At 67.5% G+C, this 53,722-nt stretch carries 56 protein-coding genes, 1 tRNA gene, 1 pseudogene and 1 riboswitch (2 of these 59 only partly in view); of the genes and pseudogenes, 19 read left to right on the plus strand and 39 right to left on the minus strand.

Translation table 11 applies throughout. The features are described from left to right. Positions 1–430, plus strand: partial view of a hypothetical protein gene (locus tag ACIQC9_RS14100; RefSeq protein WP_400617080.1) — the 3' portion only. The gene continues 32 nt to the left of window position 1, outside the view; 430 of the gene's 462 nt are visible here — the last part of the coding sequence; the start codon falls outside the window, past its left edge; the stop codon is at positions 428–430. Here the strand turns inward: ACIQC9_RS14100 and arfB are convergent. Genes arfB through ACIQC9_RS14115 form a run of 3 tightly spaced genes read right to left on the minus strand, consistent with a single transcriptional unit; the run spans position 427 to position 2,381 of the window. Then, on the minus strand, positions 427–828 hold the full coding sequence (arfB, locus tag ACIQC9_RS14105; RefSeq protein ID WP_400617082.1) for an alternative ribosome rescue aminoacyl-tRNA hydrolase ArfB: 402 nt from the start codon (positions 826–828) through the stop codon (positions 427–429). The genes ACIQC9_RS14100 and arfB overlap by 4 nt on opposite strands. Next, the gene (locus tag ACIQC9_RS14110) at positions 825–1,286 is read right to left on the minus strand and encodes a YaiI/YqxD family protein (RefSeq protein ID WP_400617084.1); all 462 of its coding nucleotides are present in this window, start codon (positions 1,284–1,286) and stop codon (positions 825–827) included. Before ACIQC9_RS14110 ends, arfB begins: the two co-directional genes overlap by 4 nt. Positions 1,287–1,295: 9 nt before the next feature. Next, on the minus strand, positions 1,296–2,381 hold the full coding sequence (locus tag ACIQC9_RS14115) for a glycosyltransferase family 4 protein (protein ID WP_400617087.1): 1,086 nt from the start codon (positions 2,379–2,381) through the stop codon (positions 1,296–1,298). Positions 2,382–2,546: 165 nt separating this feature from the next. Here ACIQC9_RS14115 and ACIQC9_RS14120 point away from each other — a divergent pair, with 165 nt between their 5' ends. Further along, the gene (locus ACIQC9_RS14120) at positions 2,547–3,509 is read left to right on the plus strand and encodes a hypothetical protein (RefSeq protein WP_400617090.1); all 963 of its coding nucleotides are present in this window, start codon (positions 2,547–2,549) and stop codon (positions 3,507–3,509) included. Positions 3,510–3,551: 42 nt separating this feature from the next. Further along, positions 3,552–6,680, plus strand: coding sequence for a bifunctional proline dehydrogenase/L-glutamate gamma-semialdehyde dehydrogenase PutA (putA, locus tag ACIQC9_RS14125; RefSeq protein ID WP_400617092.1), 3,129 nt, complete (start codon positions 3,552–3,554; stop codon positions 6,678–6,680). Here the strand turns inward: putA and ACIQC9_RS14130 are convergent, their stop codons facing one another. From ACIQC9_RS14130 to ACIQC9_RS14150, 5 genes are all read right to left on the minus strand, one after another. Then, a complete protein-coding gene (locus tag ACIQC9_RS14130; RefSeq protein WP_400617094.1) occupies positions 6,681–7,163 on the minus strand; it encodes a hypothetical protein in 483 nt (160 codons plus the stop codon). A gap of 56 nt (positions 7,164–7,219) precedes the next feature. Beyond that, positions 7,220–7,951 carry a 2OG-Fe(II) oxygenase gene (locus tag ACIQC9_RS14135; protein ID WP_400617096.1) on the minus strand — a complete coding sequence of 244 codons (732 nt, stop codon included), beginning with the start codon at positions 7,949–7,951 and terminating at the stop codon, positions 7,220–7,222. 87 nt (positions 7,952–8,038) lie between these two features. Further along, positions 8,039–8,956 (minus strand): hydroxymethylglutaryl-CoA lyase, encoded by a 918-nt coding sequence (locus ACIQC9_RS14140; protein WP_400617099.1) that lies wholly within the window; start codon positions 8,954–8,956, stop codon positions 8,039–8,041. Next, complete coding sequence (locus ACIQC9_RS14145; RefSeq protein ID WP_400617102.1) at positions 8,953–10,629, minus strand: ArnT family glycosyltransferase; 1,677 nt, start codon at positions 10,627–10,629, stop codon at positions 8,953–8,955. Before ACIQC9_RS14145 ends, ACIQC9_RS14140 begins: the two co-directional genes overlap by 4 nt. 43 nt (positions 10,630–10,672) lie before the next feature. After that, the gene (locus tag ACIQC9_RS14150) at positions 10,673–11,983 is read right to left on the minus strand and encodes a glycoside hydrolase family 28 protein (protein ID WP_400617103.1); all 1,311 of its coding nucleotides are present in this window, start codon (positions 11,981–11,983) and stop codon (positions 10,673–10,675) included. A 206-nt stretch (positions 11,984–12,189) separates the two neighbouring features. Between ACIQC9_RS14150 and ACIQC9_RS14155 the strand changes: the two genes are divergently transcribed. Both ACIQC9_RS14155 and ACIQC9_RS14160 read left to right on the plus strand, forming a co-directional pair. Beyond that, positions 12,190–12,921, plus strand: coding sequence for a glycosyltransferase family 2 protein (locus ACIQC9_RS14155; protein WP_400617105.1), 732 nt, complete (start codon positions 12,190–12,192; stop codon positions 12,919–12,921). 97 nt (positions 12,922–13,018) lie between these two features. Beyond that, positions 13,019–13,459, plus strand: coding sequence for a hypothetical protein (locus ACIQC9_RS14160; RefSeq protein ID WP_400617107.1), 441 nt, complete (start codon positions 13,019–13,021; stop codon positions 13,457–13,459). Between the two features lie 4 nt (positions 13,460–13,463). Here the strand turns inward: ACIQC9_RS14160 and ACIQC9_RS14165 are convergent, their stop codons facing one another. Then, positions 13,464–14,210 carry a phosphatase PAP2 family protein gene (locus tag ACIQC9_RS14165; protein WP_400617109.1) on the minus strand — a complete coding sequence of 249 codons (747 nt, stop codon included), beginning with the start codon at positions 14,208–14,210 and terminating at the stop codon, positions 13,464–13,466. 267 nt (positions 14,211–14,477) lie between these two features. On the opposite strand from ACIQC9_RS14165, the gene ACIQC9_RS14170 reads away from it, so the two are divergent. After that, positions 14,478–16,361 (plus strand): ribonucleoside-diphosphate reductase subunit alpha, encoded by a 1,884-nt coding sequence (locus tag ACIQC9_RS14170; protein ID WP_400617111.1) that lies wholly within the window; start codon positions 14,478–14,480, stop codon positions 16,359–16,361. Positions 16,362–16,368: 7 nt separating this feature from the next. On the opposite strand, the gene ACIQC9_RS14175 is transcribed toward ACIQC9_RS14170, so the two are convergent. Next, positions 16,369–16,560 (minus strand): hypothetical protein, encoded by a 192-nt coding sequence (locus ACIQC9_RS14175; protein ID WP_400617112.1) that lies wholly within the window; start codon positions 16,558–16,560, stop codon positions 16,369–16,371. A gap of 154 nt (positions 16,561–16,714) precedes the next feature. Here ACIQC9_RS14175 and ACIQC9_RS14180 point away from each other — a divergent pair, with 154 nt between their 5' ends. After that, a complete protein-coding gene (locus ACIQC9_RS14180; RefSeq protein ID WP_400617114.1) occupies positions 16,715–17,371 on the plus strand; it encodes a DsbA family oxidoreductase in 657 nt (218 codons plus the stop codon). Positions 17,372–17,375: 4 nt separating this feature from the next. Here the strand turns inward: ACIQC9_RS14180 and ACIQC9_RS14185 are convergent, their stop codons facing one another. The 5 genes from ACIQC9_RS14185 to ACIQC9_RS14205 form a co-directional block, all read right to left on the minus strand. After that, positions 17,376–17,894: a hypothetical protein gene (locus tag ACIQC9_RS14185; protein ID WP_400617116.1), complete on the minus strand. Its 519-nt coding sequence runs from the start codon at positions 17,892–17,894 to the stop codon at positions 17,376–17,378. A gap of 77 nt (positions 17,895–17,971) precedes the next feature. Next, positions 17,972–18,979, minus strand: coding sequence for a hypothetical protein (locus ACIQC9_RS14190; RefSeq protein WP_400617118.1), 1,008 nt, complete (start codon positions 18,977–18,979; stop codon positions 17,972–17,974). Between the two features lie 14 nt (positions 18,980–18,993). Further along, positions 18,994–20,037, minus strand: a complete 1,044-nt coding sequence (locus tag ACIQC9_RS14195; RefSeq protein ID WP_400617120.1) for a hypothetical protein — start codon at positions 20,035–20,037, stop codon at positions 18,994–18,996. A gap of 73 nt (positions 20,038–20,110) precedes the next feature. Beyond that, on the minus strand, positions 20,111–20,620 hold the full coding sequence (locus tag ACIQC9_RS14200; protein WP_400617122.1) for a hypothetical protein: 510 nt from the start codon (positions 20,618–20,620) through the stop codon (positions 20,111–20,113). A gap of 127 nt (positions 20,621–20,747) precedes the next feature. Further along, positions 20,748–21,125, minus strand: coding sequence for an endonuclease domain-containing protein (locus tag ACIQC9_RS14205; RefSeq protein WP_400617125.1), 378 nt, complete (start codon positions 21,123–21,125; stop codon positions 20,748–20,750). A gap of 543 nt (positions 21,126–21,668) precedes the next feature. On the opposite strand from ACIQC9_RS14205, the pseudogene ACIQC9_RS14210 reads away from it, so the two are divergent. Then, a pseudogene (locus ACIQC9_RS14210) lies at positions 21,669–22,042 on the plus strand (nuclear transport factor 2 family protein). Between the two features lie 501 nt (positions 22,043–22,543). Here ACIQC9_RS14210 and ACIQC9_RS14215 read toward each other — a convergent pair. The 3 genes from ACIQC9_RS14215 to thiC form a co-directional block, all read right to left on the minus strand. Next, positions 22,544–23,419, minus strand: coding sequence for a hypothetical protein (locus ACIQC9_RS14215; protein WP_400617127.1), 876 nt, complete (start codon positions 23,417–23,419; stop codon positions 22,544–22,546). Between the two features lie 60 nt (positions 23,420–23,479). After that, the gene (locus ACIQC9_RS14220) at positions 23,480–24,148 is read right to left on the minus strand and encodes a hypothetical protein (RefSeq protein WP_400617129.1); all 669 of its coding nucleotides are present in this window, start codon (positions 24,146–24,148) and stop codon (positions 23,480–23,482) included. 64 nt (positions 24,149–24,212) lie between these two features. After that, a complete protein-coding gene (gene thiC, locus ACIQC9_RS14225; RefSeq protein WP_400617372.1) occupies positions 24,213–26,042 on the minus strand; it encodes a phosphomethylpyrimidine synthase ThiC in 1,830 nt (609 codons plus the stop codon). A gap of 147 nt (positions 26,043–26,189) precedes the next feature. Then, positions 26,190–26,298: riboswitch (TPP riboswitch) on the minus strand. Positions 26,299–26,435: 137 nt separating this feature from the next. Between thiC and ACIQC9_RS14230 the strand changes: the two genes are divergently transcribed. After that, entirely contained in the window at positions 26,436–28,562 is a 2,127-nt protein-coding gene (locus ACIQC9_RS14230) for a TonB-dependent receptor domain-containing protein (protein WP_400617132.1), read from the plus strand. Here the strand turns inward: ACIQC9_RS14230 and ACIQC9_RS14235 are convergent. The 4 genes from ACIQC9_RS14235 to ACIQC9_RS14250 all read right to left on the minus strand — a co-directional run bounded on the left by ACIQC9_RS14235 (position 28,559) and on the right by ACIQC9_RS14250 (position 30,594). Then, positions 28,559–28,948, minus strand: a complete 390-nt coding sequence (locus ACIQC9_RS14235; protein ID WP_400617134.1) for a hypothetical protein — start codon at positions 28,946–28,948, stop codon at positions 28,559–28,561. The two genes, ACIQC9_RS14230 and ACIQC9_RS14235, sit on opposite strands and share 4 nt — an antisense overlap. Continuing rightward, complete coding sequence (locus ACIQC9_RS14240) at positions 28,948–29,775, minus strand: TIGR02587 family membrane protein (RefSeq protein WP_400617136.1); 828 nt, start codon at positions 29,773–29,775, stop codon at positions 28,948–28,950. The genes ACIQC9_RS14235 and ACIQC9_RS14240 overlap by 1 nt, the downstream gene beginning before the upstream one ends. 43 nt (positions 29,776–29,818) lie before the next feature. Then, the gene (locus tag ACIQC9_RS14245; protein ID WP_400617138.1) at positions 29,819–30,430 is read right to left on the minus strand and encodes a TetR/AcrR family transcriptional regulator; all 612 of its coding nucleotides are present in this window, start codon (positions 30,428–30,430) and stop codon (positions 29,819–29,821) included. Positions 30,431–30,518: 88 nt separating this feature from the next. Next, a tRNA-Ala gene (locus ACIQC9_RS14250) sits at positions 30,519–30,594 on the minus strand. A 185-nt stretch (positions 30,595–30,779) separates the two neighbouring features. On the opposite strand from ACIQC9_RS14250, the gene ACIQC9_RS14255 reads away from it, so the two are divergent. After that, a complete protein-coding gene (locus ACIQC9_RS14255) occupies positions 30,780–31,259 on the plus strand; it encodes a peptidase S1 (protein ID WP_400617141.1) in 480 nt (159 codons plus the stop codon). A 2-nt stretch (positions 31,260–31,261) separates the two neighbouring features. On the opposite strand, the gene ACIQC9_RS14260 is transcribed toward ACIQC9_RS14255, so the two are convergent. The 5 genes from ACIQC9_RS14260 to ACIQC9_RS14280 form a co-directional block, all read right to left on the minus strand. Further along, positions 31,262–31,540: an HPr family phosphocarrier protein gene (locus ACIQC9_RS14260; RefSeq protein ID WP_400617143.1), complete on the minus strand. Its 279-nt coding sequence runs from the start codon at positions 31,538–31,540 to the stop codon at positions 31,262–31,264. Continuing rightward, complete coding sequence (locus ACIQC9_RS14265) at positions 31,537–31,941, minus strand: PTS sugar transporter subunit IIA (protein ID WP_400617145.1); 405 nt, start codon at positions 31,939–31,941, stop codon at positions 31,537–31,539. Before ACIQC9_RS14265 ends, ACIQC9_RS14260 begins: the two co-directional genes overlap by 4 nt. An 87-nt stretch (positions 31,942–32,028) precedes the next feature. Beyond that, the gene (locus ACIQC9_RS14270; protein ID WP_400617147.1) at positions 32,029–32,454 is read right to left on the minus strand and encodes an HPr kinase/phosphorylase; all 426 of its coding nucleotides are present in this window, start codon (positions 32,452–32,454) and stop codon (positions 32,029–32,031) included. After that, on the minus strand, positions 32,451–34,094 hold the full coding sequence (locus ACIQC9_RS14275; RefSeq protein ID WP_400617150.1) for an ATP-binding protein: 1,644 nt from the start codon (positions 34,092–34,094) through the stop codon (positions 32,451–32,453). The genes ACIQC9_RS14270 and ACIQC9_RS14275 overlap by 4 nt, the downstream gene beginning before the upstream one ends. Then, positions 34,063–34,767, minus strand: a complete 705-nt coding sequence (locus ACIQC9_RS14280) for a response regulator transcription factor (protein WP_400617153.1) — start codon at positions 34,765–34,767, stop codon at positions 34,063–34,065. The genes ACIQC9_RS14275 and ACIQC9_RS14280 overlap by 32 nt, the downstream gene beginning before the upstream one ends. A gap of 174 nt (positions 34,768–34,941) precedes the next feature. Between ACIQC9_RS14280 and ACIQC9_RS14285 the strand changes: the two genes are divergently transcribed. Next, positions 34,942–36,663 (plus strand): hypothetical protein, encoded by a 1,722-nt coding sequence (locus tag ACIQC9_RS14285; protein WP_400617156.1) that lies wholly within the window; start codon positions 34,942–34,944, stop codon positions 36,661–36,663. A gap of 28 nt (positions 36,664–36,691) precedes the next feature. Here the strand turns inward: ACIQC9_RS14285 and ACIQC9_RS14290 are convergent, their stop codons facing one another. From ACIQC9_RS14290 to ACIQC9_RS14310, 5 genes are all read right to left on the minus strand, one after another. Further along, complete coding sequence (locus ACIQC9_RS14290; RefSeq protein ID WP_400617158.1) at positions 36,692–37,030, minus strand: zf-TFIIB domain-containing protein; 339 nt, start codon at positions 37,028–37,030, stop codon at positions 36,692–36,694. A 249-nt stretch (positions 37,031–37,279) separates the two neighbouring features. After that, complete coding sequence (locus ACIQC9_RS14295) at positions 37,280–38,464, minus strand: NAD(P)/FAD-dependent oxidoreductase (protein WP_400617160.1); 1,185 nt, start codon at positions 38,462–38,464, stop codon at positions 37,280–37,282. Positions 38,465–38,494: 30 nt separating this feature from the next. Next, positions 38,495–39,637, minus strand: a complete 1,143-nt coding sequence (locus ACIQC9_RS14300; protein WP_400617163.1) for an acyl-CoA dehydrogenase family protein — start codon at positions 39,635–39,637, stop codon at positions 38,495–38,497. Positions 39,638–39,751: 114 nt separating this feature from the next. Continuing rightward, positions 39,752–40,933 (minus strand): acyl-CoA dehydrogenase family protein, encoded by a 1,182-nt coding sequence (locus ACIQC9_RS14305; RefSeq protein ID WP_400617165.1) that lies wholly within the window; start codon positions 40,931–40,933, stop codon positions 39,752–39,754. Between the two features lie 60 nt (positions 40,934–40,993). Beyond that, positions 40,994–41,251 carry an Lrp/AsnC ligand binding domain-containing protein gene (locus ACIQC9_RS14310; RefSeq protein ID WP_400617168.1) on the minus strand — a complete coding sequence of 86 codons (258 nt, stop codon included), beginning with the start codon at positions 41,249–41,251 and terminating at the stop codon, positions 40,994–40,996. 47 nt (positions 41,252–41,298) lie between these two features. Here ACIQC9_RS14310 and ACIQC9_RS14315 point away from each other — a divergent pair, with 47 nt between their 5' ends. Together ACIQC9_RS14315 and ACIQC9_RS14320 are read left to right on the plus strand one after the other, a co-directional pair. Further along, entirely contained in the window at positions 41,299–42,129 is an 831-nt protein-coding gene (locus ACIQC9_RS14315) for an alpha/beta hydrolase (protein ID WP_400617171.1), read from the plus strand. A gap of 132 nt (positions 42,130–42,261) precedes the next feature. Beyond that, the gene (locus ACIQC9_RS14320; RefSeq protein ID WP_400617173.1) at positions 42,262–42,936 is read left to right on the plus strand and encodes a bifunctional 4-hydroxy-2-oxoglutarate aldolase/2-dehydro-3-deoxy-phosphogluconate aldolase; all 675 of its coding nucleotides are present in this window, start codon (positions 42,262–42,264) and stop codon (positions 42,934–42,936) included. Here ACIQC9_RS14320 and ACIQC9_RS14325 read toward each other — a convergent pair whose 3' ends face one another. After that, entirely contained in the window at positions 42,937–45,765 is a 2,829-nt protein-coding gene (locus ACIQC9_RS14325) for a M16 family metallopeptidase (RefSeq protein ID WP_400617176.1), read from the minus strand. 123 nt (positions 45,766–45,888) lie between these two features. Between ACIQC9_RS14325 and ACIQC9_RS14330 the strand changes: the two genes are divergently transcribed. From ACIQC9_RS14330 to ACIQC9_RS14340, 3 genes are all read left to right on the plus strand, one after another. Then, positions 45,889–46,119: a hypothetical protein gene (locus ACIQC9_RS14330; protein ID WP_400617178.1), complete on the plus strand. Its 231-nt coding sequence runs from the start codon at positions 45,889–45,891 to the stop codon at positions 46,117–46,119. A gap of 77 nt (positions 46,120–46,196) precedes the next feature. Beyond that, complete coding sequence (locus ACIQC9_RS14335) at positions 46,197–46,901, plus strand: Crp/Fnr family transcriptional regulator (protein WP_400617181.1); 705 nt, start codon at positions 46,197–46,199, stop codon at positions 46,899–46,901. A gap of 45 nt (positions 46,902–46,946) precedes the next feature. Then, the gene (locus tag ACIQC9_RS14340) at positions 46,947–47,630 is read left to right on the plus strand and encodes a Crp/Fnr family transcriptional regulator (protein ID WP_400617184.1); all 684 of its coding nucleotides are present in this window, start codon (positions 46,947–46,949) and stop codon (positions 47,628–47,630) included. On the opposite strand, the gene ACIQC9_RS14345 is transcribed toward ACIQC9_RS14340, so the two are convergent. The 4 genes from ACIQC9_RS14345 to ACIQC9_RS14360 are packed head-to-tail and all read right to left on the minus strand — an operon-like array spanning position 47,627 to position 50,540. Then, entirely contained in the window at positions 47,627–48,466 is an 840-nt protein-coding gene (locus ACIQC9_RS14345; RefSeq protein ID WP_400617187.1) for a ribokinase, read from the minus strand. The two genes, ACIQC9_RS14340 and ACIQC9_RS14345, sit on opposite strands and share 4 nt — an antisense overlap. Further along, complete coding sequence (locus ACIQC9_RS14350; protein WP_400617190.1) at positions 48,463–49,392, minus strand: nucleoside hydrolase; 930 nt, start codon at positions 49,390–49,392, stop codon at positions 48,463–48,465. The genes ACIQC9_RS14345 and ACIQC9_RS14350 overlap by 4 nt, the downstream gene beginning before the upstream one ends. Positions 49,393–49,435: 43 nt before the next feature. Beyond that, a complete protein-coding gene (locus tag ACIQC9_RS14355) occupies positions 49,436–49,948 on the minus strand; it encodes a CinA family protein (RefSeq protein WP_400617193.1) in 513 nt (170 codons plus the stop codon). 22 nt (positions 49,949–49,970) lie between these two features. Beyond that, a complete protein-coding gene (locus ACIQC9_RS14360; protein WP_400617196.1) occupies positions 49,971–50,540 on the minus strand; it encodes a DUF4142 domain-containing protein in 570 nt (189 codons plus the stop codon). Between the two features lie 121 nt (positions 50,541–50,661). On the opposite strand from ACIQC9_RS14360, the gene ACIQC9_RS14365 reads away from it, so the two are divergent. After that, complete coding sequence (locus tag ACIQC9_RS14365; RefSeq protein WP_400617199.1) at positions 50,662–50,838, plus strand: hypothetical protein; 177 nt, start codon at positions 50,662–50,664, stop codon at positions 50,836–50,838. Here ACIQC9_RS14365 and ACIQC9_RS14370 read toward each other — a convergent pair whose 3' ends face one another. Then, positions 50,839–51,501: an aspartate/glutamate racemase family protein gene (locus ACIQC9_RS14370; protein WP_400617202.1), complete on the minus strand. Its 663-nt coding sequence runs from the start codon at positions 51,499–51,501 to the stop codon at positions 50,839–50,841. It abuts the gene before it with no gap. Then, on the minus strand, positions 51,498–52,496 hold the full coding sequence (locus ACIQC9_RS14375; RefSeq protein ID WP_400617205.1) for a D-cysteine desulfhydrase: 999 nt from the start codon (positions 52,494–52,496) through the stop codon (positions 51,498–51,500). Before ACIQC9_RS14375 ends, ACIQC9_RS14370 begins: the two co-directional genes overlap by 4 nt. A gap of 273 nt (positions 52,497–52,769) precedes the next feature. Here ACIQC9_RS14375 and ACIQC9_RS14380 point away from each other — a divergent pair, with 273 nt between their 5' ends. After that, entirely contained in the window at positions 52,770–53,090 is a 321-nt protein-coding gene (locus ACIQC9_RS14380) for a YggT family protein (RefSeq protein ID WP_400617207.1), read from the plus strand. A 112-nt stretch (positions 53,091–53,202) separates the two neighbouring features. Then, positions 53,203–53,722, plus strand: the 5' portion of a protein-coding gene (locus ACIQC9_RS14385) for a 3-hydroxybutyryl-CoA dehydrogenase (protein ID WP_400617210.1). The gene runs 359 nt beyond the window's last position; 520 of the gene's 879 nt are visible here — the first part of the coding sequence; it begins with the start codon at positions 53,203–53,205; the stop codon falls past the right edge of the window.

Below are 53,722 nucleotides of genomic sequence, written 5' to 3' on the forward strand. Positions count from 1 at the left end.
GCTGGTTCCCGCCGCGGCCTCGGCCCAGGTCGCAGCCGCCACCGTGCCCAACACCTTCGACCGTCCCGGCCAGACCTCGGCGCCCGCACCCGCTCAAGCCGCGCCGGCGGCTCCCGCGCGATCGACGACCCCGGCCAACGCCGCCTCGGAACAGATGCTGCGCGACTTCATCACCGCGGTTCAGACCGACGCCATCGATTACGCCGTCTTCACTGACGATCTCGCCCCCAAGATCCGCGAGCAGGCCGGACCGGTCGGAACGCTGATCAAGGGCTTTGGCGCGGTTCAGGCCGTCGACTTCGTCGGCTCCGAGAACCAGACGGACCTCTATGTCGTGACCTTCGCAACGGCCGCGACCGAATGGATGATCGGCATACAGAACGGCAAGATCGCCGCCCTGCTGTTCCGCCCGGCGAACGCCGGAAACTAGTCCAGCGTCGGCTTTCCCCGGCCGCTCTTGATGGTCGACCGCTTGGCCTTGCCATCCAGCCGCCTCTCCTTCGAGGCTCGGGTCGGGCGGGTGGGCACACGGTAGACAGGCTTGATCGAGGCCTCATCGACCAGCGCCTGAAGTCGCTCGATCGCATCGGCGCGGTTCCGCTCCTGCGTGCGGTGGCGGACGGCCGTGATCAGGACTTCTCCGGCCTGCGTCGCGCGGCTGCCGGCCAGTTTCAGCAGCCGCTCACGCACGGAATCCGTCAGCGACGGCGAGTTCAGGGCGTCGAAACGCAGCTGGACGCTGGTGGAGACCTTGTTGACGTTCTGACCGCCCGGCCCGCCGGCGCGGAAGAAGCGGAACTCCAGCTCGCCTTCGGGGATGACGGTCATGCCAGCGCCCGCCGGGCGACCACGACCGCCTTGTCCAACGCCTGCAGGAAGTTCGACCGGCCTCGCGGCCCGAACGGCGGCGGTCCCGATGTCGCCACGCCCATCGACCGCAGGTGCTCGCCCACCATCCGTCCGGCCAGCGCCGAGCCGATGGAGTCGGCCGTAAACAGGCTGCCGTTCGCCTTCAGCGCCTGCGCCCCGGCCTTCAGGCAGCGGTCGGCCAGCGGGATGTCTGCTGTAACGACGATGTCGCCCGGCGCCGCCCGTTCGGCGATCCAGTCGTCGGCGACATCCGGGCCGGCGTCGACGACGACCTGTTCGATCCACGGCGCACGCCGCGTGTTGATCCAGCCGTTGGACACGACGAAGACCTTCAGCCCGCAGCGTTCCGCCACGCGATAGATCTCGTCCTTCACCGGACAGGCGTCGGCGTCGATGAAGATGCGGGGGTCAGACATGGCCGCCGGTCAGGCCGCCGCGCGCTTCCGCAGCCGCGCGATCCGCCGTAGCCGCCGCCAGAAGCGACCGCGTTCGGGCTCCGGATACGGCTGCAGGTTCTGCACGAATTCCTCAGCAGAGGCGCGCCAGCTGAACTTCTCGGCATAGGCGCGCACCGTCTTGCGGTCACACTTCAGCGCCTCGAGACAGGCGGCTTTCAGGTCCTTGTCGATCGCGCCGGCGTTCGACCCGGGGATGATGTCGATCGGACCGTGGGCGGGGTAGGCGGCGACCGGCGTGCCCGTGGCCATCGCCTCGAGGATCACGAGGCCGAAGGTGTCGGTCCAGCTGGGGAAGACGAAGACGTCGGCGTCACGGAAGCAGCGGGCCAGTTCCTCACCGAAGCGGGCTCCGAGGAACTTCGCCTCGGGATATTTGGCCTGCAGCTCCTCGCGGGCCGGGCCGTCGCCGACGATGATCTTGGTGCCGGGCAGCTTCGTTTCCAGAAACGCCTCGATATTCTTCTCGACGGCCACGCGACCGACGTTGAGGAAGAAGGGCCGCGGCCAGTCCTTGCCGCCCAGTTCGTCATAGATGCGGTCGAGGTCCGGGTTGAACTGCTCGGTGTCCACGCCCCGCGTCCAGGGCGATACATTCCGGAATCCATGCGCCGTCAGCTCGTCCCGCAGGGTCGGCGTCGCGACCATCAGCCGGCCGGACGGCTTGTGGAACCACTTCATGTAGGCGTAGCCGACCTGCACGGGAACCGGGAAACGGGCCGAGATATATTCAGGGAATTTGGTGTGGTAGCTGGTCGTGAACGGCAGCTTCCACTCCACGCAGATGCGGCGCGTGGCGATACCGATGGGACCTTCGGTGGCGATGTGGACCGCCTCGGGCTCAAAAGCGCGCAGGCGTTCGCGGATTTCCTCCTCAGCGCCGAGCGCCAACCGGATCTCCGGATAGGTCGGACAGGGGATTGTCTTGAACTGGCTGGGTTCGATGACCTCGACCTCGTGCCCCATCGCCCGGCACTCGGCCGTGATGCGGCTCAGGGTGCGGACGACTCCGTTGACCTGGGGCTCCCAGGCGTCGGTGGCCAGAACGATGCGCATGTGGGCCGAAAGGCTCCGCCGTTGATCGGGAGGGATGTTTAACCGCTAACTTCGCCGAACGCGAGAAGGGGATGGCGGCGGGCCCGGTCGAATTTTGATCGCGGTCCGGGGGCTGGCGTCAACGCTGCAACAATCGTGAAACAGGGCGTCGCCAGCGTTGCGTGCATGATCAGTGTCCTTTTCGCCGCCACCGCCCTCGTCCTGCTTCAGAACCCCGCGTCTAGGCCGGAGCTCATCACTGCCTGCAACGCGCCTATCGACGAGAGGCCTCTCCTCTCGGACATCATCGTCAACGACGAACCCCCCGAGGCCAACGATCTTCCCAGCCTTCGTGTGACGCACACGGCGTCGGGCGGGTGGCTGAAAGTCTTTTACGAGCCGGTCACGGAACGCGCCGCGCGAGCCCGGGCGGCCTGTCTCGGCGCCCAGATCGCCCTGCTTGAAGTCGAGTTGGCTGATCAGAGGCGTGACGCCCAATGGGATTCCGTCGTGTTTACGGCCAACCCTGACTACGTCTCGCCCCGCGCCGACGCTGGGCAGGGGCGATGGATCGTCTCCACCAGAGCGGACGGCACACTCACCGAAGACGGCGAAGGTATGATCGTCAGCACCATGCCGCACGAGCAGGCGCACGATTACCAGAACCGCGCGACTACCCGCCGGTCGCGATGGTTTCAGGAAGGCCATGCTACATGGGTCGGGCTGAAGGTCTCGGCTCTCATTTCGCCTGATCATACGGCGACCGAGATCGCCGGACACGAGGCGGCACTGTCCGACGGTGCGGCGCTCAGGCTTGCTGAATGGGGCGGGATGCAGGTGCGGCCGGAGGCGATCCTGCGCCAGCTCTCGCCGGAAGATCGCGCCCGTAAGCTGGCTGACCCGAGCTTCAATCCTCCCGGCCCTTACCGGTTCGGACCCGACGACGTCATCAGCGACGAAAACAACACCTCTGCGCGTTACGCCGCTGCATGGAAGGTGTTCGTGGGTCTGGAGGCGCGTCATGGCGTCGATGCCGTCCGCGCCTGGGTCGCGGATCTGACCTCTCGATCCGACACTGTGACTGACGCCATGGCCATCGCCTCGGCGAAGGAACGCTTCGGAGAGGACATCACGCCGCTTCTGCAGTGAGGCCTCTCCCGTTCGTGCGCCGAAAGGTCTAAGACGCGCGGCATGAATGCACACGTTTCTCCGCCAGTCGGGCTGTCGCAGGACTGGGATGCGCTGGACCATGGCAAGTTCGCGGACGAAACCGCCACGGTTCGCGGGCTTCTGGGCAGGATTCCGCTCGACGCCTCGGAGCGGGCGGCGGTGCTGGCCAGCGCAGTCAATCTGGTCGAGCGCGCCCGGGCCAGCGTCAAGAAGCAGGGCGTGGTCGAGAGTTTCCTGCAGGAGTTCTCGCTGGGCACCCGCGAGGGTCTGGCCCTCATGTGTCTGGCCGAAGCGCTGCTGCGCACGCCGGACGAGGACACCCGTGACCGGCTGATCGCCGAGAAGATCGGCGCGGCCGACTGGGCCTCGCACCTGGGCCAGTCCGACAGCCTGTTCGTCAACGCCTCGACCTGGGGCCTGATGCTGACCGGCAAGCTGGTTGACGTCGATGACGAGGCGAAGACCGATCTGCCGGGCTTCCTGAAACGCATCGTCGGTCGGCTGGGCGAGCCGGTCATCCGCGAAGCCGTGGCCGCCGCCGTACGCATCATGGGCGAGCAGTTCGTGGTCGGCCGCACCATCGAGGCGGCAATCAGACGGTCGAACAAGGAGGGCTGGCTCTGCTCGTTCGACATGCTGGGCGAGGGCGCCCGCACCGCCGCCGACGCCGAGCGCTATGAGAAGATTTACGCCGACGCCATCACCGCCGTCGGCAAGACGGCGAAGGGGCAGGGCCCCGAGGTCGGGCACGGCGTTTCGGTCAAGCTGTCCGCCCTGTCGCCCCGCTACGAAGCGACGCACGAGGCGCGGGTCTGGGAAGAGCTCTATCCCCGCATTCTGCGGCTGGCGAAGATCGCCGCGGCGGCCGACATCAACTTCACCATGGACGCGGAGGAGGCCGACCGTCTCGCCCTGTCTCTGAAGCTGCTGGATCGCCTCGCCCATGAGCCTGAGCTGGGTGAGTGGAAGGGTCTTGGCCTCGCCGTTCAGGCCTACCAGAAGCGCTGTCCCGAGGTGATCGCCCGCGTTGCAGAACTGGCGAAGTCGTCGGGTCGCCGGCTGATGGTGCGTCTGGTGAAGGGCGCCTACTGGGACACCGAGATCAAGCGCGCCCAAGTCATGGGCCGCACCGACTATCCGGTCTTCACCACCAAGGCGGCGACCGACCTGAACTATCTGACCTGCGCCCGCGCGATGATCGAGGCCGCGCCGCACATCTACAGCCAGTTCGCGACCCACAACGCCCACTCGCTGGCCGCCGTTTACAAGATGGCTTCGGAGCGGGGCGTGAAGATCGAGTTCCAGCGCCTGCATGGAATGGGCGAGGCCCTGTATGACGCCGCCCGGGACGCCTTCGGACCTGTGACGGTGCGCGCCTACGCGCCTGTGGGCGGGCACGAGGACCTGCTGCCTTATCTTGTGCGGCGTCTGCTGGAGAACGGCGCAAACTCCTCCTTCGTCCACGCCCTGCTGGACGAGCGGGTGCCGGCGGCGGCCGTCGCCGCCGATCCCATTTCGGCCGTCGAGGCCCATCCCGATCGCCACGCGAAAATTCCGACCCCCAAGGACATGTACATGGACCGCCAGAACTCGCTGGGCCGCGACTATTCTCAGGCCGAGGACCGCGCCCGCCACGTCGCCGCTCTGGAGAAGGTGGACAGCGAGAAGTTCACGTCGGGCCCCCTGATCGGCGGCAAGCTGAAGGCCGGGACCAACGCCGCCGAGGTCACGAATCCGTTCGACCGCTCGCAGGTGCTGGGTCATGTCTCGGAAGCGACCGAGGCCGACATCGACGCCGCCGTCGAGGCCGCCGCCCGCGCCCAGATCCTCTGGGACCGCAAGGGCGGCGCGGGCCGCGCGCCGGTGCTGCGCGCCATGGCCGACGCGCTGGAAGCCGACATCGACCGGCTGGTCGCCCTGCTGTCGCGCGAGGCCGGCAAGACGCTGAACGACGGCGTCGCCGAGGTGCGCGAGGCGGCCGACTTCTGTCGTTACTACGCCATGCTGGCCGAGCGCGACTTCGGCGGCCGCGAGGAGCTGAAGGGGCCGGTCGGCGAGATCAACCAGCTGGTCCTGCACGGTCGCGGCGTCTTCGCCTGCATCAGCCCCTGGAACTTCCCTCTGGCCATCTTCACCGGCCAGATCGCCGCCGCGCTGGCCGCCGGCAACGCCGTGCTGGCCAAGCCGGCCGAGCAGACGCCGCTGATCGCCGCCGAGGCCGTGCGCCTGTATCACAAGGCTGGACTGAAGCCCGACCTGCTGGCCCTGACGCCCGGGCGCGGCGAGACGGTCGGCGCCAAACTGGTCAGCCATCCGGGGATCGACGGCGTGGCCTTCACCGGCGGCACCGACACAGCCGCCGCGATCAACCGCTCGATCGCCGCCCGCCCGGGCCAGATCATTCCCTTCATCGCCGAGACCGGCGGGCTGAACGGCATGTTCGTGGACACCACGGCCCTGCGTGAACAGGTCATCGACGACGTCATCCTGTCGGCCTTCGGCTCGGCGGGTCAGCGCTGTTCGGCACTGCGGGTGCTGTATGCGCCGAAGGATTCCGCCGACAGCCTGATCGAGGGGCTGAAGGGCGCGCTGGCGGCGCAGGTCGTGGCCGACCCGACCGACCCCGCCACCGACATCGGTCCGGTCATCGACGCCGAAAGCCGCGCCAATCTGGAAGCCCACATCGAGCGGCTGAACAAGGAGGCGAAGATCGTCGCCCGCGCCGAAATGCCCGCCGGCTCCGACAAGGGCGACCTTTTCGCCCCGACGATCGCCGAAATCCCAACGCCCGACTTCCTGGAGCGCGAGGTTTTCGGGCCGATCCTGCACGTCTATCGCTACGACCCGGCCGACCTGAAGGGCGTGGCGGGCAAGCTGGCGGCGCGGGGTTATGGCCTGACGCTGGGCGTGCACAGCCGGATCGAGGCCTTCGCCGAAGAGGTGATCCGTCTGGTGCCGGCGGGCAATGTCTACATCAACCGCTCGATCACCGGCGCCGTCGTCGGCGTCCAGCCCTTCGGCGGCGAAGGCCTGTCGGGCACCGGCCCCAAGGCGGGCGGGCCGAACAGCCTGATCCGCTATGCCGCCGAGAAGGCGATCAGCAACAACATCTCCGCGCAGGGCGGCGACCCGGCGTTGCTGAACCTCTGATCAGGGCTTGAGGGCCCGGCGCCTGGCCTGACCCACGAGGGTCAGGCGCTCCGGCGCCCCCGGCGCCAGTTCAGTGAGCTCGGGGTCCGGTCCGTCCCAGACGGTCAGGGCGCCGGCCTCGGCGCGCCAGCCCTGCACCCGGCCGGCCTCGTCCACGAACATCAGAACGCCTCCGTCGAGGGTGCGGGGCGAGTCGGTGAGGTCGATCGCGAAGCGTACGGCGGCCGCGCCGCTTCCCGCGGGCAGTCCGCGATCGCCGGGCCGGTGCCGGATCAGGGTCAGGCCGCCGTCGAGTTCCAGACCCTGCGTGCGCAACGCGTCGTCGACCTGTTCGATCAAGGCCGGCGCCGGTTCCGAAGTCGCGAAGGTTCCCGCGTCGAGCCACGAGCCTTCCTCTGCGGACGCCACGGGAACGGCCGGCAGCAAGCTGCGCACCCGGCGTGGTTCTCCAGCGTCGTTCAGGTCGATTTCGACGGCCCCCATCCGCAGACCTTACAGTCCGGTAAGGTCTCGCCGCAAGACGGTCATAATTGGCCGGCCTAGGCTCCGGCGTGCAGCCAGCCCGTGATGGAGAGCCGCGGCGTTTGGGCCAACCGGGTGACCATCGATACCGCATGCGTCTGGGGCACCGAAAAGATGTTCAGGGCGTTGAACGCCGGAATGTACCCCTCGGCCACGTGGCCATCCTCGTCGAGGAACATCAGGACGCCGCCCCAGTCCGCCCGCCAGACCGGCGTCATGTTCAGCACATAGGCGTAGAGCCGCTGTTCGCGGGGATTCTCGTCGCCATGAGCGGTCAGGAAATGACCGGGCAGGTAACGGGTCGCCATGACGTCGGCGAAGGCAAGCCGGTCGTCGCCCGTGACCTGTCCGACGAACTCCAGAAATGCGGCGCTGTTGATGAAGTCGTCGATCGCCCTCATCGGCTCCGCCATCGGGCGGCCGGCTCTGATCTCTGCCGAAATGCGAACGGTGTCGAAGATGTACTGCAGGCTGTCGCTGCTCGACTCGGCCAGCGACCGTTCGAGCGTCGCGCGCTCCTCCGGAGACAGGCTCTCCAGCTCCTTCACGCTGATGTCGAGGTCCTCGCCCTCACGCACGTGGATCGATCGGGTCCAGTCTTCGGCGGAAGTGAGCGCCTGATACAGGGCCTGACCGGACGCGGGCGTCAGGATGCCGGGTATGTGCAACCGGCCATGCGTCTTGAACACCGAACCATAGGCCGAGGGCCGGTGCGCCGGGTTCAGAACGAGGGGTAGCAGACCGGCCAAGAGGACCTCTGGAGATTGAGCGTCCAAAGGCGGTGGAGACCCCGTCTCCGCAAGTTAAACTTTGGAAATCTGGCTGTAGCCGCGGGTTCAACCGCGAGCGGGCCAGCCCCCTGCACGGCTGAGCGCGCTCGGCGCCGGGCGGCCGATTTTCTCGCCGATCCAGCGGGCGGTTTCGATCAGCCGGTCGAGGTCGTAGCCGGTCGAGAAGCCGGCGCGCTCGAGCATGTAGACGAGATCCTCGGTGGCGATATTGCCGGTCGCGCCCGGCGCGAAGGGGCAGCCGCCGATGCCGCCGACGGAGGCGTCGAGTACATCAATCCCCGCTTCGACGCCGGCGTAGGCGTTTGCGAGGCCGGTGTTGCGGGTGTCGTGGAAGTGCAGCCGCAAGGTCGCGTCAGGCGCGGCCTTGCGGGCGGCCTCGACCTTACGGGTCACGCTCCACGGATCACCGACGCCGATCGTGTCGGCCAAGGCGATCTCCTGCACCCCGAGCGCGGAGATCCGGCCGACGAGATCTGCGACCTGATCCACGGAGACCTCGCCGTCGAAGGGGCAGCCCCAGACACAGGATATGGTCACGGACAGCGACGGAGCGGCCTCGCCGGGCGCGGCGTTGTGACGGCGGCGGACGATTTCCTCCAGCATCGCCTGCTGACCCGCGCGATCCAGCCCCTGATTTTTCAGGCCGAAGCCGTCGGTGGCGGCGACAGAGACATTGATCTCGTCCACAGGCGTCGCAATGGCGCGCTCGTAGCCCTTCGCGTTCAGGACCAGCCCGATCCGGCTGCGGCCCGGCTCGGCGGGCAGGGCGGCCATGACCTCTTCGGCGCCGGCCATCTGGGGTACGTATTTCGGGTGGACGAAGCTGACCGCCTCGATCCGGCGCGCGCCGGCCGCTTCCAGACGGAGGGTCAGATCGGCCCGGACGGCGGGCTCGAGAATCGCCTTCTCGTTCTGCAGACCGTCGCGCGGCCCGACCTCGACGATGGTGATCGGCCGGCTCATTCGGCAGGCGCCCGCGGAGCCGACACGCCCGGCGGGGCGTAGACGGTCAGGTCTACGTCGTCGCCCTGCGAATAGTTGTGACCGCGAACCTCGCCGACGACACGTCCGGTGACGCCCAGCGCCGCTGTCGCCGCCTGGAAGGCCTCGGCGTCATGCTCCTCGACGATGGCCGGACGGCCCTCGGCCAGCGCCCGGGCCGCGCCGGCGGCGTCGGTCAGCTCGGTGTCCTTGCCGGTCAGGAAGACGAAGCTGGGCTCATGGAAGGTGGTGATGGCCACCGGCCCCGGACGGCCCTGGCGTGGGTGCAGGTCGTTGCGCAGCAGCACCTTCTCCAGCTGCGGCGCGATCGCCAGCGGGCGGAGCTGGCGCAGGGTGCCGGCCAGCGCGCCATGGGCCACGATGCCGAACGTGAGGGCCGCGAGCAGGGCGGTGACGGCGGCGCGATGAAGCAACAGGAAGGCCCCGATCAGTCCGGCCAGAATGGCGAAGACGATGGTGAGGGTGGCCCAGGTCTGGGCCGTCGACCGCCCGTACTCGGTAAGGCCATAGACGGTGATCACCGCGATCAGCGCCGCTGCGATAACGCTGAGGATCGCACCCGAGTAGCGGGACACGTTGCCGATCGGCCGGGTCAGGGCGGCAGCGGCCAGCAGGGCGATCGCGCCGAAGGTGGGCAGGGTGTAATGCGCCAGCTTGGTCGGGGTCAGCTCGAAGATCAGCCAGGCCGGAACCAGCCAGCAGACCAGAAACCGGATCGCCGGCTCGGCCCGTCGATGCCATCCGGTGGAGATCGCCGCAGGCAGAAGCAGGGTGGCCGGGAACAGCAACAGCGGTGCGATCAACAGGTAAAGGCCCGGCGGCACGCCATGCCCCTCGTCCCCGCCCGCCACCTTGGGCGCCAGATCGCCGGCGATCGCCTCACGCCAGAAGCCGCCGTCGGTGGCGATGGTGATGGCGATGGCCCACGGTCCGACCAGCAGGGCGACCAGCGCCAGCCCCCAGCCCCAGCCCAATCGCCTGAGCCACTTCACATCGCGATCCCAGATCGACAGGGCGATCATGGCCGGCGCGACGACGATAAGCCCTATCGGTCCTTTGATCAGGATCGACAGGCCCAGCCCGCCCCAGAACATCAGCTTGTGCGCCCGGTTCGGCGCCTCGTCGGCGCGCGCCGCCAGATAGATACGACCAAGCCCGCACATGGCCACTGTCACCATGGCGCAGAGCATGGCGTCGGTCTTGGCGATCCCGGCCTCGGTCGACAGCAGGAAGCAGCCGCCCATGATGGCGCCTGCGAGGAAGCCCGCCCTTTGCCCGAACATGGCCGCCCCGGCCCATGCGACAGCCGCCGCGGCCAGCATGGCCCCGAGGAGAGACGGCAGGCGGTAGGGCTGGATGTGCCGGTTCTCGACGTTGGAGGTCAGTCCCACGGCGACCGCCTGCATCCAGTAGATGCCGACCGGCTTCTTCCAGCGCGGCTCGTCCTGGAAGCGGATGTCGACATAGTCGCCGCTCTCCAGCATCTGCGAGGTCGCCTGCGCGTAGCGGCTCTCGTCCCGGTCCAGCGGCGGCAGCAGCGCCAGCACCGGCAGGCCCGCGAACAGGGCGATCAGCGCGGCCAGCAACGGGCCGCGCCAGCCGGCGACATGACGATCAAGGTTTGGGCGCGTCATGCCGCTGTCGTAGCACGGCTTTCGCCGCCTGCATCAGTCCCGATCAGTTCGGCCTGCCGGTGGTCATGCCGAGGCGATAAGGCGTATCCGCCGCGACCACGGGCGCGGGCCGTGTTGTCGGGATCAGGGGCGCTGCACCATCCAGCCCGGCGCCGGTGACGTTGTCGATCGCCAGCCTGGGCCCGCTGAACACGTTGACGCCGATATTCTCGACCCGGGCGTTGCGGATGTTGGCCAGCGTGATGCCACGCCCCGCCGTGCCCGTGATGTCTTTCAGCACAAGGCCATCCAGCGGCTTGTCCGGATGGATCAGGACGGCCTCGACCAGAATCGGGACCTCGGTCACGCGGATGCGCTCGAACACCAGATTGCGGACCGTCGGCACGCCGTCCATTCCGGGCACCGGGAACTGGTCCTGCTTGCCGCTGTCGAGGAAGTTCAAACGCAGGAAGCCGTAACCGGCCCCCGACACGTCCAGATCGCGCATCGTGATGTCCTCGATGAAGGCGCCTCGGCCCGGCCGGCTCTTGATGTAGATGGCGAAGGTGCGGGCCGACAGGCACTGGCAGCGTTCGACCAGCACGCGGCGAATGCCGGCCGAAGTCTCGCTGCCGATGCCGATGCAGGCCCAGTGCTGGTCGCGGAAACTGCAGTCGGTGATCGTCACGTCCTCGGTCGGGAAGGCGATGACATTGCCCTCCATGCCCCGGCCGGACTTCAGCGAGATGCAGTCGTCGACGGTGTCGAAATCGCATTTGTCGATCGCCACCCGGCGGCAGGAATCGACGTCGATGCCGTCGGCGCCGCCTTTCACCGTCACGCCCCGGAAAACCACGTCCTCGCAATAGACCGGGTGGATCGACCACATGTCGTTCTGCTCGGTGTACAGGTCGGTGACGGTCAGGCCATGGACATCGACGAACTCGAGAAGACAGGGGTGGCGCAGGCCGGTTCCTTCCTCAATCCGTCGCTTGATGTCCTTCGACGCCAGAATGCGGCCTTTGCCGGCCAGCCCGACGTCCCGCGCCTCCTGCGCCCAGATCAGGCCGACATAGCCGGGCACCCAGCGGCCTTCCCAGCGCACCTGAACCACGGGATAGTCGGCCTTGTCCGGCGAGCCTTGAAGCGTAGCGCCTTCCTCGACCCTCAGGGTCGTGCGCGAGCCGATGCGGATGGCGCCGATCAGATAGGTCCCGGGAGACACAACGACTTCGCCGCCACCCAGAACGGCGCAGCGATCCAGCGCCTGCTGGAAAGCCGCTGTGTCCTTGGTCGTCCCGTCGCCCTTGGCCCCGAACTCACGCGGGTCGATCCGCACGCCCGTGTCGGTGGTGGTGCGGGGGGCGGGAAGCACCGGCGGCACCTGGGCATGCGCAGCGGTAACCGGTGTCAAAACCGCCCAAATAGCGCCGAGCCCGGCGGTGGCGATGAAACCTCTCCTGTTGGACGACATGGCTATTCCCTCTCCTGTTTTCGGCAGAATGGCACAGGTCGGGGCCGGAACAAGCCCCGGGGCTTCGGCGTCTCGCGCAAGGCGCGGTCCTCAGCTAGACAGGCGACATGGCAGACTCCCCAGTCCCCGACGTTTCCGTGGTGGTGCCCGTCCACAACGAGGCCGGCGCCGCAGGGCCGCTGGCGCGCGAGATCGCGCAGGCCTTCGCCGGGCGATCCTACGAGATGATCTTCGTCAATGACGCCTCGCGGGACACGACGCTGGCGGAGCTTCAGGCGCTGAAGACCGAACTTCCGGCCCTCCGGGTGCTCAGCCACGGCGCCAATGCGGGCCAGAGCCGCGCAGTGCGCACCGGTGTGCTCGCAGCCCGGGCTCCGATCGTGGTGACCCTGGACGGCGACGGCCAGAACCCGCCGGCCGATGCGCCGCGGCTCGTTGATCTGCTGGCGGCCTCGCCGGAGTCGGTGGCGCTGGTCGGCGGCGTCCGGGCGAAGCGGCAGGACTCAGAGGCCAAACGCTGGGCTTCCCGCTGGGCCAACCGCATTCGCAAGCGCTTGTTGGGCGACGACGCAGACGACACAGGCTGTGGATTGAAGGCCTTTCGGCGCGAGGTCTTTCTGCGCCTGCCCTACTTCGATCATATCCATCGCTATCTGCCGGCCCTGATGATCCGCGAGGGCTATGAGAACCGCTATCTCGACGTCGATCACCGGCATCGTGAAACGGGTCAGTCCAAATATACGAACTGGGGGCGTCTTATGGCGTCGGTCTCTGACCTGATGGGCGTTATGTGGCTGAAGTCCCGCTCGCGGCGACCGGGCGTGGTGTCGGAGGTCTGAGGCTCGCGCTCCAGGCGAAGTCCCGTGGCGAAGCGGGGCGAACCGGAGTAATCAGCGGATGGGGGCGTCGCTGCGGGCGGCGCGATGGAGGCCCGACATGCTGATCGCCCTGCCGCTGCTCGTGATTCCGGTGGTGCTCTACAATATCGTGGTGCTGACCGGCGTAGTCGGCAACGGAGCCGGCGCAGGCGCTCTGGCCGCCGATGCGACGCTTAGGGAGGCCATGTTCTCCATCCCGATGGCGTCCGGCGCCAGCTGGACGGTGGGCGCGGGCGACCTGATCCTGTTCCTCTCGCTGATCCTGCTCTTCTTCGAACTGTTGAAGTCGACCTCGAGCCAGAAGGTCGCGATCATCAATCACGCCCTGTCGATGATCCTGTTCGTGGTCTGTCTGGTGGAGTTCCTGCTGATCCCCGGCTTCGCCACGTCGACCTTCTTCCTGATCGTGACGATGGTGATGCTGGACGTGCTGGCCGGGTTCATCGTGACCATTATCGCATCACGCAAGGATCTGGACTTCGGCCACGGGTCGCACTGAGTCTTCAGTCTTCCGACGGCGACGCTTCATCCTGCAGTGGCGCGTGTCGTGACTGCTGCAGGCGCTGCGTTCCATAGGCGACCAACCATAAGACCATCGCCCAGGCCGCGCCTACGCTCCATCCGGCGAAGACGTCAGACGCCCAATGGGCGCCCAGATAGATGCGGGTCAATCCGATCAGCAGGGCGACGAGCATGGCCGCTCCCAGAACAAAAGCCTTGAGTCGCCGCTGCGGGAAGGCCCGCGTGAGCATCACGCCCAGCGTCAGATAGAAGACCGTCGACAACAGGGCGTGGCCGGACGGGAAGCTGGCGTTCAGCGTCTCCACGGCCTGATACTCTACGGGTGGGCGTTCCCGCTCAAACAAGGCCTTGAGCCCTTCGCTCAACGCGACGCCTCCAGCCAGTCCGACCACCAACAGCAGGGCGGAGAGCCTCTTTCGCTGGATCAGCAGGAAGGCGAAGGCGATGACGGCGAACAACGTCAGAACGGATATGCCGCCCAGCGAGGTCAGATCCGCAGCCGCTTCATGCAGCCACCACGGCCCGCGCGGCTCGCCCGCGACCGGCTGGACCCACGCCAGCACCGCCTGGTCGAAGGCCTGACCGTCCGCCTCTGTCATGTCGTCCGCCACCTCGATGAAGGTCATGACGCCTAACGCCACGACGAACAGCGCGCTGACGGCGGCGATTTCGGTTCGCGCAATCCGAAGGGCGCGGCGGAAAAATGTGATGGTTTGATCGGTAGTCATCGCACCCGAACGGTCACGCTTGTGAGACCGTTCCCCTCACGCGTTCGTGATTTCGAACCGCCGAGGCTGTCATGCCGTCGTCGCGGCCTGTCCACAGGCTCATCCCCCGGCAAAACGACGATTCGCCCAGAAAGTGATCGTCAAGCCCGTTGACGGGTCGTTAGCCATCTGCGCCCCATATGTTGGTTCGGGAAGCACGAGCGCCACAAGATGATGTGGTTCTGGTGCGGGTGGCTTGGCAACGATTTTTACTTGGGGCGACGATCTATGGCTGGCGGCGAAGCGTTGATGACGACGGAATTCCAGTCGGTTGCGGGCGCGGAAACGCCGCAGCGACCCCATCTGTCGGTCGTGCCCTCGATCCAGATCGACCGTTCGCGCGATGCGCTGCTGACCGACTTCGGCAAGAAGACGCTCGAGGATCGTTATCTGCTGGCCGGCGAAAGCTATCAGGACATGTTCGCCCGGGTGGCGACGGCCTTCTCGGACAACGCCGACCACGCCCAGCGCGTCTACGACTACATGTCGAAGCTGTGGTTCATGCCGGCGACGCCGGTGCTGTCGAACGGCGGCGCGGATCGCGGCCTGCCGATCAGCTGTTTCCTGAACGCGGTCGGCGACTCGCTGGACGGCATCCAGAACGTCTGGAACGAGAACGTCTCGCTGGCCTCGAACGGCGGCGGTATCGGCACCTATTGGGGCGGCGTCCGCTCGATCGGCGAGAAGGTGAAGGGTGCAGGCCAGACCTCGGGCATCATCCCCTTCATCCGCGTGATGGACTCCCTGACGCTGGCGATCTCGCAGGGCTCGCTGCGCCGCGGCTCGGCGGCGGTCTACCTCGACATCCACCACCCGGAGATCGAGGAGTTCCTCGAAATCCGCAAGCCGTCGGGCGACTTCAACCGCAAGTCCTTGAACCTGCACCACGGCATCTCGATCACCGATGAGTTCATGCACGCCGTTCGCGACGGCAAGCCGTTCGGCCTGCGTTCGCCCAAGAACAACGAGGTCCTGAAGACCGTCGACGCCCGCACCCTGTGGCAGAAGATTCTCGAGATCCGCCTGCAAACGGGCGAGCCCTATCTGATCTTCTCGGACACGGTGAACCGGCAGATGCCGCAGCACCAGAAGGACCTTGGCCTGAAGGTCAAGCAGTCCAACCTGTGCGCCGAGATCATGCTGCACACCGGCCGCGACCACCTCGGCGTCGACAGGACCGCAGTCTGCTGCCTGTCGTCGGTCAACGCCGAGACCTTCCTAGAATGGCGCGAGGAGCCCCAGTTCGTCGAGGACGTGATGCGCTTCCTTGACAACGTTCTGGAAGACTTCATCCGCCGCGCCCCGCCGGCGATGGCGCAGGCCGTCTATTCGGCCAAGCGCGAGCGCTCGGTGGGTCTGGGCCTGATGGGCTTCCACTCCTTCCTGCAGTCGCAAGGCGTGGCCTTCGAAAGCGCGATGGCCAAGTCGTGGAACATGCGCCTGTTCAAGCATCTGCGCCGCGAGGCCGACAAGGCCAGCCGCCTGCTGGCAGAAGAGAAGGGCCCGTGCCTTGACGCCGCCGAGCGTGGTGTGATGGAGCGTTTCTCGCACAAGATGGCCATCGCCCCGACCGCCTCGATCTCGATCATCTGCGGCGGCACCTCGGCCGGCATCGAGCCGATCCCGGCCAACATCTATACGCACAAGACCCTGTCGGGCTCGTTCGCGGTCAAGAACCCCTATCTGCAGAAGCTGCTTGGCGAGAAGGGCATCGACACCGAGGCGGTGTGGAACTCGATCCTTGAGAATGAAGGCTCGGTGCAGCACCTCGACGAACTGAATGACGATGAGAAGGGGATCTACAAGACCGCCTTCGAACTGGACCAGCGGTGGGTCGTCGAACTGTCGGCGGACCGCGCTCCCGAAATCTGTCAGGCGCAGTCGATCAACCTGTTCATTCCGGGCGACGTCGACAAATGGGACCTGCACATGCTGCACTGGCGCGCGTGGGAGACCGGCGTGAAGTCGCTCTACTACCTGCGGTCCAAGTCGGTGCAGCGCGCCTCGTTCGCCGGAGCGGAAGACAAGGCCGAGGTGGAGGTCGATCCCAATCAGCCCGATCTGTTCTCGGCCGCCCGCACCGACTACGACGAGTGCCTGGCCTGCCAGTAAGCGGCGGTCAGACGCTGTCGCGGCGGTAGTCGTCCAGAGCGGCGCCGTCGCGGCGGAGCTCGATGCGATCATAGTCGCGGGTGAGCAGCAGGCGCATGCGGGCCAGCTCGCGCGCCTCGACCTCGTCGATCGCGTCCAGCGGCTCATCGGTCGGCGCACGGCCGGCCCTATAGTGCAGGCGCAGGCTGAACCTGGACATGACTGGCCCCGTCAGGACGCCCGACGCGTCCTCGGCTCGACTTAACAGAGATGAACGGCGTTATCGAATCACGAAGCTGCGTTGATTGCGGTGTCATCGGCGCGGCCTTTTCCGGCGCGGAAGAGGCCCCATCTAGGGGCTGAAGGAGCCTGCCATGACCAAGACCCTGCACATCGACTTCGTCTCGGACGTGGTCTGCCCCTGGTGCGTCGTCGGCCTTGGCGGGCTGGAGACCGCGCTGGACAAGCTGGAAGGCGAGGGCATCACCGCCGAGATCGCCTTCAAGCCGTTCGAGCTGAACCCGCAGATGGCGCCCGAGGGCGAGAACATCGTCGAGCATATCGGCAGGAAGTACGGCTCCACCCCCGAACAGTCGGCGCAGAACCGCGAGATGATCCGCGCCCGCGCCGGCGAGGTCGGCTTCGACATGCGGATGGATGAGACCAGCCGCATCTGGAACACCTTCGACGCCCACCGCCTGCTGCACTGGGCCGGGGAGGCGTCTCCGGAGAAACAGGCCGCGCTGAAGAAGGCCCTGTTCCGGATCCACTTCACCGAGGGCCGCAACCTGACCGACGCCGGCGAACTGACCGCCGCGGCCGAGGCGGCGGGGCTGGACCGGGCCGAGGCGGGCGAGGTGCTGGCCTCTGGCCGCTATGTCGAGGCCGTGCGCGCCGAGCAGGCCCTGTGGCGGGAGCGGGGGATCAACTCGGTCCCCGCCGTGGTGGTCGAAGGCAAATACCTGATCTCGGGCGGCCAGCCGGCGGCGGTGTTCGAGGACGCCTTGCGAAAGATCGCGGCCGAGGCCTGACCTCCTATCGCTTGCGGCAGCTGGCGCCGGCCCACAGGACGTCGATGGTCGCGCTTTGGCCGGGCGCCAGCACCAGCCCGTTGACCCCGTCCAGCACGAAGGCGCGGCCGCGGGGCGCCGCGTCGCTGAGCATGAAGCCGGCGTTCTCGGCGGCGATGGCGCTGACCGGGCGGCCGAAGACGGTGCCGGCGCGATTGGTGTAACCGGCGGCCAGGGTGCGGTCGGCGCTCCAGCCGACGAACTTGCCGTCCTGGAAGATCAGCTTCAGCCCCTTGCCCCAGTCGGCGACATCAAAGGCGCCGTTTCGGCAGTCGGTCTCGCGGGTCAAGATCGGCGCGCCGCCGAAGACGCGGGTGGCGTGGGCGACGACATCCGCCTGGGTCGCGCCGAAAGCGACGCTGCGGTCGGTGTTCAGCAGGCGGACGCCGTTGCGGTCGATGACGCCGCCAGCCTGGGGCGGTGCGGCGACGGCGGCGCCGGCCAGGATGGAGGACAGGGCGAGGGCGAGGAGGGCGTGTTTCATGGACGCTGTTCTGTCAGTTGAGCCAGCCGTCTCACAGGCGGCTGCGACGAAGGCGGAACATTGAGCGACGGGCGTGGTCACTGAACCTCCGCGGCCCGTCTGAGCAGGTCGTTCCAGTCCAGCAGATTAATCGCGCCGATGATCCGGCCGAGCGCGTCGTGAGGATGCATCCGCCCCCGGTCGATGTCGGTCGCGTTGTTGTTCCGGCGGTTGTGGCTCACCTCGAGAACCCGGATATCCGTCGCTGGTCGTCTGTCGCCATATGCTCCCGGAGCGAGGTTCAGGCGGGGCTCAGACGCCGTGCCGGCCGGCACGGTCATCCTGCGGTCGGTCGCGAGAATCAGCCGGCTGTCAGAGGCGAGGCATCGGGCGCCTGCGGGACTGACATCGACAGGCCGTGAGCAGTTCAGATGAGTCGGATTCAGGGCCAGCGTCAGGGTCGGCCCGAATGAGCCGGACTTGATAGTCCCATCAGGCATCCGCTGGTTATTGCCGGTGCTGGGCATGATGTGCCGGAACTGCAGCCTGATCTCACCCCGCATCACGCCGTCGCCCTGCGCGCCATGCTGCTGGCCATAGCCGGTAATGATGAGCTCGGGCTCGATGCTGGCGCCGTGGAGGTTCCGGAAAGGAACCGCATTCAGCACTTCGCGAGCGAGGAACTGCATCCGGCGCTCGAACAGGGCGTCCTGTTCCGGCGTGGCGCGGCTGCGCTCGACCTTGCCGGGCCAGGGCTCGGGCGCGACATGGCCGCGCTGCTCCATGCCTGCGGCGTTGGGGTCGACATGGTCGGCAGGCAGGTAGGGCGCCCGCCAGTACTCGACCAGATAGCGGTCGTAATCCTTCTCCCCGTCGGCGCGCATCGGGCTGTCCCAGCCGGCGTTCGGGAACAGCGGCGCGCGGAAACGGCGGTGGCCCGGCATATTGTCCCGCAGCCGCACGGTCCCGGGAGCGGGCGCCATGCCCGCGCCGGGATCGACCGCATTCGGCGGCACGGGGGTGGTCACCGGATGTTCTCGCAGCGTCTGGGCCTGCGTGGCGGAGGCGGCGAGGGTCAGGGCGGCGGCGAGTAAAAGGGTGCGCATCGGGCGAGGATCCTTCAGTCGGCGCGCGGCGCGGCGGGGCCGTTGAGACGGTCTACGATGGCTTTCCAGTCGGGGAGCCAGGCGGCGGCGATGGCTCGCGCCTGCCCGCGATCAGGCGCCAGTGCGCCCTGACCCACTGCAAAGGGGAAGGTGACGATGAAGAGCTGTATTTCTCCCGTCGGACGGCCGGCGTCGAACAGCTCCGGATTGTTGATCTGCTCGCCCTGACCACCGCGGTAGCGGCTGACCCAGAGGGGGCGGTCGATCGTTTCGACCAGTATCCGGTCAAGGCCGGTGAACTGCATGCCGCGATAGCGACCGGAGGGCCGTTCCAGTCGCTCATAGCAGTTGGTGCAGACCGACATTGCCGTCCCTTCAAGCAGGGTGACGTCCGCCCACCGGCCATCGGGCCGCTGTCTGCCGGTGCCGCTGGCCATCGTGGGGAAGGAGAGCCGCAGCGTGAACCCCCATATCCGCGTACCCGACGGATCCGCCTGTTGATGGTAAGAGACCGTCGGAATCAGATAGTGGGCTTCCGACCGCTGGATGAACGGGAAGGCCGTGATGGTGTCCAGCACCGTGCGCGCCTGCCGGTCGAGGACCGCCTTCACCGCCGGGGGCGGCAGGTTTCGGTCGTCCTGCCGGATGGTGTCGGACACGATCCCCAGCCGGGGGACATGGCCCTGCCGTTCCTTCGCCTCGGGGTAGGTCTCCCAGTACTTCACCAGATAGTGGAAGGGGACAGGATAACTCCCATGCTCGGTGCGCAGCTCCGGGGCGCCCCGGCCGAAGTCGAGCGGCAGGTAGTCCTGATGGTTGAAGGCCAGCAGACCCGAAGCGCCGGCGTCGCTGCGGGCGCCCATGGGCGTAGGGTGCAGCTCATAGCGGGGCGTACCGTCGAACATGCCGATGAAGGGGGTGACGGCCCGGGTGTCGCGGGGCGAGGGACCGTTGGACGCCGGCTTGGGCCCATACGGATCATACCCCTGCGCCTGCGCGCCGCCGGCCATCAGGCAGAGGGTCAGTGCGGCGAGGGCGGGGAGGGCGAGCTGGCGCATGGCCGGCATCTGGCGGGCGGGGCGGGACGCCCGCAATCGGCTTGCGACAACCCTTCGACGAAGGCCGACGCGGTCAGGGCGGCCCGCCGGAAACACCGTCCGAAGCGTCCGATGCGTCCGGACCGTCCGGATAGCCGAGGTAGTGGCGCACCGCCTCCTGCCGGGCGATCATCCGGTCCAGCTCGGCCTCTTCGTCGTCCATGGCCTGACGCACGCGGCGCCAGCGCAGGGCCTCGGCGGCGTCGCCGCGCATCACCGCCCGCATCATCCGGCGGAAGGCGACGTAGGACAGCTGGCACAGGTCGACCTTGTCGAGATCGCCGCCGACCTGCTCCTCCAGCACCAACCCCTCGTCGTCGGGATCCAGCGGGTTGGGCGGCGTCCACGGCTGGTCGATCCGCCGCCACCCCTCGCGCGCCGCCCGCTCGCGCAGCGCGCTGAGCCCCACCCCGTACCGGCGGCAACACTCCGGCGCCGACAGGCCGCCCAGATAGTCCTCGCGCACCTGAACCCAGACGTCGTCCGGCGCCATGCGGCGGCCGGTCGGGGCCGGGGCGGGAAGGTGGTCGTCGTCGTCTCTCATCGGTCAGTCCCCCTGTGAAAAGGGGAGGGAGTTTAAGGCCGCCGGAAGGCGTGGTGACGTAGCGTGGGGGCAGCGTCACGGGAGGGTGAGGGATTTCAGGGGGTTAAGGTTCGTCGGATGGCGCCGGTTACGGGCCCTGGGGCGGTGGAGCGAGCCCGCCGCCAACCCGCGCTTTCAGACCCGCCAGCACCCCGTCCAGATTTCCCAGCACCTCCCGCGCCGCGATCCGGTGGACAATGATCCCCCTCAGCATCAGCCATGCCGTCCGCCGCGCGTCATGGCGCATCTGGTCCGGATGCTCGTGCCCCTGTCCGTCAACCTCCACCGCCAGCCGGGCGTCCTCGCAATAGAAGTCGAGAATGTACGGCCCGACCGGGTGCTGCCGTCTGAATCGCGCTCCACCCAGCTTCCGCCCCCGGAGCGCCTGCCACAGGATGACCTCCGGCAGCGTCATGGTACGCCGCAGCTCTCGCGCACGCGCAATGGTTATTTGAGGCGAATACATGATGCCAGCTAAACGCGAATCTTCCGTGCCGTAAATCCTCCCCCATCGGGGGAGGGGGACCATGCACAGCATGGTGGAGGGGGCTTACCGCGGATCCGATTTTTCAAGACGAAACCCCGAACCGCCAACCTTCAGGCGCCCAGCTCGCCGCCGGCCGCCTCCACCGCGAAGACGCCAGTTCGTAAATCCTCCCCCATCGGGGGAGGGGGACCATGCGCAGCATGGTGGAGGGGGCTCACCCCAGATGCGATGTTTGAAGATGAAGCCCCGCACCGCCAACCTTCAGGCGCCCAGCCCGCCGCCAGCCCCCTCCACCGCGAAGACGCGGTCCCCCTCCCCCGATGGGGGAGGACTAGAAGGTTTCGTCCGTCCGGTGATGGCGGGACAGGGCGGCTGGCGATCAGGGCGTCGGCCCGAGGGCGCGGATCATCGCGGACCTCGTGCTAGATTATGCTCTGCAAAAAAGGGGGACGGACGATGGGGCGAAACGGGGTTTGGGTCGCGATGATCGCGGCGGCGACGCTGGTTCCGGGTGGTGCGGCCATGGCGCAGGAGACTCCGGCGGAGGCCAATGCGGCCTATGACGCCGCGAGTCTGGCCCGCGACGCGGCGGCGCTGGACGCCCTGTTCGCGCCAGACTTCGTCTATGTCGGAACCCACGCCAACCGGCGCGAGCGGAGCGAGCAGATCCGGAACATGACGGCGGGCGAGGGGCGTCTGGTCGAAGGCGGCAGCCGGACGTCGAGGTCACGCCGCTGGGCGACACGGCCGCCCTGATCACCGGCCGCTTCCTGGGCCTGTGGCGCCAGGACGGGACCGAGGAGGCCGTCGATGAGCGCTACACCACGGTCTGGGTCCGGATCGACGGCCGCTGGCGTCTGAAGCACGAGCATGTGAGCCAGCGGCCCCGTCAGTAGCCGTAAGGGGCGCTCTTGTGTGACCTCCATGCCGCCGAGGTGCAGGCGGCGGAGGCGCTGGGGATCTCGCGCGGGATCAACGGCGTGCCCGCCGTGATGGTGGGGAAGTGGCTGATCTCGGGGTGCAGCAGGCGGGGGTGTTTCCAGGAGGAGTTGCGGGGGATGGCGGGGAGGGATGAGAAGTTATTCTTTTTATACAGAGCCTTATAGCTTAATTGCATCGAGTTAAAACTTGGAAACCATGTTTGTTGGTTGACGTTAGTGGATGGTGGTATACATAGCCACTTGACGACGTGGTGCTTAACGGCTGCATCTGAAATGGGTTGAAACTTCGGTTTTGGCCCTTTCCGAGGGAGGTGCTGTCGGGATGCCAAATCGTAGTTGCCGGGCTAATTGGTACCTAACGCTGGCAATGATGACACGGGAGCTTCGGCTTCAATCGTCCATCAACCCTCGAAGAGATTAGGTTCCCCTCGCGCTCATATCTGCGCGGGGGGATGCCTATCTAAGACAATCTTCTATGAGAACATTAGCGTGTTTGGATTTTGGATAGGTCTTCCTGTCATCCGGATCCGTCGCACACCGGCAATAGAACGGATAGTTGCCCGCCAAGTGCTTCTTGCCGCCGACGCCAACATCCCAATGAAACTCGTCGTGAAAAGCGCAACCAAGCCGATAGTATTTGGTCAGTGCGATCGCTTGGTCGGGATGGACAGAAGCGCTGCCATGCCGGGCCGCCCCTTTGGCGGGGGCAAACTTCAAACCTGATCGCCCAATATAATAGTTCCCCGATTTATCCCATCGGGAACGGCGAAATTCGGTCGCGCTCGCGCTAATATTCTCGGTCTGAAGAGCCTCTTTCAATAGCTTTTGAACCGCTTTTCCGTCGCCAAAATTCAGCGGCGGGAGCAAGAATGGACAAGCGCCTTGGCCATACATGGCCTTAATCCTCAATAGTCTCTCGATTGCGCGGGCAATATTCTCCTCCAAGAACTCAGCGGTCCCAGTTCTCGACCCGTAAAGCCTTTCCGGAATCTCGATAGGAAGTACCGAATGGTAAAGCCTGCTGAGAAGTGACCCTGACTGGGGGCCCGCTTGATAAGCCACAATAAGAAAGTCAGGCTTCTCTAGGCTGCAGGCCGCTCCAGCCGTTTTCGAGCAAGTTTTCTTCTGGCCTGGCGCCAAAGAGCATCCTGAATTCGCATGCCGGCAGAAACCTACCGGGCGCTTCGTAGAGCCGAACGCCGCGTCGGAAATCGTTTCGAGCGCATTGCTAATGTCATCATCAGCGTACGCGGCCTGCCTGCTCGCGCGGATTTTGGCCGCTTGGAACCTGAACAAGTAGCCGTTCGGAAAACGGAGATTCAGGCGATCCAAAACCGATTTTCGGACACTATCGGGCGCCCCGATGATCGCGCACGCTGTCAGAGGCATACGTCAATGCCCGATGAGTTTTGCGATCAAGTCCAAGCTTAGAGTGAGGTCTTTCCGTTCTCCAGGCGGGATAGCAGCGACAATTGATCTCAAAGCCTCAAGTCCGGGATGGGAATCCCCCGCTCCTACCGATTCAGATCTAATTTTTAGCGGCTTCAAATAGTTGGTCGAATCTAATCCGTGCTCCGCTGTCCACCGAGCAATCGCAGCCTCTGCCTTGTCGGCCCTGAGCTGACGATCGGGTTCCTCACTAACAATCAAGCTCGCAGGAATTTCCCTAGCCGCCGGATCGGCCACGGGATCCACCGCGTCGTAGAACTTGTAAGGTTGAACCGTTCTAAGCCAGCGCCGGCGCCCGGGTTCCAGTGGTTTAGAAAACGCCGAAAATACGGATGCGTCGTACCTGCGCTTCAGAGGAGTCGAGTTGGTGGCAATCGAGACTTCGATTTCCGCCCCCTCCCCAGTAATGTTCAGCCGATCACCAAAAGTCTCGCGCAGCAGCTGGCTTAGCGGTTTCGAGCCTAGCGTAGCTCTAATCGAGACAGATTCTCTTTTCCCAACCAACTGTCCAAGTCTCGCAAGCGACATCGGCCCACCACCCTCTGCCTCTAGGATCGACATGGCGGCGTTGGCGATAGACGCAGGCGTGGCAGTTACCGGTACTGGTTCCAAGACAATCTCCCTCAAGTTTGGGTAGCATATCCTTTCGATGCCGGTTCAAGCTAGACGTGAAAGCTCACACCTTCACCTCCACCACCCCGCCCCCGGCCCTGAACTTCGCGCTCATCTCCGCCATTCCGGCCTCGGCGTCGACCAGCGAACCGCCCGCGTCGTTCTGGGCCTGCGCGTCCCTGCGGATGTCCTGGCTGATCTTCATCGAGCAGAATTTCGGGCCGCACATGCTGCAGAAGTGGGCGGTCTTGTGGGCTTCCTTGGGCAGGGTCTCGTCGTGGTATTTGCGGGCCGTTTCGGGGTCGAGGCCGAGGTTGAACTGGTCTTCCCAGCGGAACTCGAACCGGGCGCGCGACAGGGCGTCGTCGTGCAGGCGGGCGGCGGGGTGGCCCTTGGCCAGGTCGGCGGCGTGGGCGGCGATCTTGTAGGTGATGACGCCGTCCTTGACGTCCTGACGGTCGGGCAGGCCCAAGTGTTCCTTGGGCGTGACGTAGCAGAGCATGGCCGTGCCGAACCAGCCGATCATGGCCGCGCCGATGGCGCTGGTGATGTGGTCGTAGCCGGGGGCGATGTCGGTGGTCAGCGGCCCGAGCGTGTAGAACGGCGCCTCGTGGCAGTGCTTCAGCTGCTCATCCATATTGGCCTTGATCTTGTGCATCGGCACGTGGCCGGGGCCCTCGATCATGACCTGACAGCCCTTGGCCCAGGCGATCTTCGTCAGCTCGCCGAGGGTGCGCAACTCGGCGAACTGGGCCTCGTCATTGGCGTCGGCGATGGAGCCGGGGCGCAGGCCGTCGCCGAGGCTGAACGACACGTCGTAGGCCCGCATGATGTCGCAGATGTCCTCGAAATGTTCGTAGAGGAAGCTCTCGCGGTGATGCGACAGGCACCACTTGGCCATGATGGAGCCGCCGCGTGAGACGATGCCGGTGACGCGTTTGGCGGTCATCGGCACGAAGGGCAGGCGGACGCCGGCGTGGATGGTGAAATAGTCGACGCCCTGTTCGGCCTGTTCGATCAGGGTGTCGCGGAACACCTCCCAGGTCAGGTCCTCGGCGATGCCGTTCACCTTTTCCAGCGCCTGATAGATGGGCACCGTGCCGATGGGGACGCTGGAGTTGCGGATGATCCAGTCGCGGATGTTGTGGATGTTGCGACCCGTCGACAGGTCCATGACGTTGTCGGCGCCCCAGCGGGTGGCCCAGACCAGCTTGTCGACCTCGTCATCGACGCTGGACAGGACGGCCGAGTTGCCGATGTTGGCGTTGATCTTCACCAGGAAGTTGCGGCCGATGATCATCGGCTCGACCTCGGGGTGGTTGATGTTGTGCGGGATGATGGCGCGGCCGCGGGCGATCTCCTGACGCACGAACTCGGGGGTGACGAAGTCGGGGATGGAGGCGCCGAAGTCCTCGCCGTCGCGGATGCAGGGGGCGTTCTGTTCGCGGCGCAGGTTCTCGCGGATGGCGACGTATTCCATCTCGGGCGTGATGATGCCCGCCTTCGCGTATTCGTACTGGGTGACCGGGCGGCCCTCGACGCCCTTGAAGACGCGGTGGTTGGAGACGTCGAAGCGGGGCGCGAGGTGTTTGCCGCTGGCGTGGCCGTTGTCCTCGGGCTTGACCTCGCGCGGGTTCGCCACGCGGGCGATATCGCCGCGGTCGAGCTGCCAGCTGGTCTTCACGAGGGGCAGGCCGCGCTTGATGTCGATGGTCTCCGAGGGGTCGGTATAGGGGCCGGACGAGTCGTAGATGGTCACCGGCGGCTCATTGGCCGACGGGTGGACGGCGACCTCGCGGAAGGGGACGCGGATGTCGGGGTAGAGCTCGCCGGCGACATAGACCTTGCGCGACCCGGCGCGCTCGCCGGTCGGGATGGCGCCGGTCTCCTTCATCACCTGCTCGCGGGCGTCTTTCAGCGACAGATCCACGGTGGGATCATGCGAGGGCTCGGTGTTGGTGACGTGGATATTCATGGCGGCCTCTGTTTGCAGAGGGTCCGCCGACGTCGGGCGAGAGGGTCCTGTGGCGTGATGCGCCTGGGACCGAAGCGTTACTCATCCCTTCGCCGGCATGACCCGGATCAGGTTCGGCCGGTCAGAGGGACACCTCTATCTCAGCCGCTCGATCGCGACCCCCGGGAGAACGGTGCGACGATACGCGCAGGCGGGGGGCGCTGTCGACAGGCGGGGTGCGACAATGTGCGGGGCGGCGGGCGGTTGTTCCGACTCTGCGGATGCGTATGAGAACCACTCTCAAAATACAGCTTTGCCTTGAGGGGGCCTCCCATGACCGTCCACAACCTGAAACTCGCCCTGACCGGCGCCTCCGCGCTCAGCCTCATGGCGGGTGTCGCGAACGCCCAGGAGGCGACGCAGGTCGAGGACGTGGTGGTCACCGCCGCCGGCTACGAGCAGCGCATCACCCAGGCGCCGGCCTCGATCAGCGTGCTGCCGCGTCAGGAGATCGAGGAGCTGCGCGCGACCTCGATCGCCGAGATCCTGAACAACGTCGAGGGCGTCGACACCGGCGCCGGCGTCGGCAAGACCGGCGGCCAGACCATCAACATCCGCGGCATGGGCCCGGACTACACCCTGATCCTGATCGACGGGCGTCGCCAGAACCCGGCCGGCAGCGTGACCCCGAACGGCTTCGGCGAGACCTCGACAAGCTTCCTGCCGCCGGTGTCGTCGATCGAGCGGATCGAGGTGGTGCGCGGGCCGGTGTCGACGCTGTACGGCTCTGACGCGATGGGCGGGGTGGTCAACATCATCACCCGCAAAGTCGGCGACGTCTGGGCCGGCTCGCTGGGCGCCAACTATACGCTGCAGGGCGATGACGAGTTCGGGAACATATGGGGCGCCAACCTCTATGCCGCGGGGCCGGTGGTGAAGGATGTGGTGGGGCTGGCCGTGCGCGGCTCGTGGCAGGATCGCGAGCAGTCGGAGCTGACCTTTGAGCGCGTGGACGGGGTCGAGACGCCGGTCACCGGCTTCGGCCGCAGCGCGACCGCCTACGAGATCTGGAGCCTCGGCGCGCGGGTGGCGCTGCAGCTGCATCCGGACCACGACCTGTGGCTGGACGTGGATACGGCGAACCAGTGGTACGACAACAGCGCCAACCAGCTGGGCACCCAGGGCGTGGCGGGCGGCTATGCGGATGCGCTGGAGTTCAACCGCGACCAGCAGGTGCTGGCCCACAACTGGCGTCTGCCGTTCGGCACGCTGGAGAGCACCCTGTCGCGCAACTATACCGAAAAGCTGGGCCGGATCGTGCCGGCGCTGGTGCCGGTGACGGGCGGGCAGGCGCGCAATATCGAGAGCACGAGCATCGTCTTCGACACCAAGCTGCACTCCGCCTGGCGCAACCACAACTTCACGGTGGGCGGCCAGTACTGGGACGCCGAGATGATCGACGGCGTCGCGCCCACGGCCTTCACCTTCGAGCAGTGGGCGCTGTTCGCCGAGGACGAGTGGCGCTTCACCGACAGCTTCGCCCTGACCGGCGGCGTCCGCTATGACGACCATTCGACCTTTGGCGACCACGTCAGCCCGCGCCTGTACGGCGTCTGGAACGCCACCGACCAGTGGACGATCAAGGGCGGCGTCTCGGCCGGCTACAAGGCGCCGCGCGTCGAGCAGCTGGCGCCCGGCATCAACGGGTTCGGCGGGCAGGGGCGCATTCCCCTGATCGGCTCGCCCGACCTGACGCCGGAGACCAGCGTCTCGACGGAGCTGGCGGTGTTCTACGATAACGGCTGGGACCTGCGGGCCTCGCTGACGGCCTTCCACAATACCTTCGAGGACAAGATCGCCTCGGGCGTGCCGGTGGCGAACTGCTCGGCGGGCGTCACGGCGGCCAACTATCAGGCGGGGAACTATCCGCAGACCGGCTGCGTCGATGTCGGTTTCTATCCGTCGGTGGTCGAGTTCGGGCAGTCGGTGAACATCGACGAGGCCGAGACCTCGGGCTTCGAGGCCACCGCGCGCTGGAACTTCGCCGAGGCGTGGTCGGTGCAGGGCAACTACACCTACACGGACAGCGAGCAGAAGTCGGGCTCGGCCGCCGGCCAGCCGCTGACAGACACCCCGCGCCACATGCTGAACGGACAGCTGCGCTGGCGGGCGACGGACGATCTGAACCTGTGGGTGCGTGGCGAATACCGCTCGGAGCGCTATCGCGGCCCGGGCGCGGCCTTCAACGCCTGGGGCGACTACAAGGCCTATGAGCTGGTGCACTTCGGCGGGTCGTATCAGGTGACCGACCGGGTCAGCCTGAACGCCACGGTCTACAACCTGTTCGACACGGACTTCGTGCGCCTGCTGCCGTTCGGCACACCGGTTCAGTACACGCCGGAGTACGCCAACAATCAGGAGCCACGCCGGCTGTACCTCGGTGTGAATCTGGACTTCTAGGGCTCGGACCAGCCGAGGGTTCGCAGGCTCAAGCCCGAGCGCGGATCGGCGCTGAAGCCGAGTAGGACGGTTTCCGATCCGCCAGCAGGCACGTAGTCGAGGGAAATAGCTGCGGTTTCGGCGCCGAGCCGGCCTTCGATCTCGACCGCTGCGGCGGTGGTGTCGCCCGTGTTCTCGACCTCGACCTCAGCGATCCAGCCGTCGGCGACTGGCCGGGCGTTTTCCAGCCTCACGGTCAGGGCGGCCGGTTCAATCGGGGCGAAGGCTTCCTTCAGGATCAGGACGAGGACGGCGAGCGTCAGCAGCAGGCCGAGGCCGCTCATCAGCCATTGTAGAACGGGCGGTCCGGGTTGGCTGTCGGGTTTGGCTGCGGGTTTGCGGGCCATCAGACGAGCAACCGTGCGGCGGCGGCGCCGATCGCGCCGGGGAAGGACAGGACGACCACCGCGTCGACCATCTCCTTGATGTTGTGCCCGTCGGTGCGGCCGAAGATCCACAGCACATAGAGGCTGGTCAGCAGCACCAGACCGTAGCCAGCGAGGGTGAAGTGGAAGAAGGCGGTGACGGGGTGACCCTGCTCTTCCTGTCCGGCGAAGCCGGCGAGATAGACGATGACGTGCATAAGGGTGAGCGACACCGCGACCAGCGCCAAAGCGTGCCATGGGGTGATGCGGTAGGCGATGAGGATCATCTCCTCGGTCGGCGCCATGTTCAGGGCGATGAAGAGGGCGCCGGCCACCATCAGGAACAGTTCGCCGAAGTAGCTCGCCTCGTCCTCGTCCCCCTTGCCGCGACCCGCGCCGCTGAGCTGTTTGCGGGCCAGAAGCGCGCCCATGGCGGCGGGCACGGTCTGCAGCGCGATCTGTCCCACCGACTGCCGCAGCGGCCCGCCCGGCTCGATCACTCCGAACAGCAGAAGCAGGGCCGCCCCCGTGATCATGCCGACAGCGATGGCGACGAAGGTGTCCTGTATCGCGTGCAGCAGGCCTTGGTGACGGCTGAAGCCGGCGTAAAGCGCGATGCCGAGAAGGAGCGGCAAGCCGACGAGCAGGAAGATAGCGAGGCGCGCACGATCCAGCGTGAAGCCGAACCACCACATCTCCATCGTCATCAACAGCGGCAGACTGAACAGCAGCGCGCCGCCAAAGGCGCGGCCGAGATCGCGGGCGTAATCCCGTTCGTCGGGCGGGTTCAGCGTTGCGGCGGCGCTCATGCCCACGGCAACGCTCGGCGTGACCGAACGCTCCTTCGGCTCGTCAATCCGGGAAGACGACCAGCAGGCTATCGAGCGCCGCGGTGGTGCGGGCCCAACCCGCCTCGTCCAGCGTCACCCCGCCGACCGAGTCGAGCGAGGCGCCGGCGAGGGCCAGATGCTGGACCGCACCGACCAGCACGGCGTTGACGGCCATGACGTCGCCATCGGGCGCGGTCTTGAGGCGGGGACGGCGTTCGCGCATCCACGCCTGAAGCAGGGTCGCCCGTTCTGTCTCGATGCGACGGTTCAGCGGCGTCGGCTCGACCAGGGCCCAGGCCATGAGACGCAACGACAGAGGGCTGGCGCGCAGGGCGGACAACCAGGCCGACAGGCTTTCGCGCGCGAACTCGCGCTGGGTCCGGCCCTCGCCGCGTGGAACGGCGTCGAGCGTGCGCAGCAGTTCGGCCAGCGCCCGCGCGGCCAACTTCTCGACCACCCCGTCGGCGCCGTTGAAATAGCGATAGACCAGCTTGCGGTCGCAGCGCGCCTCGGCCGCCAGCGTCTGCACGTTCAGGCCCGGAAAGCCGTCGCGCAAAAGCAGTCGCTCGCCGGCGTCGACGATGCGGCGCTGGGTTCCGGCGCGGTCGCGCGGCGATGTCTGCGATTCGGCCATGAAGGGAGCATCCCGTGTGCGGGCGATCCGTTCAAGCGGCCGGGACGCCGGGCGGCGTCAAGGTCGATATCGGTGTCCGGGAAACGCCTGGTGGAGCCGAGGGGAGTCGAACCCCTGACCTCGTCATTGCGAACGACGCGCTCTACCAACTGAGCTACGGCCCCGTTCAGGCGAGGCGCGGACATACGAGTGGGGGGACGGGGTGTCAACGGGTGCGAGGCCCGGTGACGCGGGGCGGCCGCGTCCTCACCAAACCTGACGAGAGACCGGCGTTCTCTTGACGAGTTTCGCCAAACGGTGAAATTCGAACGGGCCGGGCGTCATTGGGGGCGTTCGAGGGGAAGCCGTCATGACCACCGCCGTCCGCGCGCTCGCGCTCGCTATCACACTCGCCGCTGTCTCCACGCCGGAACTGGCCGCCGCGCAGAACGCCAGCCTCAACGCGATCTCCGGCTCGATCCGCCTGCGCTCGGGTTTTACGCCCGACCCCTATCGCGCGTCCGTAACCGCGGGGGGCGGCATCGACGCCTACAGGGACACCGATCTGCCGGCCGCCTGCGTGGGCAAGATTTCGGATGCTCCGGATTTCGAGGTGACCTACTCGGACGCCGGGTCGCTGCCGCTGGTGTTCCGGACCATCTCGTCGTCTGACACGACCCTGATCATCAATGGACCGGATGGCCAGTGGCGCTGTGATGACGACAGCTACGGGGACGGGGACGCCGAAGTTCGCTTCAACAATCCTCGCAACGGCACCTATGACGTCTGGATCGGCAGCTTCAACGGCGGGCTGGCCTCGACCACCCTGCTGATCACCGAGACGCCCTAGGTTCAGCTGTCCTCGTCAAATCGACGGGAGACGAGGTCCAAAAGCGCATCGACCGCCGCCTGCGCGTCCGCGCCGTCGGCGGCGATGTCAATCGTGCAACCGTTGCCGGCGCCCAGCATCAGCAGGCCCATGATCGACAGGGCGTTCACGGTCACGCCGTCGCGGGTGACGTGGATCTCGGCCTCGAACTCCGACGCCGTCTTGACGAACTTGGCGCTGGCCCGGGCGTGCAGGCCGCGGGTGTTGCAGATGTTGGCGGTCGCGGCTGCAGTCTGACTCATTTCTCGCCCTGCAGCACCCAGCTGGCCACCGAGATGTATTTGCGGCCGGCGTCCTGGGCGTGGGCCACGCAGGTCTCCAGCGGTTCGCGGGTGCGGACGCTGGCCAGCTTGATCAGCATGGGCAGGTTCAGGCCGGCGATGACCTCGGCGTGGGTTTCCTCCATCACCGAGATGGCGAGGTTGGAGGGGGTGCCGCCGAACATGTCGGTCAGCAGGATGACGCCCTCGCCGTCGTCGACCGCGCGCGCGGCGTCGACGATGTCGCGGCGCCGCCGCTCCATGTCGTCCTCGGGCCCGATGCAGATGGCCGCGACCCCGCGCTGGGGCCCCACCACATGCTCCATGGCCGACAGGAATTCAGAGGCCAGTCCCCCGTGGGTGACGATAACCAGGCCGATCATGAAAGCAGCACCACGCCCAAGCGCCCCCGCGTCCGGTCGCCATCGGCGCACCGCAAGCCGGGCGGAATAGCTCAAACCGGAGGCGGGTTAAAGCGCGGCGAGGGCAAGTGCGACCTTTTCGGGCGCCGAAGCCTCGAAACCACGCAGCCGAAGGCTGGGCACGGCGACGCCGGCCAGCCTCGTGACGGAAGGGTCCGGGAGACGTTCAATCGCTTCGGCGGTGAGTGCGACGACCAGATCCAGCCGGACGAGGCCGAGGGCGCAGGCCGGCAGAACGCCCACGCCGCGCGCTTCGATCAGGCCCCCTATTCGGGGCGCGGGCGTCGCCCACGCCGCGCCGCCCGATGCGAAGACATGGGCGTAGTCGTCGGCGACGAGCCGCCAGCCGCGGCTGATCAGCCTGAGCGCCAGATCGCTCTTGCCGACCCCGGACGGGCCGGTGATCCAGACGCCACGCCAGCCGCACGTGCAACGCCGGGCGACGGCCACGCCATGTAGAGGCTGGTCGGTCACCCCCGGCGACCGGCGGCGGGGGTGGGCAGGGCGGGCAGGGCGGCTTCGAAGCGGGCGCCGGTCACCGCGCCGGTCTCGTCCTTGCGGTTCTCGGCCCAGACCCGGCCGCCGTGCGCCTCGATGATCTGGCGTACGATCGAAAGACCAAGGCCTGAGTTGCCTCCGAAAGCCGTGCCCTTTGGCCGCGAGGTGTAGAAGCGCTCGAACACCGTCTCTAGATTCTCGGGCGGTACGCCCGGTCCGTCGTCGTCGATGCGCACCCGGATCGGCCGCTCGGGGTCGATGGTGTCGCGGATCAGGCTGACGCGGACGGTTCCGCCGGGCGGGCTGAACGACCGGGCGTTGTCGATCAGGTTGCGCACCACCTGACCCAGCGGTCCGTCGCGGCCCGCGACCCGTGCGTGCTCGCCCTCGGGCACGGTCAGGACCACGGCCGGTTCGCCCTCCTTGCGGCTGGCGGCGTAGATGCCGACGATCTCGGTCAGCAGGACGGTCAAGTCGACCGTGCGGGGCCGGTCGCGGGCCAGTTCGGCGTCGAGACGCGAGGCGTTGGAGATGTCGGTGATCAGGCGGTCGAGGCGACGCACGTCCTGCTGCAGCAGATTGGTCAGACGGGCGCGCTGCTCGTCCGTTTTCACCAGAGGCAGGGTCTCCAGCGCCGAGCGGATCGAGGTGAGCGGGTTCTTGATCTCGTGGCTGACGTCGGCGGCGAAGGCCTCGATGGCGTCCATCCGGTCAGACAGGGTGTGGGTCATGGTCTCCAGCGAGCGGGCCAGATCGCCGATCTCATCCTTGCGCCCTTCGAGGTCGGGCAGGCTGATGGCGCGGGCGCGTTGAAGGCGGACTTCGTCGGCGGCGGCGGACAGGCGCATCACCGGCCGGGCGACGAACAGGTGCATCAGCAGCGCGGTCAGCAGCGACACGAACAGCGCCACGACGGCGAAGGGCATCAGGGCGCGCCGCTGGGCGCCGATGGTCTCGTCGACGTCGCCGGCCTCCAGCGTCAGCACGCCGAGCACCTGCTGCACGTGGCGGACGGGGATGGAGACCGACACGACGCGGTCGCCGCTTTCGGACAGGCGGACCTGGGCCTGGTTCTGGCCGGCGAGGGCGGCCTCGACCTCGGAGGCGAGAGCGGCGCGGGCGGTTTCGGCGTCGCGGGCGGTGCGGGCTTCGGCCTTCGAGGTGTCGGGCGTCGGCGTGCCGGCCGGGCGGGCCGGCGGCAGGGGCTCGCCGGGGATGCGCTCGCTCACCGCATAGCTGTCGGCGACCGGCAGGCCGTCAATGTCGAACAGCCGCGCGCGTTGACCGACGGGGATGAAGGTGTCGACCAACTGCTGACTGGCCTTCACCGGATCGAAGCCGGGCGTGGGCTCGCCGGTGGTGATGCCCTGCTGGCTGAGCACGTTGGACAGGAGTTCGGCCTGCGCCGTCAGCGTCTCCATCCGCGCATCGACCAGCCCGCGCCTCCACTCGTTCAGCAACAGGGCGCCGACGAAGAGGATCAGCAGGCTTAGCAGATTGAGCGCAAGGATCAGCCCGCCAAGCCGCGACCCGCCGAACCTTGCGGGCCGGCGGGGTCGCAAGGGGGCACCCTTGTCGAGGGGATCAGCTTTCGCGGTAGCGATATCCAACGCCATACAGGGTCTCGATGGCGTCGAACTCCGGGTCGACCATCCGGAACTTCTTGCGCATGCGCTTCACATGGCTGTCGATCGTGCGGTCGTCGACATAGACCTGATCGTCGTAGGCGGCGTCCATAAGGTTGTCGCGGCTCTTCACAAAGCCCGGGCGCTGGGCCAACGCTTGCAGCAGCAGGAACTCCGTGACGGTCAGCTTGACCGGACGGCCGTCCCAGGTGCTTTCGTGGCGGGCGGGGTCCATCGACAGCTTGCCGCGCTTGATCGCCTTGGCCGAAGTGTCGCCCGAGGGCTCGGGTTCGCCGCCGTCGGCTCCGGTGCGCCGCAGCAGGGCCTTCACCCGTTCGATCAGCAGACGCTGGCTGAAGGGTTTGTGGATGTAGTCGTCGGCGCCGAGGTTGAAGCCGAGGATCTCGTCGATCTCCTCGTCCTTGGACGTCAGCATGATGACCGGGATCGCGGAGTGCTGGCGAAGACGACGCAACACCTCCATGCCGTCCATGCGGGGCATCTTCACGTCGAGGATGGCGAGGTCGGGCGGCGTGGCCTCGAGCGCCTCCAGTCCGGTCGCGCCGTCGTGGTAGGCCGTGACCTTGTGGCCATGGCTTTCCAGCGCCAGCGAGACGGACGCCACGATGTTCTCGTCGTCGTCGACCAGGGTGATGTTGGCCAAGGCGGTCTCCTCGAAAGTCTTGTCGCGCCACGCATCAACGCGCCGCAAGCGTAACCGTTCTACCGGAAGAGGGTGAGATTACGGCCGAAAATATGGTTGGCCCGTCGGGAACCTGCAACGCAACGCGTCCTTAAAGCCTCGGGGGCCATGCTGGCCGTGAACTGTGAGCGTCCGATGGCCGGCCCGATCCACTACGAAATCTATATCCGCAAGACCGCTCCGGCGCCGTGGGCGCTGCTGCAGGCGACGGAGAACCGCGCTCAGGCGATCGAGACGGCCGAAGAGTTGCTGCGTGACGATCGCGCGGCCGCCGTGCGGGTGACCAAGGAAACGCTGGACCCGGAGACGATGGAGTTCAACTCCGTCACCATCCTGACCAGGGGCGCGCCGGAGGTTCAGCGCAAACGGGTGATACCGGACGATCAGGCCGGTCCGCGCTGCGGATCGCCGCAGGACTTCTACGCGCCCCTGTCGCGCGAACTGATCGGTCGGGTGCTGGAAGACTGGCTGATCCGTCAGGGCGTGACGGTGTTCGAACTGCTGCACCGGCCGGACCTCGCCGAACGCCTGGACGCGTCCGGCGTCGAGCTGCAGCACGCGATCCAGAAGGTCGCGGTGCCGGAAAGTCAGGCGGTCGGTCAGCCTGTGCACGACCTTGTCAGGCACTATCAAAAGCTCTGCGAGAAGGCGATCGAGCGGGTCGTCATCGCCGGGCGCAAGGACATGTTCCCCAGCCTTGAGCACCGGTCGATCGCCGATCTGGCGCATCGGCTGGCGGGCAAGGCGGATCGCGCCTTTGTCATGGGCGGGATCGTGGCGGGCGCGCTGAAGGGCGTACGTGGCGGGCGGGCCAAGCTGGACCGGTTGATGGATCTGGCCGATGGCGCGCCGATGGACGGGCCGCCCCACGCGCTGGTGATGGTGCCGATCGAGCAAATGCTGTGCGAGCTGCTGTCGGCGCGGACCAATCTGGCGGATGTGCTGGGGCCGGGGCTGGATCAGGGCGCGTCGCTGGCCGCCGTCGTGCGCATGGTGGCGCCGCGCGAGGTCGGGTTGCTGGTCGCCGCGGATCCCCGCGTGGCCCTGCAGGTGCCCAATGTCGACGGTCCGGCGGCGCGGCTGGGCGAGCGGCTGCAGAAGGGCGAGTTCCCCCTGCTGGCGTCGGCGCTGGCGCGGATGGTGCTGCGCGAACTGATGAGTCCACGCCGACTGCGGCCGTCGGACGCGACCGGCGAGATCGACATCCTGCGCGTACTGGCCATGACCCTGACCGCGACGGCGGGGCGGCTCCTGACGCTGGAGGAGGTCCAGTCGGCGTTCAACGAGCGGTCCAAATCGCTGGTCACCGCAGACTTCGTCGCCGCCTATGTGTCGAATTGCTCGACCGTCCTGTGCGAGGCCGAGGCTCTCGCCCGGCTCTGCGAGAACGTCACGGGGGCGGGCAACAAGCGCTCGGCCGCGCGCTGGCTGTCGGCCTGCGTCAGCTCGCTGCGGTTCGAGACCGAGATGCGCTCGGCGCCGACGCATACCCCGGCCCAGAAGCTGGGCGTGCTGGCCGCGCTTCAGAAATCGGCGCGCGTCTGCGACCTGTCCGAACACGACGAGGCCGAGATCACGCAAACCGTGGGGAACGTCGCCGGTACGGTCGAGGCCGAGGCGCGATTGATCGCCCAGATCGGGCGTTCCCCTGCGGCGACGGTTCAGAAATTGTCGATCCTGCTGCGTCTGGCCTCGGGGGACACCGCGCCGCTGGGGCCGGTGGCCGACAGGGCGAAGGTGGAGGCGGTCAAGCTGCTTCGCACGCCGGAAAGTCGTGCGGCCCTCGCAGCGGCGCCAGAAGCGCTGGCGCCGCTGAGGGGTCTGATGCAGGCGGCGGGACTGGCCGCCGCAGCCTGATCGTTTCAGGCGGCTGCGGTCAGAAGGCCTAATCGAATATGTCGAAGATGCTGTCGCGCTTCTTCTTGCGGTACTTGTAGTCGTCGTCCCGATAGTGGCTGTCCTTGGGCCGGCGATCGTCGCGCCAGGCTTGCTGGCCCCACGTCTGGGGCGCGGGCTGTGGAGGATAGGGCTGCTGGGGTTGAGGGGCGGGGGCTGCCTGGGGCGCCGAGGCCCGGCCCTCCTCATTGGCCGAGGCCATCAGCTTTTCCAGCTCACCGCGATCCAGCCAGACGCCGCGGCAGGTGGGGCACATGTCGAACTGGACGCCGGAGCGCTCCAGCGTCTGCATCGGCGCATTGTCGTTGGGGCACATCAAAAGGGGCATGGGCGGGAAAGACTCCGTGAAAGGGGTCGGACGCCCGGCGCCGTACCGAGGGGGCCGGATCGAGCGCGAGGGCGTCCGATGCGGTCCGACATCACGCTCGCCAAGGCCTTGGGGAAGCCAGCGATGCGCCAGAGGGGCCCGTCCCGCAGTACTCAAGCTGGGGTTTGCAGACGCATGCGGCAACGCGTCGCTTGGTCGCGGGTCTCTTCACGCTCAAGCGCGAGCAACCGCGCCGGGAGCTTCAGCGCCCTAGCAATGTTGACCGGCGGCCCAGCCTGACGACCACGCCCATTGAAAGTTGTAGCCGCCCAGCCAGCCGGTGATGTCAGCAGCCTCGCCGATGACGTAGAGGCCCGGGACGCGTTTCGCCTGCATCGTCTGCTGATCCAGTTCGTCGGTCGCCACCCCGCCCAGCGTCACCTCGGCGGTGCGATACCCTTCGGAACCGGTCGGTTTTACGCTCCAGCCGTTCACCGCCTGATCCAGCGACCTTAGTGTCTTGTCTCCCACCTCGGCCAGCTTGCGCTTCACGCCTTCCTGCTCGGCGATGACATCGGCCAGCCGCCTAGGGGCGATGTGGCCGAGCGCCGTATGCGCCATCTGCTTGCCGTTGTCGGACTGCGCCGCCTTGAGCCGGGCGTAGACGTCCTCGTCGGGCGCCATCTTCAGCACGATCGGCTCGCCCTCGCGCCAGTAGGAACTGATCTGGAGGATCGAAGGGCCGCTGAGGCCCCGGTGGGTGAAGAGCATGCCTTCGCGAAAGGCGGTCTTTCCGGTGCTCACGACGGCGTCGACAGACAGTCCGCTGAGCACGGACCATTTGGCCAGCCAATCGGGGTCGAAGGTCAGGGGGACCAGCGCGGGGCGCGTTTCCGTCACCCGGAGACCGAGCGTGCGGGCGGTGTCATAGGCCCAGCCGGTGGCGCCCATCTTGGGGATCGACTTGCCGCCCGTGGCGAGCACCAGCGACGTCGCCTGAACGGTCGTTCCGTCGGAGAGGGCTGCCTCGAACCCCTCGTCCACTCGAGCCAGGTGGTCGACCGAGAGGCCCAGCGACAGGCTCGCCCCGACCTCTCGAATATCGTCCGTCAGCATACGAATGATCTGTTTGGCGCTGTCGTCGCAGAACAGCTGGCCCAGCGTCTTCTCATGCCAGGCGATCCCCGCCCGGTCGACGCGCTTGATGAAGTCATGCTGGGTGTAGCGCTTGAGGGCCGACGTCGCGAAACGCGGGTTCTCGCCGAGGAAGGCGTGCGGCCCGGCTTCGAGATTGGTGAAGTTACAACGGCCGCCGCCGGAGATGCGGATCTTCTCGCCCGGCGCCCGGGCGTGGTCGATGAGGCGCACCGACCGGCCCCGCCGACCTGCCTCGATCGCGCACATCATGCCGGCCGCGCCCGCGCCGACGATCAGGACATCCAGCCGTTTCACCATCCGCCCCGCCTAGCATGGACGGGCGACGGGTCAGAACCCCTGGCTTCTGGCCATCCGCTCCTGATGGAAGCCCGCGTCGCCCAGCAGCTCGTTCAGGACGCGCACCCGCTTCATGAACAGGCCGACGTCGAACTCGTCCGTCATGCCGACGCCGCCGTGCATCTGGACCGCCTCCTGCACCGCCAGTTCGGCGACACGGCCCGCCTTGGCCTTGGTGACCGAGACGGCGAGCGCGGCGTCCTCGCGGCCGGCGTCGATCGCATTGAGCGCGCCCATCGTCGCGGCGCGAGCAATCTCGATCTCGCTGAACAGATGGGCGGCGCGATGCTGCAGCGACTGGAACTCGCCGATGAGTTTGCCGAACTGCTTGCGGGTCCGCAGGTAGTCGAGCGTGATCTGGAAAGCCTGATCCCCGGCTCCGTTCAGAGTGGCGGCGGCGCAGGCGCGGCCGAGGTTCAGCGCGCTTTCCAACAGGGCGTCGCCGCCGTCGACCGGGCCGAGCACGGCGTCCGCATCGACCTCGACGTCGGTCAGGGTCACGCGGGCGGCGTTGTGGGCGTCGACCATCACGGTGCGCTCGATCTCGACGCCCGTCGTCTTCGGGTCGACGAGGAACAGGGTCATGCCGCCTTCGGTTCGCGCGGCGACGATCAGGGCGTCGGCGACGTGGCCGTCCAGCACGAAGCCCTTCGCGCCATTCAAGCGGAAGCCGTTGCCAGAGCGCTCGGCCGTCGTCGCGATGCGCGCCGGGGCATGCTTGGCGCCTTCGTCGACGGCCAGCGAGACGATCGCCTCGCCCGCCGCGATGCGGGGCAACCACGTCGCCTGCTGCTCCGCCGATCCGCCCTTGAGCGCCGTCGCCGACAACACGCCTGAGCCGAGGAAGGGCGAGGGCGTCAGGGTGCGCCCGAGGGCCTCAGCCACCACGCCGGCCTCGACCGCGCCGAGGCCGGAACCCCCATGCTCTTCGGGGATCACCACCCCGGCGAAGCCCATCTCGCCGAACGCCCGCCACAGGTCGCGCGAGACGCCGTCAGGGTCGCGGTCATCGCGCAGCTTGCGCAGATGGGCGATGGGCGCGTTCTCGTTCAGGAAGCCGTCGGCGGCCTCCTTCAGCATCGTCTGCTCTTCGGTCAGGATCAGCGGCATCCGCTCTTCTCTTTCCTTCGTCATCCTCGGGCTCGACCCGAGGATCAGATTGTTCGTCGCACCGCGTCGAGATCACGACACCGCGCTCGACGCCACGTCGCCCTCGGGTCAAGCCCGAGGGTGACAGGGGTCAGGAGTTCACGCCCCCGGCAGCTGGAGCAGGTGTTTGGCGATGATGTTCAGCTGGATTTCGCTGGTGCCGCCTTCGATGGAGTTGGCCTTGGTGCGCAGCCAGCCACGGGCGGCGGCGCCGTCGCGGGATCGCTCGCCCTCCCATTCCAGCGCATCCGATCCGCCCGCCGCCATCAGCAGTTCGTGGCGTCGCTTGTTCAGCTCGGAGCCGTAGTATTTCAGCATGGAGGCGATGGCCGGATGAGCCTGACCGGCCTTCACCTGATCGCCGACCCGCTCCATCGCCAGACGAAAGGCGGCGGCGTCGATCTCCAGTTCGGCGATGCGGGCGCGCAGCATGGGTTCGTCCAGACGGCCCCCGGCGTCGGCTCCGATGGCGTCCAGTGCGACCTGTCCGGCGGGCCGCCCGGCGCCGATCTCTCCCATGGCGCCGATCATGGTCCGTTCGTGGGCGAGCAGGTGCTTGGCGACGTCCCAGCCGCGGTTCAGTGGCCCGACGAGGTTCTCTTTTTCCACCCGTACGTCATCGAAGAAGGTTTCGCAGAAGGGGCTCTTGCCGCTGATCAGGGTGATGGGCCGGGTCGAGACGCCCGGTGTCGCCATGTCGAACAGGACGAAGGAAATGCCCAGATGCTTGGGCGCGTCCGGATCGGTGCGCACCAGACAGAAGATCCAGTCGGCCTTGTCGGCGTAGCTGGTCCAGACCTTCTGGCCGTTGACGATCCAGTGGTCGCCCCGGTCCTCGGCGCGGGTCTGGAGGCCGGCCAGATCGGATCCGGCGCCGGGCTCGGAATAGCCCTGACACCAGCGGATTTCGCCGCGCACGATCTCGGGCAGGAAGCGCTGTTTCTGCGCCTCGGTCCCGAACTGCAGCAGCGCGGGCCCCAGCATCCAGACGCCGAAGCTGTTCAGCGCCGGTTGGGCCTTGATACGGCGAAGTTCGGACGCCAGCACCTTGGCCTCCTCCCGGCTCAGTCCGCCGCCGCCGTATTCGGTCGGCCACTCCGGCGCGGTCCAGCCTTTCGCGCCCATCCGCTCCATCCAGAGCTTGTGGGCCGGGGTCCTGAAGGTCGCATTGCGGCCGCCCCAGATGGCGTCTTCGTCGTTCGCCGGCCCGCGCACCTCGGGCGGACAGTTCGCCTCCAGCCAGGCGCGCGTCTCGGCGCGGAAGGTCTCAAGATCGGTCATGCGCGTGTCCCCGCGTTTCCTCGGGTGCGACGTTAGCAAGCTTTCGAGGATGACGCTGCGTCAGCCCCTGGTAGGCAGGAAGGGCGAGAAGGTGATGACGGTGAAGGTGTCGCGGATATGCGGCCGGGTCTGAACCGACTTCGTCACGAAGGTCCCGATGTCCATGTCCTTCGGCAGCTGGAACTTGGCCAACAGGTCGTACTGGCCGGAGGTGGAATAGACCTCGGACACATGCTCGACGTTGTCGACCATGTCTGCGGCCACGTCATTGGCGTGGCCCAGCTCGCATTTGATGAAGACGAAGATGGCGGTCATCATGGCGGCGGTCTCTCCGGCGGTCGGAAGGTTCTCTAGCGGATGGCGGCGTGACAGGTAAGGCGTCCGACGAGATCGATCTCGAGGCCGAGTACAACAACCGCGCCCGGGTGCCTGACCATCCGGCGACGATGGCCCGCTGGCGCGAGAGCGCGGAGGCCGCCCGCGCCGCCCATCCGCCGACGCCGATCGCCTACGGGCCGGGCGAGCGGGAAGTCATGGACCTTTTCGAGCCCGTTCCCGATGCGCCGGTCGCGGTCTTCCTGCACGGCGGCTATTGGCAGGCGCTGGATCGCAGCTGGTTCTCGTGGGTCGCCCCGGCGCTGCTGCATCACGGCGTCAGCGTCGCCGTCCCGTCGTACGATCTCGCGCCAACGGTTCGGCTCGGGACCATCCTCAAACAGGTGCGCGCGGCGGTGGACCTGATCCGCGCCCGCAGCGGCAGGCGCCCGGTGGTGTTCGGCCATTCCGCCGGCGGGCACATGTCGGCCTGCATGCTCAGCGAGGCGCGCGCATCGGCGGCCCTGGCGATCAGCGGGGTCTTCGATCTACGCCCGCTGGTGCACACCTCGCTGAATGACGCCCTGAAGCTCGATGCCAACGAAGCGGCCGCCTTGTCGCCGATCTTCTGGCCGGTCCCCAACGGATCGACGCCGGGCGGAACGGTTCTCGACTGCGTTGTGGGGGGCGACGAGAGCCCAGAGTTCCTGCGCCAGTCGCGGATGATGGCGGATCACTGGGCCAACAACGGCGTTGAGACGCGGTACGAGGCGCTGGCGGGCCTGAACCATTTCACGGTGCTGGATCCGCTGTTCGATCCGGGCAGTGCGTTGGTCAGGCGGATCGTGGAGTTGGCCTCACCCCGTCATCCTCGGGCTTGACCCGAGGATCAGACCATCCGACACGAAATGTTTGGTGACGGCCCCGAGATTGAGGTCGTACTGACCGACTCGTGCACCGTTTCAATCCGATCCTCGGGTCAAGCCCGAGGATGACGAGCCAAAAGACAAATCATGCGCCACGATCGTCTGACCGTCCTGACCGCCCTTGAACAGCAGGGCGTCTGTCCCGTCTTCTATCACGCCGACCCCGAGGTCAGCCTGAATGTGATCCGCGCCTGCGCGCGGGGCGGGGCGAGGGCGATCGAGTTCACGAACCGGGGCGATTTCGCGGCCGACCTGTTCGGCGAATTGGCGCGGGAGCTGCAGAAGACCGATCCGGACGTGGTGCTGGGCATCGGTTCGGTGGTCGATGCGGGCACGGCAAGCCTCTATCTGAACAGCGGCGCGCGCTTCGTCGTCAGCCCGGGTCTGGTGGAAGAGGTGGCGCGGACCTGCAACCGGCGGATGACCGCCTACTTCCCAGGCTGCGGCTCGGTGACGGAAATCCTCAAGGCGCAGGAGCTGGGCTGCGAGATCGTCAAGCTGTTCCCGGGCTCGAGCGTCGGCGGCGCGGACTTTGTGAAGGCCGTGCTGGGACCGATGCCGTGGACCAAGGTCATGCCGACGGGCGGGGTCGATCCCGACGAGGCCTCGATCGCCAAGTGGTTCGGCGCGGGGATCGTGGCGGCGGGCATGGGCTCGAAGCTGATCACCGACGCGGCCGTGAAGTCGGGCGACTGGGCCGGGATCGAGGCCCAGGTGCGGAAGACGGTGGACGCGATCACCGCCTTCCGCGCCTCGCGCTGATCAGAGGCCCAGCGTCGGGCTGTTCAGATCCAGTTCGGCCGCCGGGATGACCACCAGATCAGGGTGCGCCGTGCGCAGGGCGTCGATGAACATCGAGGCTTGACCGACGACGACAACATAGGTCTCGCCGGAGTTCAGGGTCTGCGCCGTCTGGCCGATCACCTCGGGCGTCACGGCAGACACCTTGCCCGCATAGTCGCCCAGTTCGCTGAGCGGCAGGCCGTAGTTCACGGCGTCCGCCAGCACGCCGCCCAGCCCGCCGGTTGTCTCGATCAAGCGCGAGAAGCCGCCGTTGATGAAGGTGGCGCGATCGACCGCGGCCTGCGGCGTCACCGCCTCGGTCCGCAGCCGGTCGAACTCGGCCAGCACCAGACCGACGACCTCGGCGGCGCTCTCGTTCTTGGTCTGGGTCGAGGCGGTCAGCAGGCCGCCGTCGATGCGGGCGCCGAGGTTGGCGTAGGCGCCGTAGCTGAGGCCGCGCTTGGCGCGGACTTCCTGGAACAGGTGGCCGTTCTGGCCGCCGCCCATGATCGCGCTGACCACGCTCATCGGATACCAGCCGGGCTCGGACCGCAGGGGCGCGCGAACGGCGGCCGAGACCGCGGCCTGACCGGCGCCCGGAAGGTCGACCACCACCACCCGCGGGCCACGGGCTTCACCCGCGCGGTTCGGCAGGGCCGGCAGGGCGCCGGCGGGCGGGCTCCAGTCGCCGAAGGTCTTTTCCGCGAAGGCGAAGGCCTCGTCCGGGGTCATGCCGCCGGTGACGATCAGGGTCGCATTGTCGGGCCGCCACCATGTCCCGCGATAGCCCGTGACGTCGTCGCGAGTCAGGCGGGCTAGCGTTTCGGGCGTGCCGGAACTCATCCGCCCATAGGCGGCCTCGCCATAGGCGACGCGGTTGAGCACCGCGGAGGCCAGTGGTCCCGGCTGACGCAGGTTGACCCGCAGGGCGTTGGTGGTCCGGGTGCGGCTGCGGTCCAGTTCTTCTGCGGCGAAGTCGGGCTTGAGCGCCACGTCGGAGAAGATCGCTCCGGCGGCGTCAGCCGAGGCCACCGGCGCCGACAGGAACAGGGTCGTGCCGTCCGCATCGGCCCCGCCGCCCAGATTGGCGCCCAGCGCCTCCATGGCGGCGGCGATCTGCGGCGCGGTGCGGCCGCCCGCGCCCTGGGTCGCCAGACTGGCCGTCATCGACGCGAGCCCGGCCTTGTCCTCCGGGTCGGCCGACGCCCCGCCGCCGATCAGCAGCTGGGCGTTGAAGATCGGCAGGTCGGTCGACTTCGCCGCGATGACCCGCAAGCCGTTCGGCAGGCGCCGCTCCTGCACCGCCGGCGTGCGCACCTCACGCGCGGCGCCGGGAGCCGGCGGCGCCATGCGCTGGCCCTCGGGCAACAGTTCGTTGGCCGGCAGAATGGCCGGCGGCACGGTGACGAAGGTCGGCATCGGGGCCGGGTTCTTCCAGCTGTCCTCGGCCACGCCGGCCGGACGCTGGCTCTCATCGAGATAGCGGATCGAGACCCGCGCATTCTCGTCCAGATATTTGCGCGCCACGCGCTGGACGTCGGCCGGCGTCACCGCCTGCACCGCCGCCAGATCAGCGTCTGCGGCGCGGGGGTCGTTCTGACTGACGATCGCCTGGCCCAGCAGGAAGGCGCGGCCCGAGGCGGTCTCGCGGCTGCGCAGGGCGCTGGCGAGGATCTCGGTTTTCGCCTCGGCCAGCTCAGCGGCCGTCACCGGCTCGTCGCGCATGCGCGCCAGCTCGGCGTTCAGCGCGGCCTCGACATCCTCGATCGCCTTGCCTTGCGCCACGATGGCCTGGGCGGTGATCGAGCCCGCCTCTTCCATCGCGTCCGAGCCGATGCCGGCGCTGGACGCCAGCTGGGTGCGATAGACCAGCGCCTGATACAGCCGGCTCGACTGGCCGCGCGACAGGATGGCCTGCATCACGTCCAGAGCCGCCGTGTCCGGGTCGGACGCCTTCACGCCGGGGAAGATGGCGGCCACGGCCGGGAGCGGCACGTTGGGCGCATAGGCCGTGACCTGACGCGGTTGGGTGCGGGGCGGCGACGCCGGTCGCTCAAGCACCGGCACGGGGCGGTCGGGGTTCGGGATGTCGGCGAAATACTGGTCGACCCAGCGGTTCAGCTGGGCCTGATCGAAGTTGCCGGATACGATCAGGGTCGCGGTCGCGGGGCGGTAGTAGGCTTCGTGGAAAGCCCGCGCGTCCTCAAGCTGGGCCGAGTCCAGCTGTTCGATCGAGCCGATCACGCTGCGGCGATAGATGCTCTCGTCATACTCGTTGTCGCCGATGACGAAGACGCCGAGCCGGCCGTAAGGTGGGGCGTAGACCCGCTGGCGCAGCTCTTCCTTCACGATGGAACGTTCGGCCTCGAACACCGCCTGATCGACCACGGGACGCGCCATCCGCTCGGCGTGGGTCCAGAGCATGGTCTCCAGATACTGGGGCGGCACCGTCTCGTAATAGTTGGTCATATCCTGACCGGTGGAAGCGTTACGGCTGCCGCCCGCGTTTTCGACCAAAGTCGAGATCTGGCCATAGGGCAGGTTGACCGTCTTGCGGCTGAGGATGTGTTCGAACAGGTGAGCGAAGCCGGACCGACCTTCGGGATCATCCTTGCCGCCGACATCGTACCAGACCTGCACCGTCACCGTGCCCGCGGTCGGGTCCGGCATGGCGTAGACGTCGAGGCCGTTCGACAGCTCGCGATGGGTGAACTCGAGCGGCGGCGGCGTCAGGGCCGCGGTCTGGGCGAAGGCCGGGGTCGCAAGGGCAAGGAGCGAGGCTCCGACGAGAGCAGCGGCGCGTGTCATGGCTTAATCCCCTGTATGGTCCCGGCGACCCTATCAGCGGCGCTCGCTGAACCTAGTTACAGGCCTGTAATGAACGTCGGCAGTCCGACAGACCGTTGTTCGCCCCAAGCGTAAGAATGAGGAATGGGGCTGTACCAATTTCATTTCTACGATGCGGACGGCGGCCGACCGACGCTCGACTTCTTTGACGGAGATGATGACGGGGCGGCGTCGTGCGAGGCCTTCCGCAGCCTGCGTCAGCACCTCTCCTGTCTGGGTGTGGAAGTTTACGAGGGCGAGCGGCTGGTGGCGCGGCTCGAGCGTCCGGAAGGGCGGGTCGCCGGTCCCGGTTCGGCCATCCACGGCGCGGGTTGAGCGCCGTTTCACACACCGCCACGCTTTAAGTCGACACCCCGACAGACGGCGCGCGGGAACCACCTTATGCGCCGGCTATGACTGAGATTTCGCCGGGAAACCGACTCATCGCCGCGATGGCTGACGGAGACAGGAAAGCCCTCCAGCAACATGGCGTGCCGTTCGACTTCCCCCAAGGCCATGTCTTTCAGGAGCCCGGCGATCCGATTGAGCATGTGCATTTCGTCGAACGGGGGATCGTTTCCTCCGTCGCCGTGCTGCAGGACGGACGCACGATCGAGACGGTGATGGTCGGATGCGAAGGCGTGACCGGCGTCATCGCCGCCACCGTGCCCCAGACTGCTCTCAGCCGCAGCATCGCCCAGGTCGCCGGCGCGTCCTGCCGTGTCGAGGCCGCCCGTCTGCGTGCGCTGGTCGCTGAGCGGCCGGGGTTGGGCGCGCTGCTGGCGACGTACGCCGGCGCGCTTCAGGCGGAGCTGGAGCAGTCGGCCGCCTGCAACGCCCTGCACCGCGCCGAGCAGCGCTTCGCCAAATGGCTGCTGCGGTGTCACGATCGGCTGGACGGGGCGGCCTTCAACCTGACGCAGGAATATCTCGCGTCTCTGCTGGGGTCGCAGCGCACGACGGTCAATGAGGCGGCGCAGGGACTGCAGAAGTCCGGCGCAATCGCCTATTCGCGAGGCCGGGTGACTGTGCTGGACCGCGCTGCGGTCGAACGGGTGGCCTGCGAATGCTATCGCGTCGCCGACGCCTTCCGTCTGGCCCCCGGCTCGGAGAGCTGAGGGAACGTCGGACAAGCCTGACCGTTTCCGCGTCGGGAAACGCACATGACGAGGCCGACCAACTTTCTGCTGGCGCAGCTGCCCGAGGCCGATGTCGAGGCTGTGCTGCGCCACGCCACGCGGGTACAGTTGAGGCTGGGCGAGGATCTGGTGACGCCGGGCGATCCGATCGTCTGGGCCTATTTCGTCACCGAAGGCGTCATCTCGACCGTCAACGAACTGAGCGACGGCCGGTCGGTCGAGGCATTTATGGTCGGGCCGGAGGGCATGGCGGGCATTGAGGCCGCGACCATCCCGATGCAGACGGCGTCGCGCCAGACGATACAGGTCAAGGGCGAGGCGTGGAGGCTTGAGACGGCTCGCCTGCGCACGCTGACCCTAGAGCGCCCGGCGCTGCGCGAGGCGCTGGCCCGTTATCATGCGGGCGTGCAGCGAGAGCTGGAGCAGACCGCCGCCTGCCACGCGCTGCACCACGCCGAGCGTCGTCTGGCGAAATGGCTGCTGCGGGTCCACGACCGGGTCGAGGGCGAAGTGATCAAGCTGACGCAGGAGTATATGGCCGCCATGCTCGGCTCGCAGCGGACTACGGTGAACGAGGCCGCCCAGCAGCTTCAGGCGCAGGGCGCGGTGCGCTATTCGCGCGGCGTTCTGCATGTTCTCGATCGCCCCGCGCTCGAGGCGGCAGCCTGCGAATGCTATCGGAAGGTGGTCGAACCTCTGGCGGCCTAGAGCAGGGCCTCAACTTCGTCCCGCGTCGGCATGGAGGGCTGGGCGCCGGGGCGGGTGGCGGCGATCGCTCCGGCGGCGCAGGCGAACCTCAGCGCCTCTGCGGGGTCCTTGCCTTCCAGTAAGGCGACACAGATCGCGGCGACGAAACAGTCGCCGGCGCCGGTGGCGTCAACCGCCGTGACCTTCGGCGGCGTCGCCCACGCCATCTCGACCCCGCGCTGGTACATGGCCGCGCCCCTCGCGCCCTTGGTCACCACCACGCGACCGCCGCCATGATGCAGCAGGTCGCCGTAGAAGGCGGCCTCGGTCTCGTTGACGATGAGCAGATCGGCGCGGCGCAGCAACTGGTCTGACACCGGCTGGGCCGGGGCCAGGTTCACGCAGACGAAATCCGTGGCGCGGCCCACGGCGGCCTCGACCGTCTCGATCGGCAGTTCGAGCTGCAGGATCAGCGGGCATTCGATCCGCTGGGGCAGTTGTTCGGGAAAGGCGCGGTGGTTGGCGCCGGCGGCGACCACGATCTGGTTTTCGCCCTTGGGATCGACCGCGATCAGGGCGACGCCGGTCGCGGCCTCGGTGTCGGCCAGCACCCCGCCGACATCCACGTCGTCGGCCAGAAGCAGGGTCATCGCCTCTTCGGCCATGGCGTCGCGGCCGACGCGGCCGATCATGCAGACGTCGGCCCCAAGTCGTTGCGCCGCCAGCGCCTGATTGGCGCCCTTGCCGCCGGGATGACGCGCCAGCGTCGCGCCGGTCACGGTCTCGCCCGCGCGGGGCAGGTGCGGGGCGGTGGCGACGAAGTCGAGGTTGATCGACCCGACGACGGTGATCCTCACGAGACGGCCTCGGCCAGCAGGGCGAAGACGCCGTCGGCGTCGGCTTTGGTCGCCCAGCGATGCGGCGCGGTCGAGGCCTCGACGCGGAACTCCACCGCCGTGTGGCCTCGGGTGAGCTCGCTCTGGATTTCGATCTGGATGCGGCAGGGCTTCAGCTCGAACAGCTCCGGCCTGGCCAGCCATGCAACAGGGCAGAGGTCATGCACAGGCGGCGAGTCCCAGCCGACGATCTCGCGCTCGACCTTCTGCGAAAAGCGCATCATGGCCGCAGCGGTGTCGCCCGCCGGGGTATGCTTGCCGGCGATCAGGGCGATGCGGGCGTCGTCGGCCCGGACCTGATGGGTTACATCGAGCCCGAACATCACGATGTCGCAGCCCGAGCGCAGCACCTCGTCGGCGGCTTCCGGATCGGCCCAGACGTTGAACTCGGCCGACGGCGTGATGTTGCCGCCCTCGCTGCGCGCACCGCCCATGACGGCGACGGGGCCCAGCCGCGCCGCAAGCGACGACTCCTTGCGCAGGGCCAGCGCCAGATTGGTCATCGGGCCCAGCACGGCCAGGGCGACCGTCTTCTCCGGCCGCTCCAGAACGTGGCGGATCAGGGCGTCGACGCCGTGGCCGTCGGCGATCGGTTTCGAGGGTGGAAAAGGGGTCAGGAAGCCCAGCCCCTCCTCGCCGTGGAACTCGCCTGCGCCGGCCCGCTTGCGCCGCAGGGGCCGGTCCGCCCCGGCATGGATCGGCACGTCGTCGCGGCCCGCGATCTGGCGCAGCATCCGGGCGTTGCGGGTCGTCTTGTCGAGCGGGGCGTTGCCGGCCACCGTAGAGATGGCCAACGTTTCCAGCCTGTCCGATCCAAAGGCCAGCATCAGGGCGACGGCGTCGTCCACGCCGGGGTCGCAGTCAATGATCAGGGATTGGCGAGTCATCGCCCAAGCTTTGGCGGCAGTCGGGGGCCGGGGCAAGTCTCGCTCAGTCTGTGATAGCGGCGACAGCCAGCAGGTCGATGATGACCCCCAGCGCGGCCAGCTTCACCGCATCCGCGCCTCGGGGGCCGAACCGCTCAAGACGATGCAGGGTGGGACGACCGGTCCGGGCCATGGCGAAGTGGACGAGACCCTCTTCATCGTCAGGTCCCGCAGGACCAGCGAAGCCGGTGATCGAGATCGCAACGTCGGCTGCTGATCGCTCCAGTGCGCCGTCCGCCATCGCCCGGGCGACGGGTTCCGAGACCGCACCCTGTGAACAGATGAGGTCGGGGTCGACACCCAGCAGGCGAGTCTTGGCTCCGTTGGAATAAGTGACGAAGGCGCAGTCCAGCACATGCCCCAGACCCTCAATGCCCGACACCGCCGAGGCGGCGAGACCGGCGGTGCAGCTTTCAGCGAAGGCGACCTTGCAACCTCGCGCGTCGAGAGGCCGGAGCGAGCGCTCCAGCCTCTCACGCGTGGCCTCGGGCAAAGCCAGCTTCAGACCGGCGTCCATCGAACCGGCCGGCCGAACGGGATCACATCGCCGCCTTGATGCGCTCTGCTTCACGCAGGTGCATCTCGATCTTCGGCACCACGCTGCGAGCGTGAGCGGCCAGCGGCGAGTCCTGATCGGAGAAGCCGCGATGCAAGGTCAGGGCCTCGTTGTGCGCGGCGATCTGCTGGTCGATCCACGCCATGTCGAAGTTGGCGGCGGACGCAGAGGTCAGGTTGTCGATCAGCCCCTTGCGGCGCTGGTCCAGTTCGGTCGGCAGGACCGTTCCCGGCGCGGCCTGCGGCAGCATGGCCTTCATCGCCGCGCTGGCGGCGGTGTGGTCGGCCTTGATCATCTCGGCCAGCGCCTTGACGTCGGCGTTCTGCGATTTGTCGATCGCGATGTCGGCGGCCTGGATTTCATACATGTCGCCCATCGCCGCGCTCGGGATGTAAGCGGACTGCATATTGGCGCCCATGGTGGCGGCGGAGGCCTGTCCGACCGGCGCGGCGGCCATGTCCTGGGCCTTGTCGACGGGTTCCGGCGAACGTTCCTGGCTACAGGCGGCCAGAACGGCTGCGGCGGCGACGCCGAGCATCAGTTGTTTGATCATGTGTATTCTCCCTGGGTGGGAGCCGAACCCTCAGTCCGCGCGGGAGTTCCTGTGTCATGCGGGCGACACAGCAACCCTCGCCGCCCGGCGCCGTTCGGTCCACAGGCCGAAGGAGACTGTCATGAGCGATCAGACCAAGGGGCGAGAACAGAACGGCGCCACGCCCGGCGGCAAGCCGGAAGCGGCGCAGTCCAAAGAGGATGTCCGTCGTGTCGGCAAGGCCGAAACCCGCTCGGCCGGGCCTGACGGCCCCGACGCCACGGAGATCGGCGACACCTTCAAGCGCAAGCCCGCCTGACTATCCGGTGCAGGCCCTGACGCAGGCCGCGGCCAGCACGTCCGTTGAATCGATCAGCGGGACGGACACGTCGCCCTGACCGAGCAACAGCGGGACCTCGGTGCATCCGGCGATCAGGGCGCGGGCTCCGCGGGAGACCAGCGCCGCGGCCAACTCCTTCATCCGCTTGCGCGCTGCGTCGCTCACGTCTCCGGCCTTCACGCCGTAAATCCTCGCCATGAAGGCTTCGCGCTCCTGAGGCTCCATTAAAACGGCCTCGAGTTCGGAGGCGCGCAGGGCCTGAAGATAGAGGGCTTCGCCGCCCGGCGTGGCGAGCACGCCGATACGCGTCGCGCCCGAGGCCTTCGCCGTAGCGACGGTCGCAGCGATCATGTCGATGAAGGGGATACCTGCCTCGCGGATGCCCGCCGCCTGCGCATGGGCGGTGTTGCAGGGCATGGCCAGCACCTCGGCGCCCATGTCGCGCAGACGCGCGGCCATGCGGCCCAGTTCCGCCTCGGCCTCGCCGGGCTGGCTGTTCCGGTCGGGAACCTGCGGATTGATGTCGGCCATGATGCGGATGTGATCGGCGTCGCCGGCGGCGGGGGTCAGCGCCTGAAGCCGGCCGATGAAGGCCGTCGTCGCGGCGGGGCCCATGCCGCCGATTACGCCAAGCGTCTTCACAGCTTTCCCCCGATCTCGCTTTCATAGCCGAACAGGCCTTGCGCCCCTCCGGTGTGCAGGAAGACGACGGTTTCGCCTGCGAACCACCCGGCCCGGGCGAGGGCGATCAGGCCCTTCATCGCCTTGCCCGTATAGACGGGGTCCAGAACGATCGCGTCCGTCCGCGCCGCCAGTTTGAGCGCCTCGACCACCGCGTCGTCGACCAGACCGTAGCCTTCGCCGACATAGTCGCAGTCCGCCACGACCATATCCGCCGTCACGGCGTCGGGGCGGCCCAGCAGCGCGGCCGTCTCGCGGGCCAGCTTGAGGACGTTCTCTTCCTGCTTCGGCTTCGGCGCCCGCACTCCGATGCCCAGCACCGGGATGTCGGCGCCCATCACCGCCAGCCCGGCCACCAGTCCGGCGTGGGTGCCGGCGCTGCCGGTCGCGGTGACGATGCGGTCGACTTTCAGGTCCAGATCGTCGGCTCCGACCACGATCTCGCGCGCGCAATCGGCATAGCCCAGCGCTCCGACCGCATTCGAGCCGCCGCCGGGGATGATGTAGGGCCGGCCGCCGCGCGCCCGTACCTGCTCCGCAGTAATCTCCAGTTCGGCCGCCATGTCGGTTCCGCCCGGCACGCTCCGCAGACCCGCGCCGAACAGCCGGTCCAGCAGGACGTTGCCGTTGCCGACGTAATCGGCTGCGGTCGATCCCGTCCGCTCCTCCAGAATGATCTCGCACTTCAGGCCGTGGCTCGCCGCGGCGGCCGCGGTCTGGCGTACATGGTTGGACTGGACCGCGCCCTGGGTGACCAGAGTGTCTGCGCCCTGTTCGAACGCCTCGCCCAGCAGAAACTCCAGCTTGCGGGTCTTGTTGCCGCCGCCCGCAAGACCCGTGCAGTCGTCCCGCTTGATCCAGATTTCGACGCCCAGTTCCTCGGATAGTCGGGGCAGGGGCTCGAGCGGCGTCGGCAGATGGGCGAGGCGGACGCGGGGAAAGCGGGCGAGATGCATGGGGTTCGGAGCTCCGGTTCGGGCCTGCGATAGCACCGCCGCGTGACGACGACGATTCTTTGGGAAACCTCCGGAACCGAACGCGCCGTTCGCCATTCTCCCATTCGGAACTTGCGGCGATGCGCGCTCGACAGGATCCATCAGCGGCCCGGTCTCTGCCACGCCCCCCGACGCAGACCGGGCCGCAACTCTATCCGCCGCAGATAACGCAGCTTGGCGGGCGACCGCGCGAGCGGCTAGAAGCGAACCTCGTCATTCAGGAGCGCCTTCGGCATGGCCGCCATCATCGACTTCATCTTCTTCCTCATAAACGCGCTGCTGAACCTGTTCGTGATCGCCCTGATCGTCAGCGCGGTTCTGAGCTGGCTGCTGGCGTTCGATGTGGTCAACTATCGCAACCGCTTCGTCGCGGGACTGGCCAACGCGCTGGATCGCATCACCGGGCCCGTGCTGGCTCCGTTGCGCCGGATCATTCCGTCGCTGGGCGGGATCGACATCACGCCGATCATCATCATCATCGTCATCCGCGGCATCCAGACGATCCTGCTGCCGGCCTCGCACGCGGCGATGCTGAACCTGATCGGCGGGTATTGAGGCCGGAGGGCCACGCTGTGTGCGATTGCGAACGGGACGGCTTGCGTGACGGGCGTACCGTCCTAAGGTGCCGGTCCCTTCGGGCCCGGGGCCCGCAAACCGACCGGACTTCATGAGTACGATCCGAACCGTCGCCATCATCGGCGCAGGCCAGATGGGCGCAGGCATCGCCCAGGCGATTGCGGCGGGCGGCTATGAGGTGAAGCTGTACGACGCCGCCGGCGACCGCGTGCCTGTGGCCGTGGCCTCGATCGCGGCGTCACTGGCGCGTCAGGCGGCCAAGGGCGGCGTTGCGCAGGCGGACGCCGACGCCACCCTGCGGCGCATCGGCGCGGCCGGCTCCATCGCCGAGGCTGCAAAGGCCGATCTGGTCATCGAGGCGGCGGTCGAGGACGAGGCCGTCAAAAAGGCGATCCTTGCCGAACTCGTTCCGCACCTGGGACCGGACACCCTGCTGGCCACCAACACGTCCTCGATCTCGATCACGCGGCTGGCCTCGTCGACCGACCGGCCCGAGCGGTTCATCGGCCTGCACTTCATGAAGCCGGCGCCGGTGATGAAGCTGGTCGAGATCATCCGCGGCATCGCCACCTCGGCCGAGACCTATGACGCCGCCGTCGCCTTCGCCGAGA

It is taken from the genome of Brevundimonas sp. NPDC092305, from assembly GCF_044755415.1.
Taxonomy (GTDB): domain Bacteria; phylum Pseudomonadota; class Alphaproteobacteria; order Caulobacterales; family Caulobacteraceae; genus Brevundimonas.

Excerpts from the sequence above, each read along its gene's own strand:
- arfB (WP_400617082.1), bottom strand. The coding sequence starts at position 828 with ATGACCGTCATCCCCGAAGGCGAGCTGGAGTTCCGCTTCTTCCGCGCC.
- ACIQC9_RS14110 (WP_400617084.1), bottom strand. The coding sequence starts at position 1,286 with ATGTCTGACCCCCGCATCTTCATCGACGCCGACGCCTGTCCGGTGAAG.
- ACIQC9_RS14115 (WP_400617087.1), bottom strand. The coding sequence starts at position 2,381 with ATGCGCATCGTTCTGGCCACCGACGCCTGGGAGCCCCAGGTCAACGGA.
- ACIQC9_RS14120 (WP_400617090.1), top strand. The coding sequence starts at position 2,547 with ATGATCAGTGTCCTTTTCGCCGCCACCGCCCTCGTCCTGCTTCAGAAC.
- putA (WP_400617092.1), top strand. The coding sequence starts at position 3,552 with ATGAATGCACACGTTTCTCCGCCAGTCGGGCTGTCGCAGGACTGGGAT.
- ACIQC9_RS14130 (WP_400617094.1), bottom strand. The coding sequence starts at position 7,163 with ATGGGGGCCGTCGAAATCGACCTGAACGACGCTGGAGAACCACGCCGG.
- ACIQC9_RS14140 (WP_400617099.1), bottom strand. The coding sequence starts at position 8,956 with ATGAGCCGGCCGATCACCATCGTCGAGGTCGGGCCGCGCGACGGTCTG.
- ACIQC9_RS14145 (WP_400617102.1), bottom strand. The coding sequence starts at position 10,629 with ATGACGCGCCCAAACCTTGATCGTCATGTCGCCGGCTGGCGCGGCCCG.
- ACIQC9_RS14155 (WP_400617105.1), top strand. The coding sequence starts at position 12,190 with ATGGCAGACTCCCCAGTCCCCGACGTTTCCGTGGTGGTGCCCGTCCAC.
- ACIQC9_RS14160 (WP_400617107.1), top strand. The coding sequence starts at position 13,019 with ATGCTGATCGCCCTGCCGCTGCTCGTGATTCCGGTGGTGCTCTACAAT.
- ACIQC9_RS14165 (WP_400617109.1), bottom strand. The coding sequence starts at position 14,210 with ATGACTACCGATCAAACCATCACATTTTTCCGCCGCGCCCTTCGGATT.
- ACIQC9_RS14170 (WP_400617111.1), top strand. The coding sequence starts at position 14,478 with ATGGCTGGCGGCGAAGCGTTGATGACGACGGAATTCCAGTCGGTTGCG.
- ACIQC9_RS14175 (WP_400617112.1), bottom strand. The coding sequence starts at position 16,560 with ATGTCCAGGTTCAGCCTGCGCCTGCACTATAGGGCCGGCCGTGCGCCG.
- ACIQC9_RS14180 (WP_400617114.1), top strand. The coding sequence starts at position 16,715 with ATGACCAAGACCCTGCACATCGACTTCGTCTCGGACGTGGTCTGCCCC.
- ACIQC9_RS14185 (WP_400617116.1), bottom strand. The coding sequence starts at position 17,894 with ATGAAACACGCCCTCCTCGCCCTCGCCCTGTCCTCCATCCTGGCCGGC.
- ACIQC9_RS14190 (WP_400617118.1), bottom strand. The coding sequence starts at position 18,979 with ATGCGCACCCTTTTACTCGCCGCCGCCCTGACCCTCGCCGCCTCCGCC.
- ACIQC9_RS14195 (WP_400617120.1), bottom strand. The coding sequence starts at position 20,037 with ATGCGCCAGCTCGCCCTCCCCGCCCTCGCCGCACTGACCCTCTGCCTG.
- ACIQC9_RS14200 (WP_400617122.1), bottom strand. The coding sequence starts at position 20,620 with ATGAGAGACGACGACGACCACCTTCCCGCCCCGGCCCCGACCGGCCGC.
- ACIQC9_RS14205 (WP_400617125.1), bottom strand. The coding sequence starts at position 21,125 with ATGTATTCGCCTCAAATAACCATTGCGCGTGCGCGAGAGCTGCGGCGT.
- thiC (WP_400617372.1), bottom strand. The coding sequence starts at position 26,042 with ATGAAGGAGACCGGCGCCATCCCGACCGGCGAGCGCGCCGGGTCGCGC.
- ACIQC9_RS14230 (WP_400617132.1), top strand. The coding sequence starts at position 26,436 with ATGACCGTCCACAACCTGAAACTCGCCCTGACCGGCGCCTCCGCGCTC.
- ACIQC9_RS14235 (WP_400617134.1), bottom strand. The coding sequence starts at position 28,948 with ATGGCCCGCAAACCCGCAGCCAAACCCGACAGCCAACCCGGACCGCCC.
- ACIQC9_RS14240 (WP_400617136.1), bottom strand. The coding sequence starts at position 29,775 with ATGAGCGCCGCCGCAACGCTGAACCCGCCCGACGAACGGGATTACGCC.
- ACIQC9_RS14245 (WP_400617138.1), bottom strand. The coding sequence starts at position 30,430 with ATGGCCGAATCGCAGACATCGCCGCGCGACCGCGCCGGAACCCAGCGC.
- ACIQC9_RS14255 (WP_400617141.1), top strand. The coding sequence starts at position 30,780 with ATGACCACCGCCGTCCGCGCGCTCGCGCTCGCTATCACACTCGCCGCT.
- ACIQC9_RS14260 (WP_400617143.1), bottom strand. The coding sequence starts at position 31,540 with ATGAGTCAGACTGCAGCCGCGACCGCCAACATCTGCAACACCCGCGGC.
- ACIQC9_RS14265 (WP_400617145.1), bottom strand. The coding sequence starts at position 31,941 with ATGATCGGCCTGGTTATCGTCACCCACGGGGGACTGGCCTCTGAATTC.
- ACIQC9_RS14275 (WP_400617150.1), bottom strand. The coding sequence starts at position 34,094 with ATGGCGTTGGATATCGCTACCGCGAAAGCTGATCCCCTCGACAAGGGT.
- ACIQC9_RS14285 (WP_400617156.1), top strand. The coding sequence starts at position 34,942 with ATGGCCGGCCCGATCCACTACGAAATCTATATCCGCAAGACCGCTCCG.
- ACIQC9_RS14290 (WP_400617158.1), bottom strand. The coding sequence starts at position 37,030 with ATGCCCCTTTTGATGTGCCCCAACGACAATGCGCCGATGCAGACGCTG.
- ACIQC9_RS14295 (WP_400617160.1), bottom strand. The coding sequence starts at position 38,464 with ATGGTGAAACGGCTGGATGTCCTGATCGTCGGCGCGGGCGCGGCCGGC.
- ACIQC9_RS14300 (WP_400617163.1), bottom strand. The coding sequence starts at position 39,637 with ATGACGAAGGAAAGAGAAGAGCGGATGCCGCTGATCCTGACCGAAGAG.
- ACIQC9_RS14305 (WP_400617165.1), bottom strand. The coding sequence starts at position 40,933 with ATGACCGATCTTGAGACCTTCCGCGCCGAGACGCGCGCCTGGCTGGAG.
- ACIQC9_RS14310 (WP_400617168.1), bottom strand. The coding sequence starts at position 41,251 with ATGATGACCGCCATCTTCGTCTTCATCAAATGCGAGCTGGGCCACGCC.
- ACIQC9_RS14320 (WP_400617173.1), top strand. The coding sequence starts at position 42,262 with ATGCGCCACGATCGTCTGACCGTCCTGACCGCCCTTGAACAGCAGGGC.
- ACIQC9_RS14325 (WP_400617176.1), bottom strand. The coding sequence starts at position 45,765 with ATGACACGCGCCGCTGCTCTCGTCGGAGCCTCGCTCCTTGCCCTTGCG.
- ACIQC9_RS14330 (WP_400617178.1), top strand. The coding sequence starts at position 45,889 with ATGGGGCTGTACCAATTTCATTTCTACGATGCGGACGGCGGCCGACCG.
- ACIQC9_RS14335 (WP_400617181.1), top strand. The coding sequence starts at position 46,197 with ATGACTGAGATTTCGCCGGGAAACCGACTCATCGCCGCGATGGCTGAC.
- ACIQC9_RS14340 (WP_400617184.1), top strand. The coding sequence starts at position 46,947 with ATGACGAGGCCGACCAACTTTCTGCTGGCGCAGCTGCCCGAGGCCGAT.
- ACIQC9_RS14350 (WP_400617190.1), bottom strand. The coding sequence starts at position 49,392 with ATGACTCGCCAATCCCTGATCATTGACTGCGACCCCGGCGTGGACGAC.
- ACIQC9_RS14355 (WP_400617193.1), bottom strand. The coding sequence starts at position 49,948 with ATGGACGCCGGTCTGAAGCTGGCTTTGCCCGAGGCCACGCGTGAGAGG.
- ACIQC9_RS14360 (WP_400617196.1), bottom strand. The coding sequence starts at position 50,540 with ATGATCAAACAACTGATGCTCGGCGTCGCCGCCGCAGCCGTTCTGGCC.
- ACIQC9_RS14365 (WP_400617199.1), top strand. The coding sequence starts at position 50,662 with ATGAGCGATCAGACCAAGGGGCGAGAACAGAACGGCGCCACGCCCGGC.
- ACIQC9_RS14375 (WP_400617205.1), bottom strand. The coding sequence starts at position 52,496 with ATGCATCTCGCCCGCTTTCCCCGCGTCCGCCTCGCCCATCTGCCGACG.
- ACIQC9_RS14380 (WP_400617207.1), top strand. The coding sequence starts at position 52,770 with ATGGCCGCCATCATCGACTTCATCTTCTTCCTCATAAACGCGCTGCTG.